This window comes from Streptomyces sp. SJL17-4, from assembly GCF_036826855.1.
Classification (GTDB): Bacteria; Actinomycetota; Actinomycetes; order Streptomycetales; family Streptomycetaceae; genus Streptomyces.
This window is the reverse complement of record NZ_CP104578.1, coordinates 4,639,565-4,695,489: the sequence shown is the minus strand read 5'-3', so window position 1 is coordinate 4,695,489 and position 55,925 is coordinate 4,639,565. Positions and strand designations below refer to the sequence as shown.

The 55,925-nt window shown below is 71.4% G+C and carries 54 protein-coding genes and 1 tRNA gene (2 of these 55 running past the window's edge); 20 read left to right on the top strand and 35 right to left on the bottom strand.

Features of this window, described 5'->3' with window-relative positions:
- Positions 1–359: the 5' end (the start) of an oxidoreductase gene (locus tag N5875_RS21135; RefSeq protein ID WP_266966839.1), read on the bottom strand. The gene continues 460 nt to the left of window position 1, outside the view; only the first 359 of its 819 coding nucleotides appear in the window; its start codon is at positions 357–359; its stop codon lies beyond the left edge, outside the window.
- Between the two features lie 102 nt (positions 360–461).
- On the opposite strand from N5875_RS21135, the gene N5875_RS21130 reads away from it, so the two are divergent.
- Positions 462–1,445, top strand: coding sequence for an ATP-binding protein (locus tag N5875_RS21130; RefSeq protein WP_338495405.1), 984 nt, complete (start codon positions 462–464; stop codon positions 1,443–1,445).
- 224 nt (positions 1,446–1,669) lie between these two features.
- Here the strand turns inward: N5875_RS21130 and N5875_RS21125 are convergent, their stop codons facing one another.
- A complete protein-coding gene (locus N5875_RS21125) occupies positions 1,670–3,001 on the bottom strand; it encodes a hypothetical protein (RefSeq protein WP_318208008.1) in 1,332 nt (443 codons plus the stop codon).
- 313 nt (positions 3,002–3,314) lie between these two features.
- Here N5875_RS21125 and N5875_RS21120 point away from each other — a divergent pair, with 313 nt between their 5' ends.
- The 6 genes from N5875_RS21120 to N5875_RS21095 all read left to right on the top strand — a co-directional run bounded on the left by N5875_RS21120 (position 3,315) and on the right by N5875_RS21095 (position 11,332).
- Entirely contained in the window at positions 3,315–5,669 is a 2,355-nt protein-coding gene (locus N5875_RS21120; protein WP_318208009.1) for a SulP family inorganic anion transporter, read from the top strand.
- A 217-nt stretch (positions 5,670–5,886) separates the two neighbouring features.
- The gene (gene acs / locus N5875_RS21115; RefSeq protein ID WP_318208010.1) at positions 5,887–7,842 is read left to right on the top strand and encodes an acetate--CoA ligase; all 1,956 of its coding nucleotides are present in this window, start codon (positions 5,887–5,889) and stop codon (positions 7,840–7,842) included.
- 279 nt (positions 7,843–8,121) lie between these two features.
- A complete protein-coding gene (gene nhaA / locus N5875_RS21110) occupies positions 8,122–9,522 on the top strand; it encodes a Na+/H+ antiporter NhaA (protein WP_338495401.1) in 1,401 nt (466 codons plus the stop codon).
- A 57-nt stretch (positions 9,523–9,579) separates the two neighbouring features.
- Positions 9,580–10,077, top strand: a complete 498-nt coding sequence (locus tag N5875_RS21105; RefSeq protein WP_318208012.1) for a phage holin family protein — start codon at positions 9,580–9,582, stop codon at positions 10,075–10,077.
- Positions 10,074–11,012, top strand: coding sequence for an alpha/beta hydrolase (locus N5875_RS21100; RefSeq protein ID WP_318208013.1), 939 nt, complete (start codon positions 10,074–10,076; stop codon positions 11,010–11,012). Before N5875_RS21105 ends, N5875_RS21100 begins: the two co-directional genes overlap by 4 nt.
- Before the next feature lie 122 nt (positions 11,013–11,134).
- Positions 11,135–11,332, top strand: coding sequence for a hypothetical protein (locus N5875_RS21095; RefSeq protein WP_318208014.1), 198 nt, complete (start codon positions 11,135–11,137; stop codon positions 11,330–11,332).
- A 187-nt stretch (positions 11,333–11,519) separates the two neighbouring features.
- Here the strand turns inward: N5875_RS21095 and N5875_RS21090 are convergent, their stop codons facing one another.
- The 3 genes from N5875_RS21090 to nth all read right to left on the bottom strand — a co-directional run bounded on the left by N5875_RS21090 (position 11,520) and on the right by nth (position 14,421).
- Positions 11,520–12,719: a MarP family serine protease gene (locus N5875_RS21090; RefSeq protein WP_338495400.1), complete on the bottom strand. Its 1,200-nt coding sequence runs from the start codon at positions 12,717–12,719 to the stop codon at positions 11,520–11,522.
- 66 nt (positions 12,720–12,785) lie between these two features.
- Complete coding sequence (locus N5875_RS21085) at positions 12,786–13,490, bottom strand: CoA pyrophosphatase (protein WP_318208016.1); 705 nt, start codon at positions 13,488–13,490, stop codon at positions 12,786–12,788.
- 118 nt (positions 13,491–13,608) lie between these two features.
- On the bottom strand, positions 13,609–14,421 hold the full coding sequence (gene nth / locus N5875_RS21080) for an endonuclease III (RefSeq protein WP_338495398.1): 813 nt from the start codon (positions 14,419–14,421) through the stop codon (positions 13,609–13,611).
- A 332-nt stretch (positions 14,422–14,753) separates the two neighbouring features.
- On the opposite strand from nth, the gene N5875_RS21075 reads away from it, so the two are divergent.
- Positions 14,754–15,428, top strand: a complete 675-nt coding sequence (locus tag N5875_RS21075) for a Crp/Fnr family transcriptional regulator (protein WP_015034542.1) — start codon at positions 14,754–14,756, stop codon at positions 15,426–15,428.
- A gap of 144 nt (positions 15,429–15,572) precedes the next feature.
- Here N5875_RS21075 and N5875_RS21070 read toward each other — a convergent pair whose 3' ends face one another.
- The 5 genes from N5875_RS21070 to N5875_RS21050 form a co-directional block, all read right to left on the bottom strand.
- Positions 15,573–16,457, bottom strand: coding sequence for a prohibitin family protein (locus tag N5875_RS21070; RefSeq protein WP_318208018.1), 885 nt, complete (start codon positions 16,455–16,457; stop codon positions 15,573–15,575).
- A gap of 116 nt (positions 16,458–16,573) precedes the next feature.
- A complete protein-coding gene (locus N5875_RS21065; protein ID WP_338495392.1) occupies positions 16,574–17,404 on the bottom strand; it encodes an MBL fold metallo-hydrolase in 831 nt (276 codons plus the stop codon).
- Complete coding sequence (locus N5875_RS21060; RefSeq protein ID WP_318208020.1) at positions 17,401–18,267, bottom strand: NUDIX domain-containing protein; 867 nt, start codon at positions 18,265–18,267, stop codon at positions 17,401–17,403. Before N5875_RS21060 ends, N5875_RS21065 begins: the two co-directional genes overlap by 4 nt.
- Positions 18,268–18,377: 110 nt before the next feature.
- Positions 18,378–18,848 (bottom strand): RidA family protein, encoded by a 471-nt coding sequence (locus N5875_RS21055; RefSeq protein WP_055602482.1) that lies wholly within the window; start codon positions 18,846–18,848, stop codon positions 18,378–18,380.
- Positions 18,845–19,003, bottom strand: a complete 159-nt coding sequence (locus tag N5875_RS21050) for a DUF4177 domain-containing protein (RefSeq protein ID WP_015034547.1) — start codon at positions 19,001–19,003, stop codon at positions 18,845–18,847. The genes N5875_RS21055 and N5875_RS21050 overlap by 4 nt, the downstream gene beginning before the upstream one ends.
- A 122-nt stretch (positions 19,004–19,125) precedes the next feature.
- Here N5875_RS21050 and N5875_RS21045 point away from each other — a divergent pair, with 122 nt between their 5' ends.
- Positions 19,126–20,088, top strand: a complete 963-nt coding sequence (locus N5875_RS21045) for an ArsA-related P-loop ATPase (protein WP_318208021.1) — start codon at positions 19,126–19,128, stop codon at positions 20,086–20,088.
- A gap of 200 nt (positions 20,089–20,288) precedes the next feature.
- The gene (locus N5875_RS21040) at positions 20,289–21,641 is read left to right on the top strand and encodes an ArsA family ATPase (protein ID WP_318208586.1); all 1,353 of its coding nucleotides are present in this window, start codon (positions 20,289–20,291) and stop codon (positions 21,639–21,641) included.
- A 10-nt stretch (positions 21,642–21,651) separates the two neighbouring features.
- On the opposite strand, the gene N5875_RS21035 is transcribed toward N5875_RS21040, so the two are convergent.
- Positions 21,652–21,996, bottom strand: a complete 345-nt coding sequence (locus N5875_RS21035; protein WP_015034550.1) for a WhiB family transcriptional regulator — start codon at positions 21,994–21,996, stop codon at positions 21,652–21,654.
- Positions 21,997–22,413: 417 nt separating this feature from the next.
- Here N5875_RS21035 and N5875_RS21030 point away from each other — a divergent pair, with 417 nt between their 5' ends.
- On the top strand, positions 22,414–24,654 hold the full coding sequence (locus N5875_RS21030) for a transglycosylase domain-containing protein (protein WP_318208022.1): 2,241 nt from the start codon (positions 22,414–22,416) through the stop codon (positions 24,652–24,654).
- A 108-nt stretch (positions 24,655–24,762) separates the two neighbouring features.
- Here N5875_RS21030 and N5875_RS21025 read toward each other — a convergent pair whose 3' ends face one another.
- Positions 24,763–25,227 carry a GatB/YqeY domain-containing protein gene (locus N5875_RS21025; RefSeq protein WP_318208023.1) on the bottom strand — a complete coding sequence of 155 codons (465 nt, stop codon included), beginning with the start codon at positions 25,225–25,227 and terminating at the stop codon, positions 24,763–24,765.
- A 74-nt stretch (positions 25,228–25,301) separates the two neighbouring features.
- Here N5875_RS21025 and N5875_RS21020 point away from each other — a divergent pair, with 74 nt between their 5' ends.
- Both N5875_RS21020 and N5875_RS21015 read left to right on the top strand, forming a co-directional pair.
- Positions 25,302–26,240 (top strand): metallophosphoesterase, encoded by a 939-nt coding sequence (locus N5875_RS21020; protein WP_318208024.1) that lies wholly within the window; start codon positions 25,302–25,304, stop codon positions 26,238–26,240.
- A gap of 188 nt (positions 26,241–26,428) precedes the next feature.
- A tRNA-Pro gene (locus N5875_RS21015) sits at positions 26,429–26,502 on the top strand.
- Between the two features lie 158 nt (positions 26,503–26,660).
- Here the strand turns inward: N5875_RS21015 and N5875_RS21010 are convergent.
- The 3 genes from N5875_RS21010 to N5875_RS21000 all read right to left on the bottom strand — a co-directional run bounded on the left by N5875_RS21010 (position 26,661) and on the right by N5875_RS21000 (position 29,614).
- Positions 26,661–26,936: a hypothetical protein gene (locus N5875_RS21010; RefSeq protein ID WP_318208025.1), complete on the bottom strand. Its 276-nt coding sequence runs from the start codon at positions 26,934–26,936 to the stop codon at positions 26,661–26,663.
- 16 nt (positions 26,937–26,952) lie between these two features.
- Positions 26,953–27,840: an alpha/beta fold hydrolase gene (locus N5875_RS21005; RefSeq protein ID WP_318208026.1), complete on the bottom strand. Its 888-nt coding sequence runs from the start codon at positions 27,838–27,840 to the stop codon at positions 26,953–26,955.
- Between the two features lie 130 nt (positions 27,841–27,970).
- A complete protein-coding gene (locus N5875_RS21000) occupies positions 27,971–29,614 on the bottom strand; it encodes a LuxR C-terminal-related transcriptional regulator (RefSeq protein ID WP_338495386.1) in 1,644 nt (547 codons plus the stop codon).
- Between the two features lie 221 nt (positions 29,615–29,835).
- Between N5875_RS21000 and N5875_RS20995 the strand changes: the two genes are divergently transcribed.
- On the top strand, positions 29,836–30,288 hold the full coding sequence (locus N5875_RS20995) for a MarR family transcriptional regulator (protein WP_338495385.1): 453 nt from the start codon (positions 29,836–29,838) through the stop codon (positions 30,286–30,288).
- Positions 30,289–30,304: 16 nt separating this feature from the next.
- Here N5875_RS20995 and N5875_RS20990 read toward each other — a convergent pair whose 3' ends face one another.
- Both N5875_RS20990 and N5875_RS20985 read right to left on the bottom strand, forming a co-directional pair.
- Entirely contained in the window at positions 30,305–32,290 is a 1,986-nt protein-coding gene (locus tag N5875_RS20990; RefSeq protein ID WP_338495384.1) for an AarF/UbiB family protein, read from the bottom strand.
- On the bottom strand, positions 32,287–32,730 hold the full coding sequence (locus N5875_RS20985; protein ID WP_338495383.1) for a DUF4345 domain-containing protein: 444 nt from the start codon (positions 32,728–32,730) through the stop codon (positions 32,287–32,289). The genes N5875_RS20990 and N5875_RS20985 overlap by 4 nt, the downstream gene beginning before the upstream one ends.
- Before the next feature lie 86 nt (positions 32,731–32,816).
- On the opposite strand from N5875_RS20985, the gene N5875_RS20980 reads away from it, so the two are divergent.
- The gene (locus N5875_RS20980) at positions 32,817–33,443 is read left to right on the top strand and encodes a TetR/AcrR family transcriptional regulator (RefSeq protein ID WP_338495382.1); all 627 of its coding nucleotides are present in this window, start codon (positions 32,817–32,819) and stop codon (positions 33,441–33,443) included.
- 52 nt (positions 33,444–33,495) lie between these two features.
- Here the strand turns inward: N5875_RS20980 and N5875_RS20975 are convergent, their stop codons facing one another.
- The gene (locus N5875_RS20975) at positions 33,496–34,095 is read right to left on the bottom strand and encodes an SgcJ/EcaC family oxidoreductase (protein ID WP_318208032.1); all 600 of its coding nucleotides are present in this window, start codon (positions 34,093–34,095) and stop codon (positions 33,496–33,498) included.
- A gap of 261 nt (positions 34,096–34,356) precedes the next feature.
- The gene (locus N5875_RS20970; protein WP_318208033.1) at positions 34,357–35,235 is read right to left on the bottom strand and encodes a glycosyltransferase family 2 protein; all 879 of its coding nucleotides are present in this window, start codon (positions 35,233–35,235) and stop codon (positions 34,357–34,359) included.
- Between the two features lie 329 nt (positions 35,236–35,564).
- Between N5875_RS20970 and N5875_RS20965 the strand changes: the two genes are divergently transcribed.
- Positions 35,565–36,758, top strand: coding sequence for a protein kinase (locus N5875_RS20965; RefSeq protein ID WP_338495381.1), 1,194 nt, complete (start codon positions 35,565–35,567; stop codon positions 36,756–36,758).
- A 69-nt stretch (positions 36,759–36,827) separates the two neighbouring features.
- Here N5875_RS20965 and N5875_RS20960 read toward each other — a convergent pair whose 3' ends face one another.
- The 3 genes from N5875_RS20960 to N5875_RS20950 all read right to left on the bottom strand — a co-directional run bounded on the left by N5875_RS20960 (position 36,828) and on the right by N5875_RS20950 (position 39,840).
- Complete coding sequence (locus N5875_RS20960; RefSeq protein WP_318208035.1) at positions 36,828–37,109, bottom strand: hypothetical protein; 282 nt, start codon at positions 37,107–37,109, stop codon at positions 36,828–36,830.
- A 194-nt stretch (positions 37,110–37,303) separates the two neighbouring features.
- On the bottom strand, positions 37,304–38,323 hold the full coding sequence (locus N5875_RS20955) for a YdcF family protein (protein ID WP_318208036.1): 1,020 nt from the start codon (positions 38,321–38,323) through the stop codon (positions 37,304–37,306).
- A 20-nt stretch (positions 38,324–38,343) separates the two neighbouring features.
- A complete protein-coding gene (locus N5875_RS20950) occupies positions 38,344–39,840 on the bottom strand; it encodes a tetratricopeptide repeat protein (RefSeq protein ID WP_338495380.1) in 1,497 nt (498 codons plus the stop codon).
- 155 nt (positions 39,841–39,995) lie between these two features.
- Between N5875_RS20950 and N5875_RS20945 the strand changes: the two genes are divergently transcribed.
- A complete protein-coding gene (locus N5875_RS20945; RefSeq protein WP_318208038.1) occupies positions 39,996–41,027 on the top strand; it encodes an Lrp/AsnC family transcriptional regulator in 1,032 nt (343 codons plus the stop codon).
- Positions 41,028–41,083: 56 nt separating this feature from the next.
- On the opposite strand, the gene N5875_RS20940 is transcribed toward N5875_RS20945, so the two are convergent.
- A complete protein-coding gene (locus N5875_RS20940; RefSeq protein WP_318208039.1) occupies positions 41,084–41,917 on the bottom strand; it encodes a methyltransferase domain-containing protein in 834 nt (277 codons plus the stop codon).
- 71 nt (positions 41,918–41,988) lie between these two features.
- Between N5875_RS20940 and N5875_RS20935 the strand changes: the two genes are divergently transcribed.
- Together N5875_RS20935 and N5875_RS20930 are read left to right on the top strand one after the other, a co-directional pair.
- Positions 41,989–43,824, top strand: a complete 1,836-nt coding sequence (locus N5875_RS20935; RefSeq protein WP_338495379.1) for a prolyl oligopeptidase family serine peptidase — start codon at positions 41,989–41,991, stop codon at positions 43,822–43,824.
- Positions 43,825–43,907: 83 nt separating this feature from the next.
- Positions 43,908–44,648 (top strand): SURF1 family protein, encoded by a 741-nt coding sequence (locus N5875_RS20930; RefSeq protein WP_318208041.1) that lies wholly within the window; start codon positions 43,908–43,910, stop codon positions 44,646–44,648.
- Positions 44,649–44,666: 18 nt separating this feature from the next.
- Here N5875_RS20930 and N5875_RS20925 read toward each other — a convergent pair whose 3' ends face one another.
- From N5875_RS20925 to N5875_RS20895, 7 genes are all read right to left on the bottom strand, one after another.
- Positions 44,667–45,926 carry a hypothetical protein gene (locus tag N5875_RS20925; protein ID WP_338495378.1) on the bottom strand — a complete coding sequence of 420 codons (1,260 nt, stop codon included), beginning with the start codon at positions 45,924–45,926 and terminating at the stop codon, positions 44,667–44,669.
- Positions 45,923–46,744 carry a SigE family RNA polymerase sigma factor gene (locus N5875_RS20920; RefSeq protein WP_318208043.1) on the bottom strand — a complete coding sequence of 274 codons (822 nt, stop codon included), beginning with the start codon at positions 46,742–46,744 and terminating at the stop codon, positions 45,923–45,925. The genes N5875_RS20925 and N5875_RS20920 overlap by 4 nt, the downstream gene beginning before the upstream one ends.
- Positions 46,745–47,007: 263 nt before the next feature.
- Positions 47,008–48,066, bottom strand: a complete 1,059-nt coding sequence (locus tag N5875_RS20915) for an aspartate-semialdehyde dehydrogenase (protein WP_338495377.1) — start codon at positions 48,064–48,066, stop codon at positions 47,008–47,010.
- Positions 48,063–49,334 (bottom strand): aspartate kinase, encoded by a 1,272-nt coding sequence (locus N5875_RS20910; RefSeq protein WP_318208045.1) that lies wholly within the window; start codon positions 49,332–49,334, stop codon positions 48,063–48,065. Before N5875_RS20910 ends, N5875_RS20915 begins: the two co-directional genes overlap by 4 nt.
- Before the next feature lie 139 nt (positions 49,335–49,473).
- Complete coding sequence (locus tag N5875_RS20905; RefSeq protein ID WP_318208046.1) at positions 49,474–50,133, bottom strand: DUF5063 domain-containing protein; 660 nt, start codon at positions 50,131–50,133, stop codon at positions 49,474–49,476.
- A 35-nt stretch (positions 50,134–50,168) separates the two neighbouring features.
- The gene (gene recR / locus N5875_RS20900) at positions 50,169–50,768 is read right to left on the bottom strand and encodes a recombination mediator RecR (protein ID WP_041662562.1); all 600 of its coding nucleotides are present in this window, start codon (positions 50,766–50,768) and stop codon (positions 50,169–50,171) included.
- A 103-nt stretch (positions 50,769–50,871) separates the two neighbouring features.
- Positions 50,872–51,207: a YbaB/EbfC family nucleoid-associated protein gene (locus N5875_RS20895; protein ID WP_015034576.1), complete on the bottom strand. Its 336-nt coding sequence runs from the start codon at positions 51,205–51,207 to the stop codon at positions 50,872–50,874.
- A 268-nt stretch (positions 51,208–51,475) separates the two neighbouring features.
- On the opposite strand from N5875_RS20895, the gene N5875_RS20890 reads away from it, so the two are divergent.
- Positions 51,476–52,180 (top strand): SLATT domain-containing protein, encoded by a 705-nt coding sequence (locus N5875_RS20890; RefSeq protein WP_318208587.1) that lies wholly within the window; start codon positions 51,476–51,478, stop codon positions 52,178–52,180.
- Positions 52,181–52,335: 155 nt separating this feature from the next.
- Here the strand turns inward: N5875_RS20890 and N5875_RS20885 are convergent, their stop codons facing one another.
- The 5 genes from N5875_RS20885 to N5875_RS20865 form a co-directional block, all read right to left on the bottom strand.
- The gene (locus N5875_RS20885; protein WP_318208047.1) at positions 52,336–52,986 is read right to left on the bottom strand and encodes a hypothetical protein; all 651 of its coding nucleotides are present in this window, start codon (positions 52,984–52,986) and stop codon (positions 52,336–52,338) included.
- Between the two features lie 208 nt (positions 52,987–53,194).
- On the bottom strand, positions 53,195–53,902 hold the full coding sequence (locus N5875_RS20880; protein WP_338495376.1) for a GntR family transcriptional regulator: 708 nt from the start codon (positions 53,900–53,902) through the stop codon (positions 53,195–53,197).
- Between the two features lie 68 nt (positions 53,903–53,970).
- Complete coding sequence (locus tag N5875_RS20875) at positions 53,971–55,335, bottom strand: aspartate aminotransferase family protein (protein WP_338495375.1); 1,365 nt, start codon at positions 55,333–55,335, stop codon at positions 53,971–53,973.
- 93 nt (positions 55,336–55,428) lie between these two features.
- Positions 55,429–55,848 carry a type II toxin-antitoxin system VapC family toxin gene (locus tag N5875_RS20870; RefSeq protein WP_338495374.1) on the bottom strand — a complete coding sequence of 140 codons (420 nt, stop codon included), beginning with the start codon at positions 55,846–55,848 and terminating at the stop codon, positions 55,429–55,431.
- Positions 55,845–55,925, bottom strand: partial view of a hypothetical protein gene (locus N5875_RS20865; RefSeq protein WP_318208051.1) — the final stretch only. It continues 186 nt past the right edge of the window; 81 of the gene's 267 nt are visible here — the last part of the coding sequence; its start codon lies beyond the right edge, outside the window — the gene reads right to left on this strand; the stop codon is at positions 55,845–55,847. The genes N5875_RS20870 and N5875_RS20865 overlap by 4 nt, the downstream gene beginning before the upstream one ends.

Genomic DNA, 55,925 nt, shown 5'->3' with positions numbered 1-55,925 from the left:
TCGCCCGCGGCGACCAGGTGGAGCCGGGCGAGGACCCGCAGCGGCGACTGGCGCCAGATGGAGAGCAGCTGCCCGGCTTCGGCGCCGAGTCGCAGCGCGGCACCGACCGTGCGGGCCTCGGCGTCGGAGCCGAAGTCGGTGCGGCGGCGGACCTCTTCCAGGGCCCAGTCGGCGCCGGACAGGGCAGCCGAGCCGCGCGCCCCGCGCAGGGCCGCCTCGGAGGAGATCTCGTTGCTGCGGCGGCGCATCACACGGTGGCCGTAGACCCGGTCGACGGCCTTGCGTACGGAGTCCACCGCGTCGGCGACGCCCGGCAGGGAGCCGAGGGCGGCCAAGGGGTCAGAGGCATGCGTACTCATAAGTAGGGAGGCTACGCGCCCCGGCGGCCCGCCCCACGATGGAGTGGTCTTCTTCACGCATCCCGACCACGTGGCGCGTTCATACCACTACCCTAGGTGAACATGAAGATCGCTTTCGTGGGGAAGGGCGGCAGCGGCAAGACCACGCTGTCCTCGCTCTTCATCCGCCACCTCGCCGCCAACGAAGCCCCGGTCGTAGCCGTCGACGCCGACATCAACCAGCATCTGGGCGCCGCGCTCGGCCTGCCCGACGCGGACGCGGCCGCGCTGCCCGCGATGGGCGCGCATCTGCCGCTGATCAAGGAGTACCTGCGGGGCAGCAACCCGCGGATCGTCTCCGCCGACACGATGATCAAGACGACGCCGCCCGGGGAGGGTTCGCGGCTGCTGCGGGTCCGCGAGGAGAACCCGGTCTACGAGGCCTGCGCGCGGACGGTGACGCTCGACGACGGCGAGATCCGCCTGATGGCGACCGGCCCGTTCACCGAGTCCGACCTCGGGGTGTCCTGCTACCACTCGAAGGTCGGCGCGGTGGAGCTCTGCCTGAACCACCTGGTCGACGGGGCCGACGAGTACGTGGTCGTCGACATGACCGCCGGCTCGGACTCGTTCGCCTCCGGCCTCTTCACCCGCTTCGACATGACGTTCCTGGTCGCCGAGCCGACCCGGAAGGGCGTCTCGGTCTACCGCCAGTACAAGGAGTACGCGCGGGACTTCGGCGTCGCGCTCAAGGTCGTCGGCAACAAGGTGCAGGGCCAGGACGACCTCGACTTCCTGCGCGCGGAGGTCGGCGACGACCTGCTCGTGACGGTGGGCCACTCGGACTGGGTCCGCGCGATGGAGAAGGGTCGCCCGCCCCGCTTCGAGCTGCTGGAGGCGGAGAACCGCATGTCCCTCCAGGCCCTCCAGAACGCGGCGGACGACTCGTACGCAGACCGCGACTGGGACCGCTACACGCGCCAGATGGTCCATTTCCACCTGCGCAACGCGGAGAGCTGGGGCAACGCCAAAACCGGGGCCGACCTGGCTGCCCAGGTCGACCCCGACTTCGTGCTCGGCGAGCCGATGACCGCCCAGCTCGGCTGACCACACCAGGCAGCCGACGACGGACGGAGTCCGGCGCAGCGCCACGAAGCCCGCAAGGCGCCCCGGCGCCGAGCGGCGCGAGCGGAGCAAAAAAGAGGGGCCCGGGGCCGACCTGGCTGCCCAGGTCGACCCCGACTTCGTACTCGGCGAGCCGATGACCGCCCAGCTCGGCTGACCACACCAGGCAGCCGACGACGGACGGAGTCCGAGAGTCTCGGCGTCGTTCAGCCCGTTTGACGTCCGTCGCCGGGGCGGCCGGCCGCAGGGGCCGGGACGCCTGCCGCGGGCGCTCCGGCCGGGGCCGCCGGCTGGGGGGTGAGGAAGGCCTTCCAGCCGGCCGGCGGGGCCTCGCCGACCTTCAGGGTGCGCATCTTGGCGATGACGTCCGGGTCCTGGGCGTCGAGCCAGTCGGCGAGCTGCCGGAAGGACACGCACTTGACGTCCTTCTGGACGCAGACCGTGGCGATGGTCTCCTCGATGGCCCGCATGTACACGCCACCGTTCCAGGACTCGAAGTGGTTGCCGATGACGAGCGGCGCGCGGTTGCCGTTGTAGGAGCGCTCGAAGGCCTGCACCAGGCCGTCCCTCATCTGGTCGCCCCAGTACTCGCGCCGGGACGGGTCGCCCTGGGTCGTGCCCGGCGACTGGTTGACCATGAAGTTGTAGTCCATGGACAGCGTCTGGAAGGCCCGGCCCGGGACCGGCACGAGCTGGAGCGACAGGTCCCACAGGCCCAGGTCCTTCTTGGGCCAGATGTGGTCGTTGACGCCGCTGGTGTCGTACCGGAAGCCCAGCTCGGCGGCCGCCCGGACGAAGTTCTTCCGGCCTTCGAGGCAGGGGGTGCGGGCGCCGACGAGCTCCTTGTCGTAGTCGAAGGGCAGCGGCTGCTCGGCGCGCAGCCCCGAGTTGGTCTTCCAGTTCTTGACGAAGGACTTCGCCTGCCTGATCTCGCTCTTCCACTCCTCGACGGACCAGGTGCCGACGCCGCCGTCGGCCCCGCAGAAGTGCCCGTTGAAGTGGGTGCCGATCTCGTTGCCCTCCTGCCACGCGCCGCGCAGTTCACGGACGGTGGCACGGATGCCCTCGGTGTCGTTGAAGCCGATGTCGGAGCGCCCGGCGCTGTGCCGCGGCGGCTCGTAGAGCTTTCGCTTCTCCTCGGGCAGCAGGTACACGCCGCTGAGGAAGTACGTCATGGTGGCGTCGTACTTCTTGCCGACCTTGCGGAAGTGGGAGAAGAGCTTCTGGCTGTCCTCGCCGGCTCCGTCCCACGAGAAGACGACGAACTGCGGCGGGGTCTCGCCCGGCTTGAGGCGCTGCCAGACGGGCTGGCGGGGCTGGGCGCCGGTGAAGGCGGTGGAGCCGTCGCCGATCAGGCGGACCGCGTTCGGCGGGGCGGCGGCCGGTCCCTTCTTGGCGCCCGCACCGCCCGGCGCGCCCTTCGTGGCGGCGCCGTCGGAGCCCGAGCAGCCGGCGAGGCCGCCGATCAGGGCGACGGCGAGGGCACCGGCGGCGAGCGCCTTCCTCTGGGCAGTGGTCCTTCTCCCGGCGGCTGTCATCCGCGCACCTCTCCTCGGTTCCGTACGAGCGGCGTCAACGTCGCACCGCGACAGCCGGAGAGATGAAACGACAAGCGGCAATCCGCTCACCCTTCACCGGAACCGGTGAATCATTGCCCTGTTTGCCCCGAAAATAATGCCGGAGACTTTACTCTCCATTACGATCCATTTACCGAGCGTTGATCCTCGTCCTGGCGGGGACCCCGCCTTGCCGCCGCAACGCATCCCGCCGCTGCACGCCGTGACCCACGGCCGCGAGCCCCCACGTTCGTCCCGCACGAACCGCGACCGCGCCGCCCCGGAGGAGACGGGAATGACCCTCTGCACCCCTGCCCGCACAACCAACCGGCCCCGCGTCCAGCGGCCCCACAGCCCGCCGGGGCCGCCGCGCCGCTTCCGCATCGCCGGCGCCGATCTGTCGGCGTCCATCGCCGTCTTCCTCATCGCGTTGCCGCTCTCGCTCGGCATCGCGCTCGCCACCGGAGCCCCGCTCCAGTCCGGCCTGGTCGCCGCCGCCGTCGGCGGTCTGGTCGCCGGCCGGTTCGGCGGCTCCCCGCTCCAGGTGAGCGGCCCCGCCGCCGGCCTCACCGTGGTCACCGCCGAGCTCATCCAGATGTACGGCTGGCGCACCACCTGCGCCATCACCGTGCTCGCCGGGCTCGTCCAACTCGGGCTCTCCGCCCTCCGGGTGGCCCGCTCGGCGCTCGCCGTCTCGCCCGCGATCGTGCACGGCATGCTCGCCGGCATCGGCGTCACCATCGCGCTCGCCCAGCTCCACATCGTGCTCGGCGGCACACCGCAGAGCTCCGCCGTCGACAACGTCCTCGGCCTGCCCGCCCAGTTGGCGGACATCCACCCGGCGGCGCTCGGCATCAGCGCCCTCACCGTGGCGGTGCTGCTGTGCTGGCCCCGGCTGCCCGGCCGGGCCGGGAAGCTCGTACGCAAGGCCCCGGCCGCGCTCGTCGCGGTGATCGGGGCGACGGCGGTGGCGGCGTTCGCCGGGCTCGCCGTCCCGCACGTCGACCTCCCCTCCTGGAGCAGTCACGCCCTGCCCGGTCTGCCCGAGGGCCCGGTGCTCGGCATCTCGGCCGGGGTACTGACGATCACCCTGGTCACCAGCGTGCAGTCGCTGCTGTCCGCCGTCGCGGTCGACAAACTGGTCGCCGCCCGCCCGGACGGCGGCCGGGGCATCCCGCGCTCCGCCCTCGATCGCGAACTCGCCGGTCAGGGCGCGGCCAACATGGTCTCCGGGGCGCTCGGCGGCCTGCCGGTCGCCGGCGTCGCGGTCCGCAGCGTCGCCAACGTCTCGGCGGGCGCGGTGAGCCGAGCCTCCACGATGCTGCACGGCCTGTGGATCGTGCTCGCGGCCCTGCTGCTCGTGCCCCTGCTCGACCTGATCCCGCTGCCCGCGCTCGCCGCCCTGGTCATGGTGGTCGGCATCCAGATGGTCAGCATCACCCACATCCGTACCGTCACCCGGCACCGCGAGGTCGTCGTCTACGCGGTGACGCTGTCCGGCGTCGTCCTCATCGGCATCCTGGAGGGTGTCGCGCTCGGCATCGCCGTGGCCATCGCGGTCTCCCTGCACCGGCTCGCCCGCACCCGGATCACCCGCGAGGAGCGGGACGGGCGCCAGCTGCTGCACGTCCGGGGCCAGCTGACCTTCCTCGCCGTGCCCCGGCTGAGCCGTGCCCTGCACCAACTGCCGCACGGCTCCGACGTGGTGGTCGAGCTCGACGGGTCCTTCATGGACCATGCCGCGTACGAGACGCTGAGCGACTGGACCGCGGGGCACCTCGCCCACGGCGGGACGGTCGAGACGACCGGCCCCTCCGGCGCGAAGATCGCCGAGGCCGCCCCCTCGGCCGCCGCCGCGCACACCTGCTGCAGGCCCTGGACCCCGTGGCACAACCACCAGTGCGGCGAGCAGCCGGCCGCGCGGCCCGACGAGGCCGTGCAGACCCCTCGTACGATGGGCCTGAAGCTGGCCAGCGGCATCGGAAAGTTCCAGCGGAACACGGCCCCGCTGGTCCGGGACGAGCTCGCGCGGCTCGCCCGGGAGGGCCAGACCCCCTCACAGCTCTTCCTGACCTGCGCCGACTCCCGCCTCGTCACCAGCATGATCACGTCGAGCGGCCCCGGCGACCTGTTCACCGTGCGGAACGTCGGGAACCTCGTCCCGCTGCCCGGCGAGGAGAGCGGTGACGACTCGGTGGCGGCGGCGATCGAGTACGCGGTGGAGGTGCTGCGGGTCGAGTCGATCACCGTCTGCGGCCACTCGGGCTGCGGCGCGATGCAGGCCCTGCTCAACGCCGGCCCGGACGACCCGCCGACCCCGCTCCGCCGCTGGCTGCGCCACGGCCGGCCCAGCCTGGAGCGGATGGCGAGCCGGAGACACGCCTGGGCCCGGATCTCCGGGCGGCTTCCGGCGGACGCGGTCGAGCAGCTCTGTCTGACCAATGTGGTCCAGCAGCTGGACCACCTGCGGGCGTACGAGTCGGTGGCGCGGCGGCTCGCCGAGGGCACGCTCTCGCTGCACGGCGTGTACTTCCATGTGGGCGAGGCGCAGGCGTACCTCCTCTCCGGGACGGACGAGGTGCACTCGTACGACGACGTCTTCACCCAGGTCATGCCGACGGAGACCCTGGAAGCGGCAAGAGCGTCCTGACCGGAAGCGGGGCAGCGCGTCCTGAACCTTCCGGTCCCCCGGGCCGTGAGACTGTGTGGCCCCTTCTCCCACCGCTCGGGAGAAGGGGCCCCCGCTCGCCATACGACTCACAGGTCTAAACCAATTGCCTGGAGGCTCTTGTCACCCGGGCCTCCGACTGATGAGCTATGACGCGGGACACATACGCACAGAGGACGCCCTGGGAAAGGGAGATGTCGTGAGCAACGAAAGCCTGGCCAATCTGCTTCGGGAAGAGCGTCGATTTTCGCCGCCCGCCGAGCTGGCCGCGCACGCCAACGTGACGGCGGAGGCGTACGAGCAGGCCAAGGCGGACAGGCTGGGCTTCTGGGCCGAGCAGGCCAAGCGCCTGACCTGGGCCACCGAGCCGACCGAGACCCTCGACTGGTCGAACCCGCCGTTCGCCAAGTGGTTCGCGGACGGCGAGCTGAACGTGGCGTACAACTGCGTCGACCGGCACGTCGAGGCCGGCCACGGCGACCGGGTCGCCATCCACTTCGAGGGCGAGCCGGGTGACAGCCGCTCGATCACCTACGCCGAGCTCAAGGACGAGGTCTCCAAGGCGGCCAACGCCCTGACCGAGCTGGGTGTCCGCAAGGGCGACCGCGTCGCCGTCTACCTGCCGATGATCCCCGAGGCGGCCATCACGATGCTGGCCTGCGCCCGGGTCGGCGCCGCCCACTCGGTGGTCTTCGGCGGCTTCTCGGCCGACGCCGTGGCCTCCCGCATCCAGGACGCCGACGCCAAGCTGGTCGTCACCGCCGACGGCGGCTACCGCCGTGGCAAGCCGAGCGCCCTCAAGCCGGCCATCGACGAGGCCGTCGCCAAGTGCCCGCAGGTCGAGCACGTCCTCGTGGTCCGCCGTACGGGCCAGGAGACGGCCTTCACCGAGGGCCGCGACGTGTGGTGGGACGACATCGTCGCCCGCCAGTCCGCCGAGCACACCCCGGAGGCCTTCGAGGCGGAGCACCCGCTCTTCATCCTCTACACCTCCGGCACCACGGGGAAGCCGAAGGGCATCCTGCACACCTCCGGCGGCTACCTCACCCAGGCCGCGTACACCCACCACGCCGTCTTCGACCTCAAGCCGGAGACCGACGTCTACTGGTGCACCGCCGACATCGGCTGGGTCACCGGACACTCGTACATCGTCTACGGCCCGCTGGCCAACGGCGCGACGCAGGTCATGTACGAGGGCACCCCGGACACCCCGCACCAGGGGCGGTTCTGGGAGATCGTGCAGAAGTACGGCGTCACGATCCTCTACACGGCGCCCACCGCGATCCGCACGTTCATGAAGTGGGGCGACGACATCCCCGCCAAGTTCGACCTGTCCAGCCTCCGGGTCCTGGGCTCGGTCGGCGAGCCGATCAACCCCGAGGCCTGGGTCTGGTACCGCGAGCACATCGGCGCGAACAAGACCCCGATCGTGGACACCTGGTGGCAGACCGAGACCGGCGCGATGATGATCTCGCCGCTGCCGGGCGTCACCGAGACCAAGCCGGGCTCCGCCCAGCGCCCGCTGCCGGGCATCTCCGCGACCGTCGTCGACGACGAGGCCAACGAGGTGCCGAACGGTGGCGGCGGCTACCTGGTCCTCACCGAGCCGTGGCCGTCGATGCTCCGCACCATCTGGGGCGACGACCAGCGCTACATCGACACGTACTGGTCCCGCTTCGAGGGCAAGTACTTCGCCGGTGACGGGGCCAAGAAGGACGAGGACGGCGACATCTGGCTGCTCGGCCGGGTCGACGACGTCATGCTGGTCTCCGGTCACAACATCTCGACCACCGAGGTCGAGTCGGCCCTCGTCTCGCACCCGGCCGTCGCCGAGGCGGCCGTCGTCGGCGCCGCCGACGAGACGACCGGTCAGTCGATCGTCGCCTTCGTCATCCTGCGCGGTACGGCCAGCCAGGACGAGAACCTGGTCGCCGAGCTCCGCAACCACGTCGGCGCGACCCTCGGCCCGATCGCCAAGCCGAAGCGGGTCCTGCCGGTGGCGGAGCTGCCGAAGACCCGCTCGGGCAAGATCATGCGCCGTCTGCTGCGCGACGTGGCGGAGAACCGTGAGCTGGGCGACGTCACGACGCTGACCGACTCCTCGGTCATGTCGCTGATCCAGACCCAGCTCCCGGCCGCCTCCAGCGAGGACTGAGCCCGGCCCGTACGACACGGACGCCTGGCCCCAGGGGCCCGGGCCGTACGACACGAACGCCCGCCCCGAGCCACCGGGGGCGGGCGTTCCCCGTACCCGGACCCCTCACCCCAGGGGGACGAAAGCGTCGAAACTCCCTAAAGTGAATCTCGCCGGACACAACCCAGGCTCGTTAGGTAAAGTAAGGATCGCGTCAACGACGCGACAAGAAGACCTAGGTGCGCCGGGAAGTCTGGTCGGCATGTGCTCAGTCCTGCCCACCGACCGGAGGTCTCCCCCGTGCCCGCGCCCGCACCCACACCCACCGACCGCAAGTTCCTCGGCCGGCTCCCCCTGCCCGAGCGCCAGTACCTCGCCGACGCCCTGCGCGCCGAGACCGTCGGCGGTGTCCTGCTCCTCGTCGCCGCGGTCACCGCCCTCATCTGGGCCAACACCCTGAGCAGCAGCTACGAGTCCGTCAGCGACTTCCACATAGGCCCCGCGGCCCTCGGCCTCGACCTCTCGATCCAGCACTGGGCGGCCGACGGCCTCCTCGCGGTCTTCTTCTTCGTCGCCGGCATCGAGCTCAAGCGCGAACTCGTCGCGGGCGAGCTGCGCGACCCCAAGGCCGCCGCGCTCCCCGTCATCGCCGCCCTCTGCGGCATGGCCGCGCCCGCCCTCGTCTACGCCCTGGTCAACACCCTCGGCAACGGCTCGATGGACGGCTGGGCCGTCCCCACCGCGACCGACATCGCCTTCGCACTCGCCGTCCTCGCCGTGATCGGCACCTCGCTGCCCTCCGCGCTGCGCGCCTTCCTGCTCACCCTCGCCGTCGTCGACGACCTCTTCGCGATCCTGATCATCGCGATCTTCTTCACCAGCGACCTGAACTTCGCCGCGCTCGGCGGCGCCTTCGCCGGACTCCTCCTCTTCTGGCTGCTGATCCGCAAGGAGGTCCGCGGCTGGTACGTGTACGTCCCGCTGGCCCTGGTCATCTGGGGCCTGATGTACAACAGCGGCGTCCACGCCACCATCGCCGGTGTCGCCATGGGCCTGATGCTCCGCTGCACCACCCGGGAGGGCGAGAAGCACTCCCCCGGCGAGCACATCGAGCATCTCGTCCGCCCGTTCTCGGCCGGCCTCGCCGTCCCGCTGTTCGCGCTCTTCTCGGCCGGCGTGAGCATCTCGGGCGGCGCGATCCACGACGTCTTCACCCAGCCCGTCACCCTCGGTGTCGTCCTCGGCCTGGTCGTCGGCAAGGCGGTCGGCATCTTCGGCGGCACCTGGCTCGCCGCCCGCTTCACCCGTGCGGAGCTCAACCCCGACCTGACCTGGCCGGACGTCTTCGCCGTCGCCACCCTCGCCGGCATCGGCTTCACCGTCTCGCTGCTCATCGGCGAGCTCGCCTTCGCCGGGGACGAGGCCCTCACCGACGAGGTGAAGGCCGCGGTCCTCGTCGGCTCGCTCATCGCGGCCGTCCTCGCCTCCGTCCTGCTGAAACTGCGGGTCCGCAGGTACCAGGCCCTGGTCTCCGACGAGGAGCGCGACGACGACCAGGACGGCATCCCCGACATCTACGAGCAGGACAATCCGGCGTACCACCTGCGGATGGCCGAGATCCACGAGAAGAAGGCCGCGGAACACCGAGAGCGCGCCCAACTGGCGGGGGCACCGCGCGACGAGGCCGACCGTCCGGCATGATCTGAGTCGGACCGCGTAGAAGAGAACTCGGACCGCAGAAGAGAAGAGGGAGCAGTGATGAGCGACCCGTACGACGGAACCGAGCGCAGTCTCGGCCAGCTGGTCGCCTCGGCGACCGCCGAGATGTCCGCACTGGTGCACGACGAGCTCGCCCTGGCCAAGGCGGAGATCAGGCAGGACGTCAAGCGCGGTGTGATCGGAAGCGCCGCCGGCATCACGGCCGCGGTCGTACTGCTGTTCTCGCTGCCGATGCTGAGCTTCGCGCTCGCGTACGGCATCAACACCTGGACCGGCGGGCACAACGGCAACGGGGGCTGGAACCTCGTCTGGTGCTTCCTGCTCTCCTTCGCGGCGAACGTGCTGCTCGCGGGCCTGCTCGGGCTTCTGGCGTACGCCAAGTTCAAGAAGGTCAAGCCGCCGGAGAAGTCCATCGCCTCGGCCAAGCAGACGGCCGCGGTGATCTCCACCGTCAAGCCGCACCCGCGCCCGGAGCCCTCCACGGCACTGGACAAGGCGCTGGACAAGGCCCCCGCTGTGGCACGCTCGTCCGTATGACCCTCCCCGAGAGCAGCAACGGCGGGCCCGTCCGGCTCGACGGGCCGTGGACCCATCGCGACGTGGCCGCCAACGGCGCCCGCTTCCACATCGCCGAGATGGGCGACGGCCCGCTGGTGCTGCTCCTGCACGGCTTCCCGCAGTTCTGGTGGACCTGGCGCCATCAGCTGCCCCTCCTCGCCGAGGCCGGGTTCCGGGCCGTCGCGATGGACCTGCGCGGGGTCGGCGGCAGCGACCGCACCCCCCGGGGTTACGACCCCGCCAATCTGGCCCTCGACGTCACCGGTGTGATCCGCTCGCTGGGCGAGCCGGACGCGGCGCTCGTCGGGCACGACCTGGGCGGCTATCTCGCCTGGACGGCGGCCGTCATGCGGCCGAAGCTGGTGCGCCGGCTCGTGGTCTCCTCGATGCCGCACCCGCGCCGCTGGCGTTCGGCGATGCTCTCCGACTTCGCCCAGTCGCGGGCCGGTTCGCACATCTGGGGCTTCCAGCGACCGTGGCTGCCGGAGCGTCAGCTCGTCGCGGACGACGCGGCGCTGGTGGGCGAGCTGATCCGGGACTGGTCGGGGCCGCAGCCCGTCCGCGCCTCCGAGGAGCAGGCGATCGAGGTGTACCGGCGGGCGATGCTGGTCCCGTCGACGGCGCACTGTTCGATCGAGCCGTACCGCTGGATGGTGCGGTCGCTCGCCCGCCCGGACGGCATCCAGTTCAACCGGCGCATGAAGCGGCCGGTGCGGGTGCCGACGCTGCATCTGCACGGCTCCCTGGACCCGGTGATGCGGACCCGCAGTGCCGCGGGGTCGGGCGAGTACGTGGAGGCGCCGTACCGCTGGCGGCTCTTCGACGGGCTCGGTCACTTCCCGCACGAGGAGGACCCGGTGGCGTTCTCGACGGAACTCGTCAACTGGCTGAAGGACCCCGAGCCCGACCGCTGACGGTCCCTCTGACCGCTCCGGTGCGTACAGACTTCCTTCGAACGGCCATGTGCCTCGCGCATACTCCAATTGGCGGGCCCCCGGGCGGTTACCGACCTTGGGGCACGGGCAGACGTCGAGGTATGGGCTGGACGCACGACTACGGTGACACGACAGCACGCAACCGCCGCTCGGCCGCCGGGCAGGGCTCCCGCGAGGGGGCCGGGCCGCCGGACCCGGGCGGTACGCACGCCGCGCAGGGGGTGGGGATCTCGCGCATCCTCCGCCGCCGGGCCCGCTGGGTCTCGGCCCGGCTCAGGCACCCCCGCGACACCCCGTAACGACACCGCGTAACGACACCGCGTAACGGCACTCCCGACGGCACCGCGGCGTCCGGCGCCCGTGGTCACAAGGCCAGGGGCCCGGCCCGCAGGAGTGCCGGTGGGCCTACAACCCGCACGAGTGCCGGTAGGCCTACAACGCGCAGGAGTGCCGGCAGGGCTACAGCGCGCAGGAGTGCCGGCAGGCCTACAGCGCGCAGGCCTGAGTGTCGACCTGCTGGTTCGCGGTCCTGCCGAGCTCGATGTCCTCGCGGATCTCGTCGACGGTCAGGGCGTAGCCGGTGTTCGCGTCGTCGAGGGAGCGGGCGAAGATCACGCCGGACACCTCGCCGTCGACGGTGAGGAGCGGGCCGCCGGAGTTGCCCTGGCGGACCGTCGCGTACAGCGAGTACACGTCCCTGCGCACCTCGCCCCGGCGGTAGATGTCGGGTCCGTCCGCGTTGATACGGCCGCGCACGCGCGCCGAGCGCACGTCGTACGCACCGTTCTCCGGGAATCCGGCGACGATCGCGCTGTCGCCGCTGCGGGCGTCCTCGTCGGTGAAGGTCAGCGGCGTGGCCTTGAGGTCCGGCACGTCCAGGACGGCGATGTCGCGCTGCCAGTCGTAGAGGACGACCTTGGCGTCGTAGAGCCTGCCCTCGCCGCCTATCTGGACGGTCGGCTCGTCGACGCCGCCGACGACATGGGCATTGGTCATGATCCGGCGGTCGGCGAAGACGAACCCGGTGCCTTCGAGGACCTTGCCGCAGCTCTGCGCGGTGCCGACGACCTTCACGATGGAACGCTGGGCACGGGCGGCGACCGGGCTCTGGGCGAGCGCCGGGTCGGGGGGCATGACCGGGGTGATCGGCTCGTTGGCGAAGGGGCTGAAGACCGGCGGGAAGCCGCTGCGGGCCAGGGTGGAGCTGAAGTCGTCGAACCAGCGGGAGGCCTGATCCGGCATCACCTGCTCGACGCCGAGCAGGACCTTGGAGTTCCGCACCTCCTTGCCCAGGGTGGGCATGGTGGTACGGGCGAGCCCGGAGCCGATCAGCCAGGCCACGAGCAGCATCGCGACGACGTTGACGAGGGCGCCGCCGGTGGCGTCGAGGGCGCGGGCGGGCGACCAGGTGATGTGGCGGCGCAGCTTGTTGCCCAGGTGGGTGGTGAAGGCCTGGCCGACGGAGGCACAGACGATGACCACCATCACGAAGACGACCGTCGCCGTGGTCGAGACCTCGCTGTTGTCCGTGAGCTGGTCCCAGAGGATCGGCAGCAGCAGGACGGCGACGAGGCCGCCGCCGAGGAAGCCGATCACCGACAGGATGCCGACCACGAATCCCTGGCGGTAACCGATGATCGCGAACCACACGGCGGCGAGCAGCAACAAGATGTCCAGCACGTTCACCGTCAATTGCCTCGCAGATTCGTTTCCGGTCGCCGGGGATCAGCCAGTCCGCCGGAGTTCAGCCTGTCATGAGCGCCAGTCGAGCGGGACCTGCTTGGACCGGTCCCAGGGGCGCTCCCAGCCGGAGAAGTGCAGCAGTCTGTCGATCACTCCGGCCGTAAAACCCCAGACCAGAGCGGACGCGACCAGGAACGCGGGGCCCTGGTGGCCGCTCGGATGGACCGCGGTCGCGCGGTTCGCCGGATCCGTGAGATCTGCCACGGGGACGGTGAAGACCCGGGCGGTCTCGCCGGGGTCGACGACCCCGACGGGGCTGGGGGCGCGCCACCAGCCGAGGACCGGGGTGACGACGAAGCCGCTGACCGGGATGTAGAGCTGGGGAAGGACGGCGAAGAGCTGGACGCCTGCCGGGTCGAGCCCGGTCTCCTCCCGGGCCTCCCGGAGGGCGGCGCGCAGCAGCCCGCCGTTCGCCGGGTCGCCGTCCTCGGGGTCGAGGGCGCCGCCGGGGAAGGAGGGCTGTCCCGCGTGCGAGCGGAGGCTGCCGGCCCGCTCCATGAGCAGCAGCTCGGGGCCGCGGTCGCCCTCGCCGAAGAGGACGAGGACGGCGGACTGCCGCCCGGCGCCGCTCGCGGGCGGCAGGAAGCGGCTCAGCTGCTCGGGCTCGACCGTGCGGGCGGCCCGGTCGACGGGCCCGAGCCAGTCGGGCAGCCCGTCCCGGCTGAGCAGCCCGCCGGTGCCGGGCCCATGGATCTCTTCGTCAGTGCGCGTCATAGGCACCCCCGAGTTTCACAACGCGATCGATGTAGGGGTTCGTTCCCTCTGGAGCTCTTGCGGGTCGTACGGGTTGTAGGGGTCGTACGGGTCGTCCGGGTGTTCCGGGGAACGGGGCTCAGCCGTCGCTCGCGCCCAGTGGCGGCGCCGGGCGGCCCGGATAGCCGGGCGGCGGGTCGAGCCGCTGGCCGGGAAAGCCGCCCATCTCGTACTTGAGCAGCTTCTTCGCCTTCTCGGGGTCGGTCTCGCCCTCCCCGTACGACGGGCAGAGGTGGGTGATCGGGCAGGCGCCGCAGGCCGGCTTGCGGGCGTGGCAGATGCGGCGGCCGTGGAAGATCACCCGGTGCGAGAGCATCGTCCACTCGCTCTTCGGGAAGATCGTGGCGACCTCGGCCTCGATCTTCACGGGGTCGTCGGAATCGGTCCACCGCCAGCGCCGGACGAGCCGCATGAAGTGGGTGTCCACGGTGATACCGGGGACACCGAAGGCATTGCCGAGGACGACGAAGGCGGTCTTGCGGCCGACGCCGGGAAGCTTGACGAGGTCCGCGAGACGGCCGGGGACCTCGCCGCCGAAGTCGTCCCGGAGAGCGGTCGCGAGACCCATGATCGACTTGGTCTTGGCGCGGAAGAAGCCGGTGGGGCGGATGAGCTCCTCGACCTCCTCGGGCACGGCGGCGGCGAGGTCCTCGGGCGTGGGGTACTTCGCGAAGAGGGCCGGGGTGGTCTGGTTGACCCGCAGGTCGGTGGTCTGCGCCGAGAGGACCGTGGCGACGAGCAGCTCGAAGGGATTGCGGAAGTCGAGCTCCGGATGGGCGTACGGGAAGACCTCGGCGAGCTCGCGGTTGATCCTGCGGGCCCGGCGGACCATCGCGAGCCGCGACTCGGGCTTCACGGGCTTGGCAGGCTTGGTGGGCTTGGTGGGCTTCATGGGCTCGGCGGACTTCACAGCCCCCGCAGGCTTCCGATTTGCGGCTTTCGCCCGCTTCGACACGCCGTGTTCGCCCACGGCGGAATTATGTTCGGCCGACACTCTTTCAGCCCCCTTGGCCTGCGCTCTCACCGGCGAGTTGGACACCCGGCCAGCCTAGGGGCCACCACCGACATCCGCCCCGGGCGTGGCCGATCAGCCCCCAATCGGGCCCCTGACGTACGGTCGGGCGGCTCGGTACGTCAAACTTGTTGTGATTGATCGCACTGTTTTGTACGTCCGGCATCATGGGACGCAGGTCCCTGAGCAGGTCGACAGTATGGAGAGAACTCGTGGACGACGTTCTGCGGCGCGCCCCGCTCTTCGCGGCGCTCGATGACGAGCAGGCAGCCGAGCTGCGCGCCTCGATGAGTGAGGCGACGCTCGCCCGTGGCGACGCGCTCTTCCACGAGGGCGACCCCGGCGACCGCCTGTACGTGGTCACCGAGGGCAAGGTGAAGCTGCACCGCACTTCCCCCGACGGCCGGGAGAACATGCTGGCCGTCCTCGGCCCCGGCGAGCTGATCGGCGAGCTGTCGCTCTTCGACCCGGGCCCGCGCACCGCCACCGCGACCGCGCTGACCGAGGTCAAGCTGCTGGGTCTCGGCCACGGCGACCTCCAGCCCTGGCTGAACGCCCGCCCCGAGGTGGCCACCGCGCTGCTGCGCGCCGTCGCCCGCCGACTCCGCAAGACCAACGACCAGATGTCCGACCTGGTCTTCTCCGACGTCCCGGGCCGTGTCGCCCGCGCACTCCTCGACCTGTCGCGCCGCTTCGGCGTGCAGTCGGAGGAGGGCATCCACGTCGTCCACGACCTCACCCAGGAGGAGCTGGCCCAGCTGGTGGGCGCCTCCCGCGAGACGGTCAACAAGGCGCTCGCCGACTTCGCCCAGCGCGGCTGGCTGCGCCTGGAGGCCCGCGCCGTGATCCTGCTGGACGTGGAGCGCCTCGCGAAGCGCTCGCGGTAGGCATCCGCCTACGCGCATCCTCGTACGCGGATGCCCGTAGGCGGATGCTCGTACGCGCATCCTCGTACGAAGACGAGAACGAGAAAGGGCCGCCCCGGCCGACAAGACCGGGGCGGCCCTTCTCGTACGCCTACGGGCTCGCCGTCAGCGCTTCGAGCCGTCCACGATCACCGGCGCCGAGGAACCGTTCGCGCAGGGCACGGTGTAGATCGGGTTCTTCGCCGCGGCCTCCTTGAACGCGTCGATGCACTGGTTCATCAGGACCCGGTCCGTCAGCGAGTCGTTGAGGATCTTGTTGGCGCGGGCGATGCCCTCCGCCTCGATCCGGCGCCGGTCGGCCTCGGCCTTGGCGGTACGGGCGGCCTCGGTGGCGCGCTCGGTGGCCTGCTGCTGCTGGATCTTGCGGTCGATCTGGGCCTGGAGCGAGTCCGAGGGCTTCACGTTGCGCAGGTTGACCGTGGTCACGTCGATGCCGCGCGGGACCAGGCGCTCCTTGATCAGGGTGCCGATCTCGGCGTTGATCTTCTCGCGGTCGGAGGCGTAGCCCTGCTCGCTGGTGTAGCGGGCGAAGACGTTACGGACGATCTCCCGGCTGTCCGGGTAGACGAGGCGCTGCTGGATGGCGTCCTCGCTGCCCGCGAGCTTGTAGAGCTCCACGGCCTTGGTCGGGACGACGGCCCACTTCACCGTCACCTCGACGTACATGACACCGCCCTGCGAGGAGCGGACCTCGACCACGTCCTTGTCGGAGAGGTTGAGGTCGACCGGGCGGGTCGAGAAGGTCGTGACGTCGGTGAAGGGCGACTTCACGTGCATGCCGGAGGTCATGGGCGAGCCGACCTTGCCGAAGGCGACCGGCACACCGACCTCGTACGCGCTGATCACGTACGTCATGCTCACGATCAGCGAGAACACACCGGCCAGGACCGCGCCGAGGGCGCCGAACTTCAGCCCCTTGGAGTCGTTGGCACGACCGACGAAAAAGAGCACCACTGCGGCTATGACCAGCAGGATGGCGATGACGAACACGGGCGTTCCCCCCGAAAGCTACGACCAGAAGTAAGCGGAGCGTAAAGCACAGGTCAAGACGATCGACGCGCCGGGGGCCCGCTCGGTTCCGGATCGTGACAACTCCGCCCCGCCGCTCAGACCAGGCCGCGCTCCCTCAGGTACTCCAGCTGTGCCCGCACGGACAGCTCGGCCGCCGGCCACAGCGAGCGGTCCACGTCCGCGTACACATGGGCGACGACCTCCGCCGGCGTCCGGTGGCCGCTCTCGACCGCCGTCTCGACCTGGGCGAGCCGGCTCGCCCGGTGTGCGAGGTAGAACTCCACGGCCCCCTGCGCGTCCTCGAGCACCGGCCCGTGCCCCGGCAGAACGGTGTGCACCCCGTCGTCCACCGTCAGCGAGCGCAGCCGCCGCAGCGAGTCCAGGTAGTCGCCGAGGCGCCCGTCCGGATGGGCCACCATCGTCGTCCCGCGCCCCAGGATCGTGTCGCCCGTCAGGACGGCCCGGTCGGCCGGCAGGTGGAACGAGAGCGAGTCGGAGGTGTGGCCGGGCGTCGGGACGACCCTCAGCTCCAGGCCGCCGACGGCCACCACGTCCCCCGCGCCGAGGCCCTCGTCGCCGAGCCGCAGCGCCGGGTCGAGGGCCCGTACGGCCGTCCCGGTCAGCTCGGCGAAGAGCCCGGCGCCCTCGGCGTGGTCCGGGTGGCCGTGGGTCAGCAGGGTGAGCGCGACCCGCTTTCCGAGCTTCTCCGCCGTGTCGATCACATGCCGCAGATGACTCTCGTCGAGCGGCCCCGGGTCGACGACGACGGCGAGGTCCGAGCCGGGCTCGGAGAGCAGCCAGGTGTTGGTGCCGTCGAGGGTCATCGCGGACGGGTTCGGCGCGAGGACGTTCACGGCGCGGTCGGTCGCGGGCCCGGAGACCACGAGTCCGCGCGGCTGACCGGGCAGGGCGGCGGCGTCGCTCATCGGGCACCCCCCGTCGGGATGATCTTGGTGAACTCCTCGTGGCCCGGCCAGCTCAGGACCAGCTCCCCGCCGTCCAGGCGCGCCTGCGCGAGGACGGGGGTCATGTCCTGCTCCCGCGCCCCCGCGAGGGCCTCGGCTGCCGTCCCGTACGGCTCCAGGGTGCGCAGGGTCGAGATCGTCGGCGGCATCATGGTCAGCTCGCCCCGGTCGTACCCGGCGGCGGCCTCCGCCGGGCGGATCCAGACGGTCCGGTCGGCCTCCGTGGAGGCGTTCCGGGTGCGCTGCCCGGCCGGCAGGGCGGCCACGAAGAACCAGGTGTCGTACCGGCGCTGCTCGAACTCCGGCGTGATCCAGCGGGCCCACGCGCCGAGCAGGTCGGAGCGGACGACGAGCCCGCGCCGGTCCAGGAAGTCGGCGAAGGACAGCTCCCGGGCGACGAGCGCCTCCCGGTCCGTCTCCCAGTCCGCGCCGGTCGTGTCGCCGACGACGGTGTCCTCGGTCTCCCCGGCGAGCAGGACGCCCGCCTCCTCGTACGTCTCGCGTACGGCGGCGCAGACCACGGCCTGGGCCTGCGCGGGGTCGTCGAGGCCGAGCCGGTCCGTCCAGGTGTCCAGGGAGGGGCCCGCCCAGCGCACCGGGTGCTCGTCGCGCGGGTCGACCCCGCCGCCGGGGTAGGCGTACGCGCCGCCCGCGAAGGCCATCGAGGCGCGGCGGCGCAGCATGTGGACGTCGGGCCCGGCATCCCCGTCCCGCAGCAGCAGGACGGTGGCGGCGCGGCGCGGGGTCACCGGGGTGAGCTCACCGGCGGCGAGGGCGCGGATGCGGTCGGGCCACTCGGGCGGGTACCACTGACCATTCGACATGGCCGGATGCTATGCGCAAGTACTTGAATGCACGAGAGCCGGTTCTCGCCGGGTGGACCCTTGCGGGCCCGTCACGGGAGAACCGGCTCTGTGTCGTCTGTGGCAGGCGGTCAGGCCTCGACCAGCTCCACCTGGACCTCGACCTCGACCGGGGCGTCGAGCGGCAGCACGGCCACGCCGACGGCGCTGCGCGCGTGCACGCCCTTGTCGCCGAGGACCGCGCCGAGCAGCTCGCTGGCGCCGTTGATGACGCCCGGCTGCCCGGTGAAGTCGGAGGCGGAGGCGACGAAGCCGACGACCTTCACGACCCGCTTGATCCGGTCGAGGTCACCGGCGACCGACTTCACGGCCGCGAGGGCGTTCAGCGCGCAGGTGGCGGCGAGCTTCTTGGCCTCCTCGGCGGTGACCTCGGCGCCGACCTTGCCGGTCAGCTGGAGTTCGCCGCCCACCATCGGGAGCTGGCCCGAGGTGTAGACGTAGACGCCCGACTGCACGGCCGGCTGGTAGGCGGCCAGCGGCGGCACCACGGCGGGCAGGGTCAGGCCGAGTTCGGCGAGCTTCGCCTCGACGGCCCCGCTCACGACTTGGCCCGCTTCAGGTAGGCCACGAGCTGCTCGGGGTTGTTCGGCCCGGGCACGACCTGGACGAGCTCCCAGCCGTCCTCGCCCCAGGTGTCCAGAATCTGCTTGGTCGCGTGCACCAGAAGCGGCACCGTGACGTACTCCCACTTGGTCATGGGCCCGACTGTATCCGCTGACGCGGGGCGGCTCTCCGAGGCTGCCCTGAAGCCGCCCCTAGGGGGCTTCTCCGGGGCGGCCTCCTGATTGGCCGGCACCGCCAGTGGTTAGGCTCGACAGCGTGAGCAGGCTCCAGGTCGTCAGCGGCAAGGGCGGTACCGGTAAGACGACGGTCGCCGCCGCCCTCGCGCTCGCCCTCGCGACGGAGGGCAAGCGCACCCTTCTCGTGGAGGTCGAAGGCAGACAGGGCATCGCACAGCTCTTCGAGACGGAGGCCCTTCCCTACGAGGAACGCAAGATCGCCGTCGCCCCCGGCGGCGGTGAGGTGTACGCGCTGGCGATCGACGCCGAGCGCGCGCTCCTCGACTACCTCCAGATGTTCTACAAACTGGGCACGGCGGGGCGGGCCCTGAAGAAGCTCGGCGCGATCGACTTCGCGACGACGATAGCGCCGGGCGTACGGGACGTCCTGCTGACCGGCAAGGCGTGCGAGGCGGTCCGGCGGCGCGAGAAGCACGGCGGCCACACCTACGACCACGTGGTCATGGACGCGCCGCCCACCGGCCGCATCACCCGCTTCCTCAACGTCAACGACGAGGTGGCCGGCCTGGCGAGGATCGGCCCGATACACAACCAGGCGCAGGCCGTCATGCGGGTCCTCAAGTCCCCCGAGACTGCGGTGCACTTGGTGACCCTCCTGGAGGAGATGCCGGTCCAGGAGACCGCGGACGGCATCGCGGAGCTCCGTGCGGCCGAACTGCCGGTGGGGCGGGTCGTGGTGAACATGGTCCGGCCGCACGTCCTCGACGAGGCGGCGGTACGGGCCGCCTCCGGCGACCACCGGGACGCGATCGCCAGGACGCTGGCCTCCGTGGGCGTCGCAGGCGGTACGACGCTCGTCGACCCGCTCCTGGACCAGGCGTCCGAGCACGCCCGGCGGGTGGAGCTGGAGCGGGCGCAGCGCGCGGTCCTGGACGACATCGGCGTCCCCTCGTACGAGCTCCCGTTCCTCGGGGACGGGGCGGACATCGCGGGGCTCTACCGGCTGGCGAAGGAACTGCGGAAGCAAGGGGTGGGCGCGTGACGGAGAAGTCCCCGGGCCACGACACGGCCCCGTCCACCGACGGTCGCGGCCCGGTTCCGGACCCGGCAGGTCGCGGTCCGGTTCCGGACCCGGCAGGTCGCGGCCCGGTCCCGGACCCGGCAGGTCGCGGTGCGGTCTCCCCGGCCCTCGACGGTGGCGACGCGTCCCCCGAGGCGCACGGGCTCGACGCCGTTCCCGTCCTGGAGCTCGATCCGCTGATCGACGACCTCGGCACCCGCATCATCGTCTGCTGCGGCGCGGGCGGGGTCGGCAAGACGACCACGGCGGCGGCGCTCGGCGTGCGGGCGGCGGAGCGCGGCCGGCGGGTCGTCGTCCTCACCATCGACCCGGCCCGCCGCCTCGCCCAGTCGATGGGCATCGACTCCCTCGACAACACCCCGCGCAAGGTCGAAGGGATCAAGGGCTCCGACGGCGGCGAACTGCACGCGATGATGCTGGACATGAAGCGGACCTTCGACGAGATCGTCGAGGCGCACGCGGAGCCCGACCGGGCGCGGGCGATCCTGGAGAACCCCTTCTACCAGTCTCTTTCGGCCGGATTCGCCGGTACGCAGGAATACATGGCGATGGAGAAGCTGGGCCAGCTCCGGGCGCGCGACGAGTGGGACCTGATCGTCGTGGACACCCCTCCGTCCCGCTCCGCGCTGGACTTCCTGGACGCGCCGAAGCGGCTCGGGTCGTTCCTCGACGGGAAGTTCATCAAGCTGCTCATGGCGCCGGCGAAGGTCGGCGGCCGGGCGGGGATGAAGTTCCTGAACGTCGGCATGTCGATGATGACGGGGACCCTCGGCAAGCTGCTGGGGGGTCAGTTCCTCAAGGACGTGCAGACGTTCGTCGCGGCGATGGACACGATGTTCGGCGGTTTCCGGACCCGCGCCGACGCCACGTACAAGCTGCTCCAGGCCCCGGGCACGGCCTTCCTCGTGGTGGCCACGCCGGAGCGGGACGCGCTGCGGGAGGCCGCGTACTTCGTGGAGCGGCTGGCCGCCGAGGAGATGCCGCTGGCGGGTCTCGTCCTCAACCGCGTGCACGGCAGCGCCGCCGCCCGGCTTTCGGCCGAGCGGGCGCGGGCCGCGGCGGAAAATCTTGACGAGGGGCGCATTGTGGATCAGGGGGCCGGGAAGACTGACCGGAGTGGCTCCCCGGCCACCGAGCCCGAGCCGTCCGACCTCGCCACCGCCGCCACCGCCACACCTCCCGTACCCCAGGCTGCCCCCACAGCCGACCCGGCACAGGAATCAGCAGGAGACGACGCCGCAGAGCACGCGGAGCACGTATCGCACGCAGCGCATGTAGTGCGCGCAGCGCACGCAAACGACACCGACCACACGGACGTACGCCATCTCACCGCGGGACTTCTGCGCCTGCATGCCGAGCGCATGCGGGTGCTCGCGCGTGAGCAGCGCACGCGTGACCGCTTCACCGCGCTTCACCCCGAGGTGGCGGTGACCGAAGTGGCGGCCCTGCCCGGCGATGTGCACGACCTCGCCGGGCTGCGGGCCATCGGCGACCGGCTCACGGCCGGGCGCTGACCTCCAAGGCCTAGCCGACCGCGGCGTACGCCTCGTACGTCGCGTCGTCCTCGATCGCCACGGGCAGCAGGCCCGCTCCACGCTCGTACTCCGTGCGCGCGGTCTCGAGGAGCCGGCGCCACGAGGTGACGGTCGGCCTGCGGCGCAGCAGGGCACGGCGCTCGCGCTCCGTCATCCCGCCCCACACGCCGAACTCCACACGGTTGTCGAGGGCGTCGGCGAGGCACTCGGTCCGCACCGGGCATCCGGTGCACACCGCCTTTGCCCTGTTCTGTGCCGCTCCCTGTACGAAAAGTTCATCCGGATCGGTAGTGCGGCAGGCCGCCTGCGCACTCCAGTCAGCTACCCAGCCCATACCGGCGCCGTCCTCTCCCGAATCGAGGCTCCCCCACGGCGGCAGCGGCATATTCACCGCTGCCAGTTGGGACGTTACGGAAGGTGGGCACAGCGCAACACCCCCTTCGGGCCCAATCTTGGATGGCCCGAACGGACTATGCGTGCGCGTCAGATCACCCAGGGGAGTGATCGAAGGACATGCGTGTGATAGCGGACATATCGCCTGGATACGCCCTTCTCCGACGGGCCCACTTCGGGGCACCGTGTGACGCATGAGCCGGAATCGGACATGAGCTGCCCGTGTTTCGGGGTCACGGGAATTCATGCCGAAGTCACACCCGGGTCTTGATGCCAGACCACACTGCTGTGACAGTTGGGAGCAGCTTAGGCCAAGGCATATACGTGTGTCCGGCGAATGAGAACGTAGGCTGCCCCCATGGCAAAGAAGCGCTCCGGCGGTGGTCTGACCGGGACCCAGCAGGCCGCCAAGTTCCTCGGTGTCAGTGTGCTCGCGGGAGCCGTGCTGGCGGGTATCGCCCTGCCCGCGGCCGGCGCGCTGGGTCTGGCGGCGAAGGGGACGGTCGAGGGGTTCGACGAGATCCCCTCCAACTTGAAGACCCCACCGCTGAGTCAGCGCACCAAGATCCTCGACTCCGAGGGCGGTCTGATCGCCACGGTGTACTCGCGGGACCGGACGGTCGTCCCGATCGAGAAGATCTCCCCGTACATGCAGAAGGCGATCGTCGCGATCGAGGACGGCCGCTTCTACGAGCACGGGGCGATCGACCTCAAGGGTGTGCTGCGCGCCATCAACCGCAACGCGCAGTCGGGCGGGGTCGCGCAGGGCGCGTCCACCCTCACCCAGCAGTACGTGAAGAACGTCTTCGTCGAGGAGGCCGGTGACGATCCCGAGAAGGTCGCGCAGGCCACCCAGCAGACCATCGGCCGCAAGGTCCGCGAGCTGAAGTTCGCGATCCAGGTCGAGGAGGAGCTGGGCAAGAAGAAGATCCTGGAGAACTACCTCAACATCACGTTCTTCGGGCAGCAGGCGTACGGCATCGAGGCCGCCTCCCAGCGGTACTTCTCCAAGCACGCCGCCGACCTGAGCCTCGGCGAGGCGGCGATGATGGCCGGTCTCGTGCAGTCGCCCAGCCGCTACGACCCGATCAACGATCTCCAGGAAGCCACGAAGCGCCGCAACGTGGTCCTCCAGCGGATGGCCGACGTGAAGGACATCAGCCAGGCCGAGGCCGACAGGGCGAAGGCCGCCCCGCTCAAGCTGAAGGTCAAGACCCCGAAGAACGGCTGCATCACCGCCGTCGACGGCGCCGGCTTCTTCTGCGACTACGTCCGCAAGACGATCCTCAGCGACCCGGTCTTCGGCAAGACGGCCGAGGAACGCCAGAAGCTGTGGAACCTGGGCGGTCTCACCGTCAGGACCACGCTCTCCCCGAAGGCTCAGGCAGCGGCCAACGAGGCCGCCGTGGCCAAGGTCAACAAGGACGACGGGGTCGCGACCGCCGTCGTCCAGGTCCAGCCCGGCACCGGCAAGATCCTGTCGATGGGCCAGTCCCGCCCGTACGGCCTGGACCAGAAGCAGCACCAGACGACGCTCAACCTCGCCGTCGGCAGCAAGATGGGCGGCACCACGTACGGCTTCCCGGTCGGCTCGACCTTCAAGCCGATCACGGCCGCCGCCGCCCTGGAGAAGGGGCTGAGCCCGGCGCAGAGCTTCGACACGCCGTGGAAGATCACCATGCAGGAGAGCGACTTCACGCGCTGCGACGGCAAGCCGGCCGGCTACGCCGACTGGCCCGTCCAGAACGAGCTCAAGTCGGAGAAGGGGGCGTACGACATGACGAGCGCCCTCGGCAAGTCCATCAACACCTACTTCGCCAAGCTGGAGCAGATGGCCGGCCTCTGCGAGACGCTGACGATGGCGAAGAAGGTCGGCTACGAGCGCGAGCTGGGCAAGGCCATCCGGCAGAGCCCGTCCGCCACCCTCGGCAGCCTGGAGAGCACGCCGCTCGACATGGCCTCCGTCTACGCGACCTTCGCCAACCGCGGCCAGTACTGCACCCCGATCGTCCTCGAGTCCGTCAGGGCCGCCAACGGCGACAAGCTCAACGTCCCGGACACCAAGTGCACCCGCGCGATGAGCGAGCGCACCGCCGACACCATCAACCAGATGCTGAAGGGCGTCGTCGAGGACGGTACGGGTACGAAGGCCGGTCTCAGCGACCGCGACAACGCGGGCAAGACCGGTACCACCGAGGGCCGCAAGGACGCCTGGTTCGTCGGCTACACCCCGAACCTCTCCACCGCGGTCTGGGTCGGCGACGACGTCGGCGAGCGGCGCGAGATGTTCGACCTCACCATCGGCGGCGAGTACTACGAGAAGGTCTGCGGTGGCTGCCTCCCCGGCCCCATCTGGAAGATCGCGATGACCGGCGCCCTCGACGCCTCCGAGACGCCGAGCTTCGCCCCCATCTCCGTACCCCGGGCCGAGAAGCCCAAGGCGCCGGAGGGGGACGAGGGCCCGAACAAGCCCCGTAAGCCGGGCGACGCCAAGCCGGGCGACACCAAGCCCCCGACCGCCACGATCCCGCCGATCACGCTCCCGGACGGCATCATCGGCGGCAACGGCAACGGCAACGGCCGGGGCGGAAACCGCTGACGGTCCACGGACCGACGTCGCACGGACGGACAGCACACGGATACGCGTAAGGGCGCCCCACCTCGGTGGGGCGCCCTTACGCGTACAGCCTGCAAGCTCCTCCCGGGGTCAGCCCGCGAGGAACTTCTTCACGGAGGCGGCGACGCGGCCGCCGTCGGCCTGGCCTGCCACCTTCGGGTTCACGATCTTCATGACGGCGCCCATGGCACGCGGGCCCTCGGCGCCCGCCGCCTTCGCCTCGGCGACGGCCGCCGCGACGATCCCGTCGAGCTCCTCGTCGCCGAGCTGCTTCGGCAGGTACGCGTCGAGGAGGATCCCCTCCGCCTTCTCCCGCTCGGCCGACTCGAGGCGACCGCCCTGGGCGAAGGCGTCCGCGGCCTCGCGGCGCTTCTTCGCCTCCTTGGCGATCACCTTCAGCACCTCGTCGTCGGAGAGTTCGCGCTTGGTCTTGCCCGCGACCTCCTCCTTGGTGATCGCGGTGATGGTCAGCCGGAGGGTCGAGGAGCGCAGTTCGTCGCGCTCCCGGATCGCGGCGTTGAGGTCGGCCTGGAGCTTCGCCTTCAGCGTGGTCATGGGGTCAAGTGTGGCAGGTGCGCCACCCCACCCGCCCGCGCATTTACGCCCGAAGGGTCTGCGACGATGGGGGGATGCGCGCACGGTACGGGATCCCCCTGAAGATCACGGCAGGCCTCACGGCGACGGCAGCCGCCGGAATCGTCTACGCGGCCGGCTTCGAGGCCCGCTCGTTCCGGCTCCGCCGGGTGACGGTCCCGGTGCTCCCGCCCGGCATGGCCGACCTGCGGGTCCTCCAGGTCTCCGACATCCACATGGTGAGCGGCCAGCGCAAGAAGCGCGCCTGGCTCCAGTCCCTCGCCGGGCTCCGCCCGGACTTCGTCGTCAACACCGGCGACAACCTCTCCGACCCGGAGGCGGTACCGGAGGTCCTCGACGCGCTCGGCCCGCTGATGGAGTTCCCGGGCGTGTACGTCTTCGGGTCCAACGACTACTACGGGCCCCGGCTCCGCAACCCCGCCCGCTACCTCCTCGAGCGGGCGCAGGGCCGGCACGGCCTCAACGGCAACAAGCCGGTCGTCGGCGCCGTCCACAACCCCTGGGAGGGACTGCGGGACGCGTTCGACGCGGCGGGCTGGGTCGACCTCACCAACACCCGGGGCCGGCTCAAGCTCCCGCAGGCGGAGCTCGCGTTCACCGGGCTCGACGACCCGCACATCAAGCGCGACCGGTACGAGCGGGTGGCCGGCGGCCCCGACGAGTCGGCCGACTTCTCGGTGGGCGTGGTCCACGCCCCGTACCTCCGCGCGCTCGACGCCTTCACGGCCGACGGGTACGAGCTCCTCCTCGCCGGGCACACCCACGGCGGTCAGCTGTGCATCCCCTTCTACGGGGCGCTCGTCACCAACTGCGACCTGGACACCGACCGGGTGAAGGGCCTCTCCACCCACACGGTCGGCGACCGTACGTCCTACCTCCACGTCTCGGCGGGCTGCGGCACCAGCCGCTTCACCCCGGTCCGGTTCGCCTGCCCGCCCGAGGTCACCCTCCTCACGCTGACGGCCCGCGCCTGACCCGTTCGGCCGCACCCGGCCCTGCTCCTCGCCGCCCCTGGTGGCGCCACGCCGCCCAGTGGCCGGCGATCCCGGGCCGAACGCATCCGACCTGCGCCGCGACCGCCCGAAAACCGGATTTCGCCTCAGCGCGCGCGTGGGCTAAAGTAATCGATGTCGCCGCGACGTGAACAACAGAGCAGCGACATCGGGGTGTAGCGCAGCTTGGCAGCGCGCTTCGTTCGGGACGAAGAGGTCGTGGGTTCAAATCCCGCCACCCCGACAGCCGTAAGACCAGGTCAGGGGCCTGATTCGAGAAAATCGAATCAGGCCCCTGACTGGCTTTGTAGATCGTTTGGGAGAAGCCTGGGAGGCGATCTTGGTCGGGGTCTCCCAGGCATCGACCGGATACGCGCCTCGCCCTCAGGTGAGCGGAGACTTCTAGGTCATGTAGCTGTAGACCGGCCAGAACTGTGGCGTCGGGGGCGGGCTCGGCGCGCCGGCCGCCTGGAGGGCGGGGGCGAGACGCTCCGCGACGAAGCGCTTCGCGTCCTCTTCCGACTCCCAGATCTCGATGACACGCCAGCCGCCATTCGGGCTCGGACCGGCGGCGTGGAAGATGCCGCCCGCGGGCTTCTCCAGGCCCAACTGCCTCCGGACCTTGTCGTAGAGCTCCTGTGAACCGTTTGGGTTGTCCACCATCATCGCGATTGCCATGACTGTCTCCTTTCGGTCATGTGATGTGCGGGGAAAGGGGTGTGCCGATCTCCGTCCGCAGCGCGTCCAGGAACGCTTCGGGCTGCTCGAAGGCGGGGTCGTCGGCGGCGTTCTCGATCACGTGCAGCGGCCATCCGTAACGGGCACTCGCGGCCTCGACGACCTTCAACCGCACCTGGAGGTCGTGCCTCCCACAGATCAGGCTCGTGGGCACGGCGATCCGCGCCAGGTCGGCGTCCGGGATCGAGGGCATGGCGAACTGCGGCATGAGGCTGCGGAGAGCGGCCTTCTGGCCGGGCGCACGGGCTCGGTCGAGCGCGTACGCCTCCAGCAACTCCATGCGCGTGCCGAGCTGTTCGCGCAGTCGGCCCAGGTCGGTCATGCAGGCCCCCATGAGCTTGTCCTGCGCACGCTCCGAGGGCCGCGCCATGAAACGGGCCAGGGCGAGCGCGAACTTGGGGGCGGGCCGGAACCGGCCGAGGCCGTACGTGTCCACCAGGACCAGTCGGGCGATCCGGTCGCCGTGGTCACAGGCGAAGCGCGCGGCGATGGCGCCGCCGAGCAGATGACCGGCCACGACGGGGCGGGACGCACAGGTCCGCTCGATCAGGTCGCCCAGCCAGGCGAGGACGCGATCGGCCTTCAGCGGGCCTTCGCCCACCCCGGAGGCACCGTGGCCGGGCAGGTCGGGAGCGATCACGCGATGCGTCTCCATCAGGTCCGGCATCACGCGCATCCAGGTCGCGGCGAACTCCCCGGGACCGTGCAGCAGGACGAGGGGCGGGCCGTCACCGCCTGCCAGCACGGCGGTCGGGATACCGGCCACGTCGATTCGCCGATCCGTGGCGGGGAACCCGGCGAGGAGCTGCCGTCGAATGTCGTCGCCGTCGTAGGACTTGTTCATCGCTGCCACCTCCATCCGCTCCCAGCCTCCTCGGGGCGACGACGGTCGGCATCGCCCGGAATCACCAACTTCGCCCTCGCCCTGCTGATGACGTGGTGCTTTCTGACCACTCAGGCGGCCGGGCGCGACGTCAGACGAGGTGGTGCTCGTATGCGAAGGCACTCGCCTCGGTCCTGGACGAGACGTCGAGCTTGGCGAAGATGTTCTGGATGTGCCGGGCGACGGTGTGCTCGCTGATGACCAGGGCGGACGCGATCTCCCGGTTGTGCTTCCCGGCGGCGACAAGGCGCAACACCGTCTGCTCGCGCGAGGTCAGCCCCTGGACGTTCCCGGGAGCGACGGCGGCGTCCCGGGTCATCGAGTCGACCCGGGCGACATCCGGTGCGGCTCCAAGGCGCTCGAACACGGCACGAGCCGCCTCGAGTTCCAGGGCCGCCGTCTCGTCGTCGCCCAGGTCGCGGCATGCCCTGCCTATGAGCATGCGCGTCCGCGCGGTCTCGTACGTTGCGTCCAGATCCTGCCATCCCCGCTCGGCCCTGCGGAGTGCGATCAGGGCGGACCGTGCGTCCCCGGCCGCCAGATCGACCGAGCCACGGACGCCCGCCGCGATCACACGCAGGACGACGGTCCCGTAGTTCCCGGCGATCTCGCCGAGCTCGTCGCACGCGTGTCGCGCGGCCTCCGTGTCTCCCACGGCCAGCATGATCTCGACGCAGGCGGGCAGCAGTCCGACCCGCTCCAGGGACTCGGTGGTCTCCTCCATCACCCTTCGGATCGCGGCGGTCGCGGCGCCCTCGTTCCCTTGGGCGAGCCGCAACAGTGCCAGCCCCGGCTGCGGATCCCCTCCGCATCGGCCGGCGTCTCGGTACGCCTCCTCGGCCGTCGCCAGATCTCCTCGCAGACGGTGGATCTCCCCCAGCCGGTAGTACGACGGCGCGGCCGCCCCCTCGTACGACTCCTGGCGGAACCGCTCGCCCGCCCGCTCCGCCTCCGTCAGCGCGTCCCGCCACGCACCGTGCAGCTGCATGATCTCCGCGCGGTGCACGAGGCACTCGCCGGAGAACACCACCATGTCGGGCTGCTCCTGGCACCACGAGGTCAGCGCCTCGGTCCACTCATGGGCTCGGCGGAGCTCGTACACGGCACCGCAGACGTCGATCACGGCGCAGTAGATCACCCCGGTGAGAATGGGCGAGAGGTCCCCCGCCGTGACGGCCACCATGGCCTCGTCGAGCAGCCCGAGCCCCTCCTCGACCTGCCCCGCCCGCACCAGGGCGTGGCCCTGCTCGTACACGGAAAGGGCGAGCAGATCCGCATCCCCGAACCGCTCCGCGATCACGCCGGCCCGACCCGCCGTCGCGTAGGCGCCCGCGTAGTCGCCGCCGGCCCGCTGTCCCATGACGGCCGGCATCAAGAGGTAGCCCTCCTCGGCACAGGCGCTCTCCTCGGCGTCGACCAGCCGGTGGGCCCGCCCGAACCATCCGGTCGCGCGCCCCATCTCCCCCCTGAACGCCAGATCGAACCCGGCCCAGAAGGCACAGCGCACCGCGCGCAGCGCTTCCCCGGCGTCGAGGTGCGCGCCGTACGCACGCTCAAGACCACTCACCAAGTCGTCGTGGCGCCCCGTCATAAAGGCGGAGACGGCCAGGAGTTCAAGGTCCTCCGCCCCCAGCGGAGCCGCCTGGTCCGCGAGTTCCAGCGCCTTGCGGGCATCGGCCCACGCCCGTGCGGCGCAGGCCGCCCGACCACGTTCAAGATCGCCGGACGCAGCCACGACGGCCGCCTTCCCCGCTCAGCTTCATGGCGCCTCCAAGGAGTAGCTCAATTTTATGAGACAGCACGGAATGTCTCCATTTGCCCCATCGCGGCGCACAACCAGGGGCCTGATTCACGAGAGCGGGCCAGGCCCCTGTGTGTCGTGATAACTTCCCAAGAGGAGTCACTGCATGGAAGAAGTCTCTTCCCTAGAGAAGTGATTAGGGAGTGGAGGAACTCTTGTCAACGCCGTCGATGCGCCCTGACGCGGGCGAGGTCTACCGCCGGTACCTCAGCGCGGTGCTGCTCCACGGTCACGCGAGCGCCCATGCCTGCAGCCTCGGCGCCACGGATCTGTACGCGTTGAACATCCTTCATCTGACGGGCGCGATGACCCCGGGCGAACTGGCGGCGCGCACCGGTCTGACGACCGGCCCGACCACCCGCCTGATCGACCGCCTGGAGCAGGCGGGCTATGTGCGCCGTGTGCCCGATCCCGGCGACCGGCGCAAGCTGAGCGTCGAGCCGGTCGGCGAACCCGTCGAGCTCGACCGCGTCATGGCGCCCGCCCGTCAGAAGGTCGGTCAGATCCTCGGCGGGTACGCGCCGGAACAACTCGATGTCCTCTTCGACTACTTCGCCCGTGCCGCCGACGCGTACCAGGAGGCCGCCGAGCAGCTGCGTCATCAGTGATGTCCAGGGGCGGCCGTCATCGGCCCCGGCTCTCCCGCCTGCGGAAGCCGCCGACCAGCACCCGCAGCATCATGATCACGCTGAGCACGAGCAGGTTGTAGCCGAAGACCTCGTAGAGGCGGAGCCGGTCCGAGATCTGCGGGCCGCCGCTGCTGGCCAGCAAAACCACGGACATGAGGCCGGTGGTCGCCGCCAGTACGGCGATCAGGACCTGCTGGAGGAGGCCGGCCAGGACGCGCTGGTCCGCGGGGTCGGCGAACATCCGCGCGTTGACGGTGAACACGCCGCGTTCCAGGTCTGCCGTGATCCGGTCCACCCGACGCGGGATGCGGCGCAGGAGCGGAATCAGCGACACCAATTCGTCCCGCGCCACCTGACGCAGAGACTCGGGGCGCAGCTGTGCGGTGATCTCGCGGTCGGCGAAGGCGCGCGACTCATTGACGATGTTGAAGCCGGGGGCCAGATGGGCGAGCGTGCCCTCCAGGGTGGCGAGGGCGCGGAAGACCGCTGCCACCTCCGCGGGTACGGCGACGCCGTGGGCGGAGACGATGCGGAAGAGGTCCGTGAACATCTCCAGGTCGGGCGTCAGACCCGGGCCCAGATGGCGGGCCATGAAGCGGCCGAGGGAGCGCTCAAGGGACTCGCCGTCCACCGCGTCCGAGCGGTCCATGATCTCGACGAAGGCGTCCCGCACGCCCGCCGGGTCGCGCTGATCGATGCCGGCGAGGAGGCGCCGCAGCGAGCCTTGGAGCCGGGTGTCCAGGCGGCCGACCGAGCCGAAGTCGATCAGGGCGAGAGAGTCGTCGGGCAGAAGGAGGATGTTGCCGGGGTGCGGGTCGGCGTGGAAGACGCCGTCGACCATGATCTGGCGGAGCAGGACGTCGAGGAGCGTACGGGCCAGAGCGTCGCGGTCCGTGCCTCGTGCTGTCAGGGTCGCGTCTGCGCTGCCCAGAGGGATGCCGTCGAGGGCCTCCATGACCAGGACTCGGGCCGTCGTCAACTCCTCGTGCACGTGAGGGAGTCGCACAGGGGAGCGGCCGGCGCAGGCGGCGGCGACCGTGGCGAGGTTGCGGGCCTCGATGCGGAAGTCCAGCTCTTCTCGGAGCGAGTCGGCGAAGCCCTCGGCCAGGTCGACCGCGCCGATGCTGCGGGCCCAGGTGAAGCGGCGCTGCAGGGTGCGGGCCATCCGCCGCACGATGTCGAGGTCGCGGTCGACGATGCGTACGATCCCGGGGCGCCGCACCTTCACCACCACCGGGCGGCCGTCCGCCAGTTTCGCCCGGTGGACCTGGGCGATGGAGGCGGCGGCGAGGGGGGTGGGGTCGAAGTCCATGAAGAACTCTTCGGGAGCCGCGCCGAGTTCGACTTCCAGCTGCTCGCGCACCTGCCCCCAGGGGGCGGGCGGGACCTCGTTCTGCAGCTTGCTCAGTTCGTCGATGAACTCAGGGGGCAGCAGGTCGCGGGGGGTGGAGAGCAGTTGGCCGAGCTTGACGAACGTGACGCCGCTGTCCTCCAGGGTGCGGCGCAAGGCGACCGCGAAAGCGGCATTGCGCTCGGGGGAGTTGCGGCGGGGGCGGTCGGTGGCGAAGCGGGGCAGGCCTGAGCGTGTGGAGATGGCGCTGACCTGGGCGTAGCGTCGCGCGCGGAGGCTGCGGCGGTAGAGCTCCTTGGCCAGGCCCACCGGGCCGAGGCCGCCGGGGACGAAGGCCTCGAGCAGCAGCAGCATCAGCATGGTGAGGGCGAGCGTGACGCCCCAGAAGACGGTCGCCAAGGACCACTCGTCGTCCTGCCTCATGTACCGGCCCACCGTGGAGCCGCTGATCGTGATCGCGACGAGGGTGCAGAACACGATCCGGGGCACCCCGGATCGCAGATTCAGCAGCCGTCGGGCGAGCAGAGCGGGAACAAAGGTGAACAGGAATCCCAGGAAGAACGAAGGAATCAGGAACTCTGTCGACGACGGGCCGGCCGGACCTGGCGCGGCGAACAGGGCGATGCTCATCGGTCCGTCGCACGTGAGGAGTCGCGTACGCCGGTGAGTGACACGCTCCGGCCTCGCTCCCGGGCGGCGCGCTCGTCGGCGTCGGCCAGCCAGAACCAGACCGGCGGGAAGACCAGCTCGATCACGGCCAGCATGACCTGGAACGAGTGCGGCCACCCGTGCACGGCCAGGGACAGCAGCCGCCCGATGCCGCCGAGCAGGAACACCGCGGCGAGCCACCGCACCACGCGAGCCGGGACGGGATCCTGCCGGGCAGCCCACAGCCAGACCAGCCCGTACCCGGCGAAGATCGCGCCCAAGAACCGGCCCAGGCTGTCGATGGTCGCGCCGGCGTCGGCCTCGCCGGGAATTGCGGCATTGCCGCCGACCACATGGAACAGGCCGATCGCCACACAGGCGACACCCATCACCCACGCGAACATCCGCAGTGCTCTGGCCATGACTCCCCCTGGCGCTTAGTTGACATGCGTCTACTAAGCGGCAGTCTAGGCGTCGCTAGTAGATGAATGTCAACTAAGCTGGACGGGTGACGCCCCGCCGACGCCTGACTCCCACCGACCGCCGCGCCCAGCTGCTCGCCGTCGGTGCCCGCCTCTTCGCAGCCGTCCCGTACGACGACGTGCTGATGGAGGATGTCGCGCAGGAGGCCGGAGTGTCCCGCGCACTGCTCTACCGGCACTTCCCCAGCAAGCACGCCCTCTTCGCGGCGGTCTACCAGCAGGCGACCGACCGGCTGCTCGAAGCGACCCGGTTCGATCCGGAAGCCACGCTCGTCGAACAGCTCACCCAGGGCCTGGACGCCCACTTCGACTACTTCATCGCGAACCGCCAGGCCGTGCTGGCCGCGAACCGGGTACTCGCGGGGGACCCCGTCATCCAGACGATCATGACGGACGAGCTCGATGCCCTGCGCTCACGCCTGCTCGGCGTGCTCCCGCTCGCCGACGAGCGCATGCACGACGCCGTCTCCGCGACGCTCAAGGCGTGGCTGGTGTTCGTGCAAGTGCTGTGTGTGGACTGGCTCGCGCGCGAGACCTGCACCCGAACGGAGCTCCGCGACACCTGCATCGGGGCCGCGGTGGGGGCCCTGCGCCCGCTGCTCCTCGCGGACCCTGCCACCGACTGGCCGCCCACGCACACCGCTGGAGCGTGACCTGGGGCGTACCGCACACCTCAGTTCGTGGCGCCGGTGATCAGGACGCGGGTCACTTTTCCGCCTTCGGGGCGGTGTCGGGGGCGTAGAGGAAGGAGAAGCGCTCCATGACGTTGCTGCGCTCGGTGTTGTGGAACGCCGCGATCCGCCAGGTGTCGCCGGTGTCGCGGACCAGGGTGAAGGTCGTCACCTTCGAGAGTTCGTCCACGCCGGGCTTGTCACCGGTGTAGTCGGCTCCGCGGCTGGTGAGGACGGCGACGTCCTTGGTCAGGAAGCGCATGTCGAGATACCTGGAAGCGAGCTTGCTGTCCTTGAGGAAGCCCTTGAAGAGAGCGCGGTGGCTCTCGGTGATGTCGGCGCGGCCTTCGTAGTGGCTGCCGATGTAGGTGGTGTACGTGCCGTTCTCGGTGAACTGGCGGCCGTACGCGTCCGCGTCACCGCGCTCCCAGGCGTCGGCGAGGGCGTCGAGGGTGGCGCAGACGGCCTCGCCGTCGCGGCGGTCGGCGTCGGCCGGGATCACCTCGCCGCAGGTTTCGACTCCCGCGCGCTGCACGTCGGAGGTGGCGTCGAGATAGAGATAGGCGCCGGCCGCGCCGAGGGCGAGGACGAGCGCGGAGGCCAGGGCGACGCGCTTGACGATCTTGCGGTTCATGGCGAGGACGCTCCGTTCGGTGGTGGTGGCGGCCCGGGGGCAATCACGCACAACGACTGCCCTCGTGAATCAACTGCTCTCGTGAAGCAACTGCACTCATGCATTATCTGCTCACGCGCAGAGATTAGGCAAGGGGGTCGCCCCGTCGAAGCGGCAGGGGCCTGATCCGCGTAAGCGGCAGGGGCCTGATCCGCGTAAGCGGCAGGGGCCTGATCCGCGTAAGCGGGTCAGGCCCCTGAGGGGTGGGCGGCGGCCTTCTGGTCAGATGACCGGCGGGCGGCCCAGGCGGGTCATGTGGCGGACCGTGGACCAGCGCATGGGGTGTCGGGGCCCGCAGGAGTGACGGACACCCTCCGCGAAGCCGGCGAACCAGGACGCGAGGCCCGGCAGGGAGCGGGTGCGGGCCAGCGTGAGGAGGGTCCAGACGCCCAGGTAGACGGGGACGAGCAGGGCCGGCAGGTTGCGCTTGGCGAGCCAGACGCGGTTGCGGGCGGTCATCCGGTAGTAGACGGCGTGCCGGGCCGGGCTGGTCTTCGGGTGCTGGAGGAGGAGTTTCGGCTCGTAGACGACCTTCCAGCCCGCGTCGAGGGCCCGCCAGGCCATGTCGGTCTCCTCGTGGGTGAAGAAGAAGTCCTCCGGCCAGCCGCCGATCTCGTCGAGCATCACCATCGAGAGGCCGTGGCCGCCGCCCAGGAAGGTCGTGACCTCCCCGCCGCGCATCGGGTCCTTCGCCCCGAGGCGCGGGACGTGGCGGCGCTGTGTCTCGCCCGTCTCGTCGGCGATGCGGAACGACACGACACCCAGGGCGTCGTCGCCCTCGTACAGGTCGGCCAGGCGGCGGAAGACGTCCGTGTCGACGAGCAGGCCGTCGTCGTCGAGGTCCACCACCACGTCGACGTCACCGAAGGCGCGCAGTGTCTCGATCGCGACGTTCCGCCCCCCGGACACACCCCGGTTCTCGGGCAGTTCGACCCCGGTCACGCCCTCGGGGAGCTCCGGCAGCGTCCCGGTGCCGTTGCCGACGACCACGATCCGGGCGGCGGCCTCGTCCTGCGCCGCCACGGCGTCGAGCAGCGCCCGCAGCTCGTCCGGGCGCGTGCCCATCGTCAGTACCGCCACACCCACACGAGGTCGCGCCACGACTCTCTCCGTTCCACGATCACCGGCGTCCGCCGGCACTCATTTCCGGACTCACTCCGGCCCGCGATGCTAACCGGCCGACGCCACCTTCCGTTCACCCGAGCCTCGGTCGTCGTCCATCGACCCGCCCGTATCACCGGGGCGGGGGCGCCGGACGTGGGCTTCTTCACGGGGGTCGGCGGACGCCCCGGGGGGAGCGCGGCGAACGGCGTCGCCCGGCGGCTCTACGCTGGTTCCCTTCCGTCAAGTTGATCGATCGTCGAAGGGGTGGTCTCCAGGTGCTGGTCGCGGACCGATATCGGCTTCATGTGTGTATCGGCCGGGGCGGTATGGGTGAGGTGTGGCAGGCCACCGACGAGGTGCTCGGCCGGGACGTCGCCGTGAAGCTGATGCTGGCCCACGGGACCGACCCCTCCGCCGCCGACCGGTTCCGGCTGGAGGCGCAGACCGCCGCCCGGCTGAGCCACCCGCACGTGGTGGGCGTCTTCGACTTCGGCACCTGGGACGGAAAGCTGTTCCTCGTCATGGAGTTGGTGGAGGGCGACAGCCTCGCCGACAGCCCGTCCGATCCGCTGCTGCTGCCCGCCGAGCGGGTCGCCGTGGTCGCCGCGCACGCCGCCGCCGGGCTCGCCGCCGCGCACCGGCAGGGTGTCGTGCACCGGGACATCAAGCCGGGGAACCTCCTGGTCGACGCCGAGGGGACGGTGAAGCTCGCCGACTTCGGCATCGCCCGCTTCGTCGACGACCCCTCCGCGGCGCTCACCACGACGGGCCAGATCGTCGGCACCGGGCTCTACCTCGCGCCCGAGCGGGCCCTGGGGCAGCCCGCCTCACCCGCCTCCGACGTGTACTCCCTCGGCTGCGTGCTCTACCAACTCCTCACCGGACGCCCGCCGTTCCGCGCGGACACCGCCACGGCCCTGCTGTACCAGCACATCGACACGCCCCCGGTGCCGCCCGGCCGGCTCGGGGTGGCGCTGCCGCCCGAGTTCGAGACGTATCTGCTGAGCCTGCTGGCCAAGCAGCCGGAGCAGCGGCCCCCGGCGCAGGCCATCGCGGACTGGTTCTCCTCCGGCGCCTGGCGCGCCTACGCCCGGCCCGCCCCCGCGCAGCCCGGACCTCACACCCCGCACGCCCCGCATACCCCGCACGCCCCGCATACCCCGCACGCCCCGCACCACACCCGCGGCCTCCCGGCGGGCGCCGCCACCCGCTCCGGTCCCATGCCGGGGACCGGTCGGACACCCGGAGCCGCACCCATGCCGGGGGCCTCCCCGATGCCCGGCGCCGCGCCCATGCCCGTACCGGCGCCGATGCCCGGGCAGGCGCGCAGACCCGCGCCCGCGCAGGCTCACAGACCCTCGTCCCCCGGCGCGACCGCCTCCCGGCGGCGTGAGCGGCCCGGCAGCACCACCGGCGGGCTCGCGGAGCTCTCCCGACGCCGTCCCCGCAAGACGGCCGCCGTCGCCGGGGCCATCGCCTTCGTCGTCTTCCTGATCATCGGAATGGCCTGGCTCTCCTGACCCACGGCTCCCGTACGGCCTCGGCGGCACCGGGGCCTCTCAGTACGGCCTCGGCGGCACCGGGGCCTCTCAGTACGGCCTCGGCGCCATCTCCAGCGGCTCCCCGTCCGCCGTCGCCAGCAGCAGGCAGCGCGGCGCGCCCGGCCCCGAGGTGGCCCGTACGGTCACCGTCGTCGGCGGGTCGGTCGGCAGCTCGACCGGCACCGTGACCGGCCCGTCGTCCTTGGCCGTGGCGTGGCCCGTCTCCTTGCCGTCGACGAGGATCTCGACGACGAGCCTGTGCCCGGTCTGGACGGTCGCGGAGACCGAGTGCCCGAGGTGGTCGATGTGGAAGTGGTGCCGTCGCCTCATGGGTACCTCCGTACCTCCTCCGTCCCTCCTCCGTACCTCAAGAGTAGGTACGGACCGCCGGTCCCGCCGCTCCCACCGCGCCCGGTGCGGATCGCGGCCGGAGTGCGGCCCCGCCGGCCGGGTGTTCAGATGGACCGGTACGCCGATGAGCGCCCCCCCGCCGAACGGAGCAGCCCGATGACCGAGCACCGGCCTCAGCGGCTCGCCCACACGAGTGCCCCGAGCAGGATCAGGGTCCCCAGGATTCCGAGGTTGACCACCTTGTACTGGAGGAAGACCGCGGCGAACTCGCGGATGGTCGCCGACGGCCAGAAGTAGGCGGCGGTCGGCGAGCCCACCACCTGGCCGTTCACGCCCGAGCGGCGGGCGAGGATGGCGGCCCGGAAGGCGTGGAAGTTGTTGGTGACGATCACGCACGAGGAGCCCGGCCGGTCCCGCTCCATCAGCTCCTTGCTGAAGATCATGTTCTCCTCGGTGGTGCGCGAGCGGTCCTCGCGCAGCAGCGCGCCCGGCGGGAAGCCGCGCTCGACGAGGTAGTCGGCCATCGCGTGCGACTCGGGCACCTCCTCGTCGGGGCCCTGGCCGCCCGAGACGACGAGGACGGGCGCGCCGCCGTCGCGCCGCTCGTACGCGGCCAGCGTCTCGTGCACCTCGCGCCCCCGGTCCAGCCGGCTCGCGAGGAGCGGCGGCACCCGGCGGCCGCCGATCAGGCCGGAGCCGAGGACGACGACGTAGTCGGCGTCACGGCGGATCCTCATCCGGCCGTACAGGAACGCGTAACCGACGAAGCAGACGAAGAGGAAGGAGACGTAGCCGAGGACGAGGAGGAGGGTGACGACGAGGATCTGCAGGGCCCACGAGTCGGTCGCGGCGGCCGCCACCGCCAGGATCATCACGCCGAACATACCGAGCCCGGCGAGGAGCGAGAGCAGGTTGGCCGGCCGTCTGCCCTCCTTGCGGACCATCTTCACGCCGTTCGCGGTGAGCAGCCCCGCGAGGACGACCGGTCCGAGGCCGAGCACGAGCAGCCCGCAGATCATCACGGTCTCGGCGACGCCGGGCGGGGCGTCCTCGATACCGGCGAGCAGCCCGATCCCGAGGAAGGTGACGGCGAGGCCGAGGTGCACGGCGTTGCCGAAGCGACGCCGGTCCCGCCGTACACCGAGCGCGAAGAACAGCAGGAAGACCGCGGCGACGGCGAAGGCGTACGACATGACCGCATCGTAGGCAGACCTCAGGCCTCCCCCGCCAGGGCGAACAGACCGCGCCGCGCGCCCTCTTCGTAAGCACGGCGGAGTTCCCGGACGTCGAGCAGCTCCCGGAGCGCCCGCTCGCTCCGGGCGCGGGTCGCCACGCAGAACTCCGCCGGCCGGTACGAGCCGTCGAAGACCGAGGTCCGTAACAGATCGACGGCGCCCAGCAGATGGGCCGCCTCGTCCCGCCTGCCCGCCGACACCCGGATCTGGGCGAGGAGTTCCGCCGCGCCGGCCGCGCCCGCCGCCGATCCCATGCGCAGATGCTCCCGGAGCGCCCACCGGGCGTGCTCGGCGGCCCGCTCCAGATCCCCGTCCCACGCCGTGAGCTCGGCGCGGGCGATGTACGACCAGGCCTCGGCGTCCATGTCGCGGCCCACCCAGGACCACCGGCTCTCACGGTCCAGGTCGGCCTGGTCGAGGGCCTCCTGCGCGGCCTCCGGGTCCGTACGGCACAGGGCGAGCGCGATACCGGCCCAGCACGCGTGCCGGGTCGGGCCGAACTCCGGGTACTGCCCCATGAGCGCGAGGGCCTCCCGGAACTCGTCCGCCGCCGCGCGCGTGCGCCCCTGGTACAGGGCGGTCGAGCCCCGCAGATGGGCGAGGAGCCCCAGGGCTCCGTCGTCCCCGTCCCGTACGGCCGCCGCCCAGGCCCGGGCGAGCAGCGGATCGGCCTCCTCAGGGCGGCCCGACTCCAGCTCCAGGAAGGCGGCGAGCCACAGGGCTCGGGCCGTCGGCTCCCCGCCGAGCAGGGCGAGGGCGTGCCGCAGCCGGGTGCGACCCTCGGCGGCCCGCCCGCAGACCACCCACAGGAACCACAGCGAGACGGCGATCTCGACGGCCGTGCCCGCCTCGTCGTCCCCCGCGAGCGGAGCGGTCGTCGGGTCCATCGCCGCGGCCAGGTCGGGGAGTTCGCGCAGGGCGAGGTCGCGGGCGTCGAGCTGCCTGCCCCTCTGCCACCAGTCGGCGGCCCGCCGGGCGAGCTTCACGCACCACCGCCGGTGCCGCAGGACGAGGTCCGGCCGCTCGCCGCGTTCGGTGAGCCGACGGGCGCCCACGGCCCGCATCGGATGCGGCATCCAGTAGCGGGGGACGTCGTCCTCACCGGCGAACAGGTCGTCGACGGGAAGGAGGGCGAGCGGCACGAGCCGGTCCAGGACGTCGAGGATCGACGTCGGGGGCAGCGTCCACGACGTGCACACGGCGTGGACGGCGTCCCGGTCGAAGGCTCCCTCGAAGACGGACAGCCGCTCCCACAGGAGCCGTTCGGCGGGCCCGCAGCGGGCGTAGCCGCGCTCGGCGGCGGCGAGCTGCTCGGCGCTCACCGGCTCGCCCCACAACAGCCGCTCCTCGCTCACCGGCCTGACCCACGGCTGCCGGTCGGCGCTCACCGCCCCGCCCCACGGCTGCCGTTCCTCGGTCGCGGGCTCGCCCCACGGCAGTCGGTCCCCGGTCTCGGGTGGATCCTCGATCCCCATGCGCACCGCCCCCGTCCTCTCCCCGTGTGTGACGTATGCCTGAGTCCATGGCGAACACGCGCCGATGCCGCTTGAATGCATATGCCTCGGTTCACCATCCTGGGGCGCCCCGGGACCCGCACCCACGGTTTGCCGGGGATCGACCAGGGAGGGAAATGACGACCGGGGAATCCGTCCTCGGAGAGGCGGATCTTTCGCTGATCCACGCACTGCAGATGGCCCCGCGCGCCAGCTGGACCCAGCTGTCGGCCGTGCTGGGGGCGAGTCCCGACACCCTCGCCCGGCGCTGGGAGCACCTCACGGCCGGGGGCTACGCCTGGAGTTCGCTGCTCGCCGCCCGCCACGGCTCGGACGAGATGCTCCACGCCTGGGTCGAGCTGGAGTGCGTCGCGGGCACCTCGGAGGTCACCGCGACCGAGATCGCGGGCGACCCGTACACCCTCGGCGTCCACCAGGTGACCGGCGACGCCGACCTCGTCCTGCTCGTGATCTGCCCCGACCTGTACGCCCTCGACGGCTACCTCGCCGGACGCGTGCGGCGGCTGCCCGGGGTGCTCCGGTGCCGCACCCAGGTCGTCACCCGGATGCACAACCGCCCGTACCGGTCGCGGATCGAGCAGCTCACCCCGGGGCAGGTCCAGCTCCTCACGGAACTCACGGGCGGCGACCGGCGGCCACGCGCGCACGTGCGTCGCTTTCCGAACCTCACGGAACTCGACCACCGGCTGGTCGCGGAACTGGCGGGGGACGCCCGCCGCAGCGCCGCCGAACTGGCCCGGCAGTGCGGTACGAGCGAGTCGACGGTACGGCGGAGGCTGGACGTCCTGTCGGCGGGCGGCGCCCTCCACCACCACTGCCTGCCGGCGCCGAGGTTCTCCGGGCGGCCGATGTGGGCGATGGTCACCACCGACGTACCGCCCCTGGAGGTGCCGGCGACGGTGGCGGCGCTCGCCCGGCTGCCCCAGACCCGGCTGGTCACCTCGGTCACCGGCCCGCACAACCTGGCCGTCGCGATGTGGCTCCGCACGGTCGACGAACTGCACGAGGTCACGTCCGCGTTCGTACGGGTCGCCCCGGCGCTGCGGATCGCGGGCACCGCGCTCGCGCTGCGCACCCACAAGATCGGGGCGCAGGTCCTCGGCCCCGACGGGCGGCGGATGCACCACATCCGCCCCGACACCCCCTGACACGCCGGTCCGCTGCGGCGCCCCCCGTGGCTGCGGGGGGCGCCGGGGCGGTCGGCTCAAACGGCCGGGCGGGTCGCCTTGATCGAGTACATCATCGGGATGCGGGGCCGGTCCGCCGGGAAGCGGTAGTAGCCGTCCTCGTGCCGCTGGAGCGCGCCGTAGCGGGGGTACAGCGAGGCGTCGTGCTCGTGCAGGAACTCGATCCGCAGGCCGGCCCCGGCGAGCGCGGTGACGACCTCGCCGACCGGGTGCACCCATTCCACGCTGCGGTTGTGGACGGTGGCGGCGTCGAGCTCGGCGTACGTGCCCGGGGTGGTGTCCACCCAGGGTTCGCGGACGAAGTAGTCGTTCACGATCCGGCTGCCGGTCTCGTCGTCGAGCGAGTCGGTGAGCGGATGGAACTCGGCCACGTAGAGAAAGCCGCCGGGGGCGACCAGCGAGGCTGCGGTCTCCGCCCAGCGCACGATGTCGGGCAGCCAGTTCAGCGCCCCGCAGCCGGTGTAGACGATGTCGTACGCACGGTCCGGGACGGCTTCCGCCGCGTCGTACACATCGGCCGCGACGAAGGCCGCCCGGTCCTGCGTGAGGCCCAGGTCGGCGGCGAGCGAGCGGGCGGTCTCGACGGCCGGCTCGGAGAAGTCCAGGCCGACGACGTGCGAGGCTCCGTGACGGGCCCAGGAGAGGGTGTCGAGGCCGATGTGGCACTGGAGGTGCAGCAGGGAGCGTCCGGTGACGTCGCCGACCTCCGCGAGCTCGAAGTCCCGCAGCACCTCCTTGCCCGCGCGGAAGGCGTCGAGGTCGTAATACGCGCTCGCGGCGTGGATCGGGACGCGCTCGTCCCAGCGTGCGCGGTTGACCTCGTGCCAGTCTTCGGGCGTCGGGGAGTACATGTCGGCGAGGTTATCCACAGGTTGAGGGTGACGCGACCCGATTGTCCGCCGCGCGGAGCATCATGGGTGCCATGACTGAGAGCAAGAACTCCGAGCCCGAGGCCGAGCTCACCGCCCAGGCCCCCGCGTGGCAGCGGCGCTTCCGCGCGCCGCGCGTCTCCCTGCCCGAGTGGGCGGAGGAGGCCCCGGACCGCTCGCTCTTCGTGTCGAACGCGACGGGGACGTACGAGCTGTACGCCTGGGACCGGGCGAGCGGGAAGCAGCGGCAGGTCACGGACCGGCCGAACGGCACGACGGACGGGACGCTGTCGCCGGACGGCGCCTGGATCTGGTGGTTCGCGGACACCGACGGGGACGAGTTCGGGGTGTGGATGCGCCAGCCGTTCGCCGGCGGCGCGGACGAGCCGGCCGTGCCCGGCCTCGACGCCTCCTACCCGGCGGGCCTCGCCATCGGCCGGGACGGCACGCTCCTGGTGGGCCGCTCCACGGACGAGGACGGCTCGACGGTCCATCTGGTACGCCCCGGGGCCGGCGCCCCGGTCGAGATCTACCGGCACCGGGAGTCGGCGGGGGTCGGCGACCTGTCGCACGACGGCGCCCTGATCGCCATCGAGCACACCGAGCACGGGGACGCGATGCACTCGGCGCTGCGGGTGCTGCGCTCCTCGGACGCGAGCGTGCTCGCCGAGCTGGACGACACCAAGGGCGGCACCGAGGAGCTGGGGCTCGCGGTCCTCGGCTTCGCGCCTCTGGCGGGCGACAGCCGGCTGCTCGTGGGGCACCAGCGGCGCGGCCGCTGGGAGCCGATGATCTGGGACGTGGTGGCGGGCACGGAGACCGATCTCCGGCTCGACCTGCCGGGCGACGTGTCGGCCGAGTGGTATCCGGACGGCTCCGGCCTGCTGATCGTGCACAGCTTCGAGGCCCGCAGCGAGCTGTGGCGGTACGAGATCGCCACCGGCGCCCTGGTCCGGGTGGAGACCCCGGCCGGTTCGGTGTCGGAGGCGACGGCCCGGCCGGACGGCAGCGTGGAGTACCTGTGGTCCTCGGCCGCCGAGCCGCCGGTGGTGCGGTCCACGGACGGCGGCGTCGTCCTCGACCCGCCCGGCCCCAAGGCACCGCCGTCGGTGCCGGTGGAGGACGTGTGGGTGGAGGGCCCGGGCGGCAGAGTCCACGCGCTCGTGCAGCGCCCGGCGGGCGAGGGCCCCTTCCCGACGGTCTTCGAGGTGCACGGCGGCCCCACCTGGCACGACAGCGACGCCTTCGCGTCGGGCCCGGCGGCCTGGGTGGACCACGGGTACGCGGTGGTGCGGGTCAACTACCGGGGCTCCACGGGGTACGGACGGGAGTGGACGGACGCGCTCAAGCACCGGGTGGGTCTGATCGAGCTGGAGGACATCGACGCGGTCCGCGCCTGGGCGGTGGCGAGCGGCCTCGCCGACCCGGCCCGGCTCGTGCTGTCCGGCGGCTCCTGGGGCGGCTATCTGACCCTCCTCGGCATCGGTACGCAGCCGGAGGCCTGGGCGGTCGGGCTCGCCGCGGTCCCCGTCGCGGACTACGTCACGGCGTACGAGGACGAGATGGAGGCCCTCAAGGCACTGGACCGGACGCTTCTCGGCGGCTCGCCGGAGGAGGTGCCCGAGCGGTACGCGGCCTCGTCGCCGCTGACGTACGTGGACGCGGTGAAGGCCCCGGTGCACATCTCGGCCGGCGTCAACGACCCGCGCTGCCCGATCCGCCAGATCGACAACTACATCGACCGGCTCGCGGCCCGGGGCGCGGTCCACGAGGTGTACCGCTACGACGCGGGCCACGGCTCGCTCGTGGTGGAGGAGCGGATCAAGCAGGTCGGCCTGGACCTGGCGTTCGCCGCGAAGCACCTGGGGGGTGGACCCGTGGAGAGCTGAGCGGGAAGAGCCGAGGCGGCCGGGGCCCGGCCGACGGGGCCCCGGCCGACGGGTGGCCGAGGCCGCTTGCGTACCGTGGGGGCGTGTACCGGTTCCTGAGAACGCCCCGCTGGTGGGGGATCAACGTCTTCGTCCTGCTGGCGATCCCGTTCTGTGTGTTCATGGGGACCTGGCAGCTGGGCAAGTTCGAGGATCGCGTCGACTCCCACGAGGCGGCCGAGAAGCGACCCGCCGCGAGCACGATGAAGGCGGAGCCGCTGGACTCCCTGCTCCCGGTGGACAAGGAGACCTCGGGCCGGTCGGCCGAGGCGCGCGGCCGGTTCGGGGAGCAGTTCCTCGTCCCGGACCGTGATCTGGACGGCCGGACCGGAAGTTACGTCCTGACGCTGCTGCGGACGGACGGAGGCCGATCGCTTCCGGTGGTCCGCGGCTGGCTCCCCACGGGCGCGAAGGTCCCGGCCCCGCCGTCCGGCGAGGTCACGGTCGTGGGCGCGCTCCAGGCCTCGGAGAACGGGGGCGGCAAGGGTGTCAGCAAGGCGGGCGGGCTGCCCGAGGGGCAGCTGGCGATGATCAGCGCGGCTTCCCTGGTGAATGTGGTCACGGACGACGTCTACGACGCCTGGATCACCCTCGCCGACTCCCCCGCCGGGCTCACCCCGGTCCCGGCGGCGGCCGCGGCGGGCACGAGCCTGGACGCGAAGGCCTTCCAGAACCTCGGCTACACCGCGGAGTGGTTCGTCTTCGCCGGCTTCGTCCTCTTCATGTGGTTCCGCCTGGTCCGCCGCGAGGCGGAGGCGTCCCGCGACGAGGCACTGGGACTGTAGGTCAGGAGCCGCTGCCGGTCAGGAGCCGGCCAGGACCCCGGTCCGGTAGATCGTGCCCGCGCAGGCGTTGGGGATGGTCGCCGACGCCGCGGGGCCGCCGGGCTCCGCGACATGGCTGACCAGGACGCTGCCGTCCGCCGGGCCGCCGTCCTCGTGGAGCAGCTGGGGCGCCGCGCCGGTGTCGGGGCCGGTGCCCGGATCGGTGCCGCTCCCTCCGGAGCCCGTGCCCTCGCTGGGATCGGGGGTGCCGGTGCCGTCGGTCGGGGTGTCCGTCGGCGGCGGCGTGGTCGGCGGCTCGGTCGGCGGTGTCGCCGTCGGGGTCGGGGTGGTGGATGTCGTCGGGCAGGTCTCGCTCGGTACCCAGACGAACCTCACCTCGTAGGAGGCGTTCGGCTTCAGGGCCAGCGCGGAGAACTCCTGGGAGGGGTCGGGCAGTCCGCTGCCCCCGTCTCCCGAGGTGTGCCGGATCACCGAGATCCGGGCCGGGTCGGCGGCGCCGCGGGCCTCGAAGCCGACGACCCCGCCGCCTTCCACGACACACGCCCGGTCGGAGATGTTGGCGATGCGGAAGGCGCCGTGCACCTTGCCCTCGCCATCGGGTCCGCCGGCTCCCGCCGAGCTGACGCCGAGCTGCTCGGCCGCACAGACCGGAAAGGCTCCTGCGTGGGCCGACGCCTCCTGCTGGACGGTGGAGGACACGCCGGGGCCGGGCCGCTGCGGCTTGCCCGCGGAGCCGTCGGCGGCGCCCTGACTGGGCGCCACCGTGCTCGCGGAGGGCTCGGCGCTCTGGCCGCCCTCGATGCCGGTCTCGGCGCCGGTGCCGCCCTGGGCCTCCTCGCCGTGGCCGGCGTTCACGGGGTTGCCGGCGGCGGAGACGCCGCCGGAGGAGGCGACGTGCACGAAGGCGGGTACGGCGGTTCCGATGAGGACCGCGGCGGCGGCGGCGCCGACGACGGCCTGCCGCTTGCGGGCGCGCCGTGCGGGCACGGCACGGCGCAGGTGTTCGAGCGAGCCGGGGGAGGGCTCCAGGCCGGAGACGGTGCTCTGGAACAGCCGCCGCAGCGCGAGTTCGTCGTCCCCGTCGCCCTCGCCGGGGCCGGGCTCGATGTTCACCATGCGCTGTCCACTCAGGTCGTCACGTTCATCAGGGACGTCGTTCTCGACGCCGGCGTCGTTGTCGGCGCCCTTGTCGACGTCCTTGTCGACGTCCTTGTCGACGTCCTTGTCGACGTCCTTGTCGACGTCCTTGCCGACGTCCTTACCGGGTGCCTCGCTCACGACGTCGCTCCCATCGCGACGCGCAGCGACGCGATGCCCCGCGAACCGTACGCCTTCACCGAGCCCAGGGATATCCCGAGCGCCTCGGCGACCTGAACCTCGGTCATGTCCGAGAAGTACCGCAGGGCCAGCACCTCACGCTGGCGCCGCTGGAGTCCGCGCATCGCCTTGATCAGGTCCTCGCGCTCCAGCAGGTCGTACGCCCCCTCCTCCGCGCTGGCCATGTCCGGCATCGGCTTGGACAGCAGCTTGAGTCCGAGGATGCGGCGGCGCAGTGCGGACCGGGAGAGGTTCACGACGGTCTGCCGCAGGTAGGCGAGCGTCTTCTCGGGCTCGCGCACCCGCTTGCGGGCCGAGTGGACGCGGATGAACGCCTCCTGGACGACGTCCTCGCAGGAGGCCGTGTCGTCGAGGAGCAGGGCGGCGAGACCGAGGAGCGACCGGTAGTGGGCACGGTAGGTCTCGGTCAGGTGGTCGACGGTCGTTCCGGCCGTCGTGGCGCCTTCGGCGCTGGTCCGGGGCGACGGGATGCCGTCCACGGCGCTCGCGCGGGACCCGGTGGGCACGGGGGCGATCACCGGCATGCCGCCGAGCGCGCGCGGCCGGCGGTGGGGAACGACCGCGGAGCCGCGTGCGGGGACGACGGCCGCGCGTACGGGGACGACGGCCGTGCCGCGTGCGGGGACGACGGCCGTGCCGCGAACGGGTACGCCCGCCGTGCCGCGTGCGGGTACGACGGCGACGCTCCGCGCGGGGAGCACAGCGGTGCCCGCGCCGCGCAGCGGAGCGATGGTCGCGATGTCGAGTACGTCAGCCACGCATGTTGGACACGCTTCCCCCCGGCAGGGTTGTACGCGTACGCCACCCTTTTCGACGGTGAGTCGTTTGTCCTCATGCGTAACCGTTCTCCCCCGATGCCCCGCTTCCGCGGCGTGCTCCGCGCCACACATGGTTGAGTGCACGCAGAGACGCCCCCACCCGACCACTGGTTGCAGTAGGAGGGAAGAGCATCGTCGGCCACGGAATCACCGCAGTTCAAGAGGTATCTGACGCCTATTTGCTCACAGGTCGTTCACAGATCCTACAAATACGTGACAACCGATTCCGCGATCTGAAGGGCGTTGAGGGCCGCGCCCTTGCGGAGGTTGTCGGCGCAGACGAAGAAATCGAGCGCCCGCTCGTCGTCCATGGAGCGCCGCACCCGTCCGACCCAGGCGGGATCGGTGCCGACGACATCGGCGGGGGTGGGGAAGTCGCCCGCGGCGGGATCGTCGTACAGCACGACGCCGGGGGTGGTCGCGAGGATCTCGTGCGCGCGGTCGAGCGGCACGGGGCGCTCGAAGCGGGCGTGCACGGAGACGGAGTGTCCGGTGACCACGGGCACGCGGACACAGGTGGCGGCGACCCGCAGCGCGGGGAGCGCGAGGATCCGCCGGGTCTCGTCCCGTACGCGCTCCTCCTCCGAGGAGGCCCCGTCGGCGCCCGCCGTGCCCGACCAGGGCAGGACGTTGAGCGCGAGGGGCCCGGGGAAGGGGCCGGTGTTCTCGCCGACGGCCCGCCGTACGTCTCCGGGGTGGGTGCCCAGGTCGCCGTGGCCGGCCACCAGTCCGAGCTGGGCGCGGAGCGCCTCGACGCCGGCTTGTCCGGCACCGGCGCCGCTGGCGGCCTGCTGGGCGGTGACGACCAGCTCGGAGAGCCCGAACTCGGCGTGCAGGGCGCCCACGGCGACGACCAGCGCGAGGGTGGTGCAGCCGGGGCTCGCGACGATGCCCCGGGGGCGTACGCGCGCCGCGTGGGCGTTGGTCTCGGGGACGACGAGGGGGACGTCGGGGTCCGCGCGGAAGGCGGCGGAGGTGTCCACGACGACGGCGCCCTTGGTGGCGGCGATGGGCGCCCAGCGGGCGGCCACCGTCTCGGGCACCAGGAAGAGCGCCAGGTCGACGCCTTCCAGGGCCTCCTCGCTCAGCGCGAGGATCTCGCTCTCCACCCCGCGCACGGCGGCCTTCCGGCCGGCCGAGCGCGAGGAGGCGAGGAGGCGTATCTCGCCCCAGACGTCCGCGTGTTGCGTGAGCATCTGGAGCATCACCGAGCCGACGGCTCCGGTCGCACCGACGACCGCGAGCGTCGGCTTCGGCGTCATCGGCCGGTGCCTCCGTAGACGACGGCCTCGTCCGAGTCGCTGTCCAGGCCGAAGGCGCTGTGGACGGCGCGCACTGCCTCGTTGACGTCGTCGGCGCGGGTGACGACCGAGATGCGGATCTCGGAGGTCGAGATGAGCTCGATGTTCACGCCCGCGTCGGAGAGCGCCTTGAAGAAGTCCGCGGTGACGCCCGGGTTGGTCTTCATACCGGCGCCGACCAGGGAGATCTTGCCGATCTGGTCGTCGTAGCGCAGCGAGTCGAAGCCGATCGCGCTCTTCGCCTTCTCCAGCTCGTCGATGGCCTTGCGGCCCTCGGCCTTCGGGAGGGTGAAGGAGATGTCCGTGAGGCCGGTGGAGGCGGCGGACACGTTCTGCACGATCATGTCGATGTTGATCTCGGCGTCCGCGACGGCCCGGAAGATGGCCGCGGCCTCGCCCGGCTTGTCCGGCACGCCGACGACGGTGATCTTCGCCTCGGAGGTGTCGTGGGCGACACCCGAGATGATGGCCTGCTCCACCTTCTGGGCTCCTTGCGGTTCGTTGCTGACCCAGGTGCCCTGCAGCCCCGAGAAGGACGAGCGGACGTGGATCGGGATGTTGTAGCGGCGTGCGTACTCGACGCACCGGTGCAGCAGCACCTTGGAGCCGGAGGCGGCGAGCTCCAGCATGTCCTCGAAGGAGATCCAGTCGATCTTCTTCGCCTTCTTCACCACGCGCGGGTCGGCCGTGAACACACCGTCGACGTCGGTGTAGATCTCGCAGACCTCGGCGTCCAGCGCGGCGGCCAGCGCCACGGCGGTGGTGTCGGAACCGCCACGGCCGAGCGTGGTGATGTCCTTCTTGTCCTGGGACACGCCCTGGAACCCGGCGACGATGGCGATGTTGCCCTCGTCGAGGGCGGTACGGATCCGGCCCGGCGTGACATCGATGATGCGCGCTTTGTTGTGGACCGAGTCGGTGATGACACCGGCCTGGCTGCCCGTGAACGACTGGGCCTCGTGGCCCAGGTTTTTGATCGCCATGGCCAGCAGGGCCATGGAGATCCGCTCTCCGGCGGTCAGCAGCATGTCGAACTCACGCCCGGCAGGGATCGGGGATACCTGCTCGGCGAGATCGATCAACTCGTCCGTCGTGTCGCCCATCGCGGAAACCACGACGACCACCTGGTGGCCGTTCTTCTTGGCGTCCACGATCCGCTTGGCGACGCGCTTGATGCCTTCGGCATCGGCAACGGAGGAGCCTCCGTACTTCTGCACGACAAGGCCCACGTGCGCTCCTCGCTCAGTGTGTGCCGCAGCCGGCGCTGCGATCGGCTCAGTCTAACGAGCGACCCGGAAACGCCACCGTGATATCGGATGCTGAGACGCGACGCTCACGGAGTGATCAAGGGGAGGTGCGAGCGGGTGTTCAGAGGCGCTCGCGCAGACCCAGGGGTGCGCCGATCTCCTCCGCCATCACGCGGCCCGCCTCCTCGGCGAGGTCGTCCTCGGTGAGGTCCTCGTCCGTGTCGAGGCCGTCTAGGGCCGCGAGCGGCTGGTCGAGGCGGACGTGGGCGACGAGGGACTGGAGGGCGCGGAGGGTGGCCGAGGCGGTGGGGCCCCAGTTGGAGAAGTACGAGAACTGCCACCACCACAGGGCCTCGCTGGTGCGGCCCGCGCGGTAGTGGGCCAGGCCGTGGCGGAGGTCGGCGACGATGTCGGCGAGGTTGTCGGAGATGCGGGCCGGGACCGGGGCCTTGCGGGGCTCGTACGGGTCGAAGACCTCGGAGAAGACGTCCACCGGTTCGAGGAGCACGGCGAAGCGCTCGCGCAGGTCGTCCATGTCGGGCTCCGGGCCCGTGTCCGTCTCGTACCGCTCGTCCGGGACGATGTCCTCGTGCGCGCCGAGCCGGCCGCCCGCGAGGAGCAGCTGCGAGATCTCCAGGAGCAGGAAGGGCACCGCGCTGTCCGGCTCGTCGCCCTTGGCGACCTCGGTGGTCGCGACGATGAAGCTCTCGATGGAGTCGGCGATCTGGACGGAGAAGTCGTCGGGGTTCTGCGTGATCGCGTGCAGCGTGGGGTCAGACATCGAGGAGCCTCCCTGAGAGCGCGCCGGCCCGGTCGTCATACATCTAGCAGCCTCCGTCCCTCGAAGGCACGGCCGAGGGTGACCTCGTCGGCGTACTCGAGGTCGCCGCCGACCGGCAGTCCGCTCGCGAGCCGGGTCACCTTGAGTCCCATGGGCTTGATCATCCGCGCCAGGTACGTCGCGGTGGCCTCGCCCTCCAGGTTCGGGTCGGTCGCGAGGATGAGCTCGGTGACCGTGCCGTCGGCGAGCCGCGCGAGCAGCTCGCGGATGCGGAGGTCGTCCGGGCCGACGCCCTCGATCGGGCTGATCGCGCCGCCGAGGACGTGGTACCGCCCCCGGAACTCGCGGGTCCGCTCGATCGCGACGACGTCCTTCGGCTCCTCGACCACACAGATGACGGTCAGGTCGCGGCGCGGGTCGCGGCAGATGTTGCACTGCTCCTGCTGTGCCACGTTGCCGCAGACCGCGCAGAACCTGACCTTCTCCTTGACCTCCAGGAGCGCGTGCGCAAGCCGCCGTACGTCGGTCGGCTCGGCCTGGAGGATGTGGAAGGCGATCCGCTGCGCGCTCTTGGGACCGACGCCGGGCAGCCTGCCCAGCTCGTCGATGAGGTCCTGAACCACGCCTTCGTACACGGAACGCCCTTTCAAGGGAGTGCTTGATTCTTACGGTAGTGGCTGGAACTGCGCCGTAGAAGGTGCGCGGCTCAGAAGCGGCGCAGAAGCGGCTCGGAAGCGCTCAGAAGCCCAGGCCGGGCATGCCGCCCATGCCCTGCGCCAGCGGGCCGAGCTTGGCCTGCTGGAGCTGCTGCGCGTTGTCGTTGGCGGCCTGCACGGCGGCCACGATCAGGTCGGCGAGCGTCTCGGTGTCCTCCGGGTCGACCGCCTTGGGGTCGATGACCAGGCCGCGCAGCTCGCCGGAGCCCGTCACGGTCGCCTTGACCAGGCCGCCGCCCGCCTGGCCGTCGACCTCGGTCGCGGCCAGTTCCTGCTGCGCGCGGGCGAGGTCCTGCTGCATCTTCTGGGCCTGCTGGAGCAGCTGCTGCATGTTGGGCTGGCCACCACCGGGAATCACGGTCACTCCTGAGGTTCGCTCTGTCCGTATGTCGGTACGCCGAGCCTACGTGGTCCCCGCCTGCCCCGCCTCCATCACTCTTTCGAGTGAGAAACTGCGGGCTCCTCTACCTGATCAAGACCCCCTTGCGGGCGGAAATCCCGGGATTCCGGGCCCATCGCCCACCATTCGGCGGTAGGAAGGGCAGGCACCACGTGCACCGCACGTCACAGAAGGACATGAGCGCTGAGCTGAACAGAGGAGTCCCCCGGTGAGCCAGCAGCCGGAGATGCAGCCACCGGGACCCCCCGGGGGAGACGTCCACCGCGATCTGAGCGGTACGCCGTTCCCCCTGGGCGACTGGGGCGAGCCCGCCGAGCGGCTCGACGAGATGTACCGCTGGGTGGAGTCCCAGGCCCTGCGCACCGCCGAGTGGTACCTCTCCGACCGGGTCGGGAAGCGCCGCAGCGCCCGGATCCTGCGGATCGGCACGGCCGCCGGGGTGATCGCGGGCGCCGCGCTGCCGCTGCTCGACCTGACCGGGGTCGCGGAGGGCACCGCCGGCTGGGGCTATCTCTCGCTGCTGCTCGGCGCCGCCTGTCTGGCCTGTGACCGGTACTTCGGTCTGACGTCCGGCTGGATGAGGGACGTGGCGACGGCACAGGCCGTGCAGCGGCGTCTCCAGGCCCTGCAGTTCGACTGGGCCTCGGAGAGCGTCCGGGAGGTCCTGGGCCCCACGGAGGGCACCGCCAGCGAGGCCGCCGAGCGATGTCTGGGCGTGCTGCGCCGCTTCTCGGAGGACGTGACCGAGCTCGTACGGGCGGAGACCGCGGACTGGATGGTCGAGTTCCGCTCGGGCCCGGCGCCGCTCGCGCTCCAGTCGGTGGGCGTGGTGCCCGCGCGGGCCGAGAGCCACCACCCGTCGGGCCGCTTCCCGCTGCCGCCGGGCACCCGGCCGAACATGCCGCGTCAGCGGCCCCCGGAGGCCCGCTGACGGAGGCCTCCGGGGCCCCTCGGGGCCGCGGGCGCGGGTCGGCCGGAGCTGATCGGCCGGCGCGGATCGGCCGGAGCTGATCGGCCGGCGCGGATCGGCCGGAGCTGATCGGCCGGCGCGGATCGGCCGGCCCGGCTCGGCCCTGCGCGCGGACCTCAGCTCAGGATGATCATCGAGCCCTGTGCCAGGCTGCGGGTCGCCGCCGCGTGCAGCCCCAGCCACACGTGGCGCTCCCGGGCGAAGGGGCCGCCGTCCAGCGGAATCGGTACGGCCGGTTCCTCCAGGGTGGTCGGCCGGTCCGGCGGTACGGGGGGTGCCGGCGGGTTCGACGGGTCGATGCCGATCGAGGGCGCCACGAACTCCAGCTCGCGCAGCAGCCCGTACGAGGAGCCGAGCGGCCCGCCGCCCTCCAGGAGCTCGTCGCTGGCGAGCGGGACCGGGAAGTCGACCGGGACGTACGCGCCCGCGTGGTCGTAGTGCCAGACCAGGTGCGACTGCTGGGCGGTCGCCTCGAACATCTCCAGGAGCTGTTCGTAGTCCCCGCCGAGCTCGCCGACCGGTTCGACCGGCAGTCCGCACATCTGGAGGAGGTAGGCGCGGCGCAGGAAGTGCAGGGCCTCGTAGTCGAAGCCGGCGATCGGGGCGACGTCGCCGGAGAGCCCCGGCATGTACGCGTAGACCGGCACGGTCGGCAGACCGGAGGCGCTGAGCACGGCGTCGTACGCGGCGATCTCTTCGGCGAAGGGATTGTCGGGGCTGTGGCACAGCACGTCGACGAGGGGGACCAGCCACAGGTCACAGGCCAAGGGAGGCTCGCTCTCCGTCAGTTGCGGGGGACGCGCGCAGGGCGTACGCCAGGCTTTTGCAGGGACGGCCAGGTTAGTCGGCGCCCCACGGACACCGTCCACCCGCTGAGGACCTGCCCGGGGAGCCGGGCCCTCAACCCGACCGGCGACCCCGAGGTCTCCCCCCGGCGACCCCGAGGTATCCCCCGCCGCGACCCCGAGGTCTCCCCTAGCGGGCCCGCTGCTCCAGCCGGTCCGCCCATTCCATCGAGTGCTCGTTGTACTCCCGTACGACCGCGACGGCCGCGGCCGCGTCGCCGCGGGTGATCGCGTCGACCAGGTCGACGTGCCCGCTCCACAGCCAGCCGAGGACGTCCCGCTCGGAGCGCAGGTAGGGGACGGAGAACACCCAGGCCTGGACGCGGAGTTTGTGGAGGAAGTCGGCGATGTAGTCGTTGGCGGCGACCAGCCGGGCGAGTTCGCGCCAGTACCGGATGTCGTACCCGATGAGGATGTCGAGGTCCCCGGCGCGGGCCGCGCGGGCCGCGGCCTCGCCCCTGCGCCGTATCGAGACGAGGGCGACACCGATCCCGAGGTCGGGTTCCGTGACCGCGGAGCGGGGCGGCACCATGGCGGCGTCGCGGCGGAAGATGCCGTCGACGACGAGCATCCGGGCCTCGACCATCCCCCGGTAGTCGTCGACCGAGTACTTGTGGACGCGGAAGCCGCGGTGCTGGTCGGAGTCGAGGAGGCCCTGCGCGCAGAGGTCGACGAGGGCTTCGCGTACGGGTGTCGCGGACACGCCGTACTGCTCGGCGATCTGCTTGACCGTGAATTCCTGCCCGGGTTGGAGACGGCCCGCGAGCACTTCGTCACGCAGCGCGTCCGCGATCTGCTGTCGCAAGGTGTTGCGGGTGACAGCTCCGCTCGCGGGCATGGGTCGGCCCCCTCCGTCCGGCTCCGGACACCCTAGTCCAGACGGAAGGGGCCACCCCGTTTCCGTGGTTACGCGGTGTGCTCGTCGGCCACCGTGAGGGCGGCGTCGAGGGCCGCGAGGCCCTCCTTGGCCTCGGCCTCGGTGACGTTGCAGGCGGGGACGGCGTGGGTGCGGTTCATGTTGACGAAGGGCCACAGGCCGTTCTTCTTCGCCGCCGCGCCGAAGGCGGCCATGGGCGCGTTGGCCTCGCCGGCCGCGTTGTACGGGACGAGCGGCTCGCGCGTCTCGCGGTTCTTGACCAGGTCGAGCGCCCAGAAGACGCCCATGCCGCGGACCTCGCCGACGGAGGGGTGGCGCTCGGCGAGCTCGCGCAGGCCGGGGCCGAGGACGCTCTCGCCGATGTGGGCGGCGTTCTCGACGACCTTCTCGTCCTCCATCACCTGGATGGTGGCGACGGCGGCGGCGCAGGCCAGCGGGTGACCGGAGTAGGTCAGTCCGCCCGGGTAGGGCCGCTTGTCGAAGGTGGCGGCGATCTCGGCGTTGATGGCGACACCGCCGAGGGGCACGTAACCGGAGTTCACGCCCTTGGCGAAGGTCATCAGGTCGGGCACGACGTCGAAGTGCTCGGCGGCGAACCACTTGCCGGTGCGGCCGAAGCCCGCCATGACCTCGTCGAGGACGAAGACGATGCCGTACTTGTCGCAGATCTCGCGGACGCCGGCGAGGTAGCCGGGCGGCGGGGTCATGATGCCGGCGGTGCCGGGCACGGTCTCCAGGATGATCGCGGCGATCGTCGCCGGACCCTCGAAGGCGATCGTGTCCTCCAGGTGCTGGAGGGCCCGCGCGCTCTCCTCCGCCTCGGTGGTGGCGTAGAAGGGCGAGCGGTAGAGGAACGGCGCCCAGAAGCGCACGACGCCGGCGGAGCCGTTGTCGGAGGCCCAGCGGCGCGGGTCACCGGTCAGGTTGATCGCGGTGGAGGTGGCGCCGTGGTACGAGCGGTAGGCGGAGAGCACCTTCGTACGGCCGGTGTGCAGCCGGGCCATGCGGACGGCGTTCTCGACGGCCTCGGCGCCGCCGTTGGTGAAGAAGATCTTGTCCAGGTCGCCCGGGGTGCGCTCGGCGATGAGGCGTGCGGCCTCGGAGCGGACGTCGATGGCGAAGGCGGGCGCGAAGGTGGTGAGCTTCGCGGCCTGCTCCTGGATGGCGGCGACCACACGGGGGTGCTGGTAGCCGATGTTCGTGTAGACGAGGCCGCTGGTGAAGTCCAGGTAGCGGTTTCCGTCGTAGTCCCAGAAGTACGAACCCTCGGCGCCGGCGACGGCGAGCGGGTCGATCAGGCCCTGGGCGGACCAGGAGTGGAACACGTGCGCGCGGTCGGCGGCCTTGACGGCGGCCCCGGCCTGGGGATCGGGTTCGATGACATGAGGGGTCATGGGGTCGAGGGTAAGGAACCGCAGGTAGGACGGGCCATGGCCATCTTGTCCACCGAGACCGGGGCGGACCCGACACGTTGCCGGTCCGCCTTGTCACCCGTCCCCGCGGGGCGTTCGGCCGCCGATCACGTCCACCGGGCAGCGGATGCCCGACGCACGCGCCAGGCGCCCGTCCGCGGTGACCAGCGCGCAGCCGTACGCCTCCGCCGCCGCGACGTAGGCCGCGTCGTACGTGGTGAGGTTTCCCCGCAGCTCCCACATCCGGGGCAGGAGCACGCGCGACAGCGGAACGACGGGCTCCAGCTTCGCGAGGGCGGCGACGGCGTCCTCCGCGTGCTCCTGTGAGATCTTCCCGCCGAGCAGGTTGCCCCGGATCACCGACAGCACCTCGACCGTCCAGTGCTCCGGCGCGATCCACCTGCTGTCGGCGGCGAGGGCGGAGCGGCACCGGCCCCCGATGGTCCCCTCGTCGAGCAGTGAGAACGCGAAGACGGACGCGTCGACGACGATCACTCGTCGCCCTCCGGACCGCCGAGAGCCGCATCGCGCTCCCGCCGCCCGGCCCGCAGGACGTCCAGCACGTCGGCGGT

Bases quoted from the DNA above. Each gene is read 5' to 3' on its own strand.
- N5875_RS21130 (WP_338495405.1), top strand. From the start codon at position 462: ATGAAGATCGCTTTCGTGGGGAAGGGCGGCAGCGGCAAGACCACGCTG.
- N5875_RS21125 (WP_318208008.1), bottom strand. From the start codon at position 3,001: ATGACAGCCGCCGGGAGAAGGACCACTGCCCAGAGGAAGGCGCTCGCC.
- N5875_RS21120 (WP_318208009.1), top strand. From the start codon at position 3,315: ATGACCCTCTGCACCCCTGCCCGCACAACCAACCGGCCCCGCGTCCAG.
- N5875_RS21105 (WP_318208012.1), top strand. From the start codon at position 9,580: ATGAGCGACCCGTACGACGGAACCGAGCGCAGTCTCGGCCAGCTGGTC.
- N5875_RS21100 (WP_318208013.1), top strand. From the start codon at position 10,074: ATGACCCTCCCCGAGAGCAGCAACGGCGGGCCCGTCCGGCTCGACGGG.
- N5875_RS21095 (WP_318208014.1), top strand. From the start codon at position 11,135: ATGGGCTGGACGCACGACTACGGTGACACGACAGCACGCAACCGCCGC.
- N5875_RS21085 (WP_318208016.1), bottom strand. From the start codon at position 13,490: ATGACGCGCACTGACGAAGAGATCCATGGGCCCGGCACCGGCGGGCTG.
- nth (WP_338495398.1), bottom strand. From the start codon at position 14,421: ATGAAGCCCACCAAGCCCACCAAGCCTGCCAAGCCCGTGAAGCCCGAG.
- N5875_RS21065 (WP_338495392.1), bottom strand. From the start codon at position 17,404: ATGAGCGACGCCGCCGCCCTGCCCGGTCAGCCGCGCGGACTCGTGGTC.
- N5875_RS21060 (WP_318208020.1), bottom strand. From the start codon at position 18,267: ATGTCGAATGGTCAGTGGTACCCGCCCGAGTGGCCCGACCGCATCCGC.
- N5875_RS21050 (WP_015034547.1), bottom strand. From the start codon at position 19,003: ATGACCAAGTGGGAGTACGTCACGGTGCCGCTTCTGGTGCACGCGACC.
- N5875_RS21035 (WP_015034550.1), bottom strand. From the start codon at position 21,996: ATGGGCTGGGTAGCTGACTGGAGTGCGCAGGCGGCCTGCCGCACTACC.
- N5875_RS21030 (WP_318208022.1), top strand. From the start codon at position 22,414: ATGGCAAAGAAGCGCTCCGGCGGTGGTCTGACCGGGACCCAGCAGGCC.
- N5875_RS21025 (WP_318208023.1), bottom strand. From the start codon at position 25,227: ATGACCACGCTGAAGGCGAAGCTCCAGGCCGACCTCAACGCCGCGATC.
- N5875_RS21020 (WP_318208024.1), top strand. From the start codon at position 25,302: ATGCGCGCACGGTACGGGATCCCCCTGAAGATCACGGCAGGCCTCACG.
- N5875_RS21010 (WP_318208025.1), bottom strand. From the start codon at position 26,936: ATGGCAATCGCGATGATGGTGGACAACCCAAACGGTTCACAGGAGCTC.
- N5875_RS21005 (WP_318208026.1), bottom strand. From the start codon at position 27,840: ATGAACAAGTCCTACGACGGCGACGACATTCGACGGCAGCTCCTCGCC.
- N5875_RS20990 (WP_338495384.1), bottom strand. From the start codon at position 32,290: ATGAGCATCGCCCTGTTCGCCGCGCCAGGTCCGGCCGGCCCGTCGTCG.
- N5875_RS20985 (WP_338495383.1), bottom strand. From the start codon at position 32,730: ATGGCCAGAGCACTGCGGATGTTCGCGTGGGTGATGGGTGTCGCCTGT.
- N5875_RS20975 (WP_318208032.1), bottom strand. From the start codon at position 34,095: ATGAACCGCAAGATCGTCAAGCGCGTCGCCCTGGCCTCCGCGCTCGTC.
- N5875_RS20965 (WP_338495381.1), top strand. From the start codon at position 35,565: ATGGGTGAGGTGTGGCAGGCCACCGACGAGGTGCTCGGCCGGGACGTC.
- N5875_RS20960 (WP_318208035.1), bottom strand. From the start codon at position 37,109: ATGAGGCGACGGCACCACTTCCACATCGACCACCTCGGGCACTCGGTC.
- N5875_RS20955 (WP_318208036.1), bottom strand. From the start codon at position 38,323: ATGTCGTACGCCTTCGCCGTCGCCGCGGTCTTCCTGCTGTTCTTCGCG.
- N5875_RS20950 (WP_338495380.1), bottom strand. From the start codon at position 39,840: ATGGGGATCGAGGATCCACCCGAGACCGGGGACCGACTGCCGTGGGGC.
- N5875_RS20945 (WP_318208038.1), top strand. From the start codon at position 39,996: ATGACGACCGGGGAATCCGTCCTCGGAGAGGCGGATCTTTCGCTGATC.
- N5875_RS20940 (WP_318208039.1), bottom strand. From the start codon at position 41,917: ATGTACTCCCCGACGCCCGAAGACTGGCACGAGGTCAACCGCGCACGC.
- N5875_RS20935 (WP_338495379.1), top strand. From the start codon at position 41,989: ATGACTGAGAGCAAGAACTCCGAGCCCGAGGCCGAGCTCACCGCCCAG.
- N5875_RS20915 (WP_338495377.1), bottom strand. From the start codon at position 48,066: ATGACGCCGAAGCCGACGCTCGCGGTCGTCGGTGCGACCGGAGCCGTC.
- N5875_RS20905 (WP_318208046.1), bottom strand. From the start codon at position 50,133: ATGTCTGACCCCACGCTGCACGCGATCACGCAGAACCCCGACGACTTC.
- N5875_RS20890 (WP_318208587.1), top strand. From the start codon at position 51,476: ATGCAGCCACCGGGACCCCCCGGGGGAGACGTCCACCGCGATCTGAGC.
- N5875_RS20880 (WP_338495376.1), bottom strand. From the start codon at position 53,902: ATGCCCGCGAGCGGAGCTGTCACCCGCAACACCTTGCGACAGCAGATC.
- N5875_RS20875 (WP_338495375.1), bottom strand. From the start codon at position 55,335: ATGACCCCTCATGTCATCGAACCCGATCCCCAGGCCGGGGCCGCCGTC.